Origin of the sequence: Flavobacterium limi, assembly GCF_010645075.1 — a bacterium.
GTDB lineage: Bacteria > Bacteroidota > Bacteroidia > Flavobacteriales > Flavobacteriaceae > Flavobacterium > Flavobacterium limi.
The window spans coordinates 230687-283424 of the sequence record NZ_JAADZV010000008.1 but is presented as its reverse complement, the minus strand read 5'-3'; the positions used below and the strand labels follow the sequence as shown (position 1 = coordinate 283424).

Genomic DNA, 52738 nt, shown 5'->3' with positions numbered 1-52738 from the left:
AGGTGGTCATTTTGAACTGGAATCAGGTGCTCACTTTAAAACGGAATGGGGTGATCAATATAACCGGAATTTGCAATATTATAGCACATTTTTACGAAAACCATACTACAGATTTATTTGACTAAAAATGCAAAATGATGAAGTTGGATATTGCAAACGATAAATATGAGCCTTCCACAAAGAGGCTTCGTCAAGCAATAATCCAGATAAAAATTATTTCCTAAAAATTCTAATAACTTTGCATTTATTTGAGAGCCGCAAGTCCTTCCTTCTCTTTTTTTGTTAAGCCATCTACCACCAAATTATAAGATTTCTTAACCAGTTCTTTGATCTTTGCATTAGGGACATCCTTATTAAAGTAGACACTTATCCAGTGCTTTTTATTCATATGGTAGCCTGGTGTAATACCGCTATATTTCTCCTGTAGCTCCAGCGAATCTTCGGGATCGCATTTAAGATCGCAGAAATCAAAGGTATCTACGTTAACGAAACCATACCATTTATCCATTACGGTAAATACCAATAGATTACTATCATATTCAGAAGTGGCCTTTTTGAAGGGGAGTTTTTCTTTTGCTCCTTTTAAAGAGAGGCAGTACTCCCTAAAACTTTCTATATTCATAATATTAGTTCTGGTGAAGTGAAATATAAAGTCAAGTTCAGGTCGCACATATTCTTTTTCAGCATTTCAAAATCACAAAGATGCATTGTAATTATATCATATGAAAAGTAGCTACCTATTTTAAAGAGATATAGCTTTTTTATTTGAAAGCTCTTTAGGTGTCTGGCCAAATTGCTTTTTGAAAGCATAAGAGAAATGTGATAGGTTTTCAAAACCTACTTCATAATATATATCAATAGGTTTTCTGTTTTTTTCAGTCAATTGAAATCGGGCTAACTCTAGACGTTTTTGGGTAATCCATTTTTGCGGTGTAGTACTGTATGCTTTCTTGAAATCTCTCTTAAAGGTGGTTAGGCTGCGCCCAGTCAGGTAACTAAATTTTTCCAGAGGCATGTTAAACATATAATTTTGCTCCATAAATTCCACAAGGTTGATTTTATGAGGCTCCGAAAAGTCAGATAAGATATTATCAATATCCTTGTTCAAGGAACGTAAAATGGTAATTGCTTCCTGAATTTTCAATTGGGAAAGTTCCGGTGGCAATTTGTAGTTTAGGTCGAAATATGGGAATATCGAAGCGAAAAAACTATCAAGCAAAGGATTTTGTGGTAATGGCATCACATGATCAGTTTTTGAAATCAAAGCGGTTTGCAGTTTCTTTTGTTCGTAAAAAACCCTCAAAACGTCCTGACTAAGTTTTACTATAATTGCCCGATAAGGCAAGCCATCTTTATCGGATTTAATCAATGTCGATAGCTGATTTCTGGGAAATAAAAGAGTGTCACCCAGTCCTAAAAGATATGTTTTATCTGACTGGATAACTTTTAACTCACCTGATAGCACACGAACAATACAATGTTCTTCTGCAATCATTTCTGTATTGCGATGAGTGGATCCGCTGCAGGTGAAAACAATCTCTGCGTAATTATTGGTTTGTCTTGTTGCCATGATGTAAAGTTAAAAAAGAAATAAGATTCAAATAGATGAATCTTATTTCTTTCTGCTATTAAAAATCAAATTTTACCTGAGTCAATTCTTCACTTATCGCCCAAAGTTTTTGTGCAGCTTCCTCTTTCAGGGCAAAGGGAGCAACACCTCCAAATCCGCCAGGGTTTCTATAGGCAGCAGCAATATTATTATAATTAGCTTCGTCGTACTGCGCTATCTCAACGTCTTCGAGGTAGACCCCTCCAATGTTTTCCAGTTGTGGACTTGTGGCAGCCCAGACTGTTGTGGCAGCTCCCTGTTCTTTGTTTTTTTGTATGTTTTTCATTGCTGCTTCAGCTTCAAGATTTGGAGTGCCATCAGCATGCAAAATGCCCAATGTAACAAAATCCTCAAACGCCAAATGCCTGCCAAGATTGGTTTCCAAAATCAAACCAGGATGAAGAACATACGCCCTTACACCAAATGGTTTTGCTTTTTTATCCAATTCTACCGTAAAAAGCACATTTGCAGTTTTAGACTGTCCATAAGCTTCAAATTTGTCGTACTCTCTTGCAGTATAGTTTACATCGTCAAAAAGAATCGGTGAATAATGGTGTGCTGACGAGGAAACTGTCACGACCCTTGCGACATTTGCTTTTTTCAACGCCTCCCAAAGTTTGGCTGTAAGGTGAAAATGTCCTAAATGATTTGTTGAAAATTGTCCCTCATAGCCACGTTCATCGCGCTGCAAAGGTGTCCACATTACCCCTGCATTGTTGATAAGGATATGAAGCGGCCTTCCAGACGCCAAAAAGTTCTCAGCAAACGTGTCAATTGACTTAGGATCTGTTAGATTTAATGTTGCTGTCTCTACATTTGTAATCCCTTGCAAATTTTGCTTAGCTTTTTCTGCATCCCTTGAAGGAACTATCACAGTAGCTCCCGCTGAAGTTAATGCTTTAGTGATTTCTAAACCAAGACCGCCGTCACCACCCGTTACGATTGCTGTTTTGCCCTTAAGGTCTATACCTTTGATAACATCTTTGGTTGTCGATTTTGCATTGAAGCCTGAACCTATTGGTTTTTGCAATGCTCCATTGTAATTACTTTGTTCCATATTTTATTAAAATTTTATTGAGACAAAGATAGAATGCGTTTTGTGAGTGGGTTTTGTTTTAAAGTCCGAATAACTTTGTTTAAAAGGCCTGCATTTTTACCGAATCTAAAGAAATTACATGTTTTCAATTTATGAATCTAGCCCCACATTTGGTAAAGCGATAATTATTGAATGCAGCTGCTGTATTGATTTATAATAATTTTTTTATGAAAAACTGAGCAGTTTTTTTTTTAGAGCTTCACTAGATTTTCCTTTCCAAATTCAACAAGTTTGTCAATAATTGGAATGGTTTTCAAGCCTAAGTCTGTTAATCTATATTCTACCCTGGGCGGAATTTCCGGATGGGCTTTCTTGCTTACCAATTTATTGGCAACAAGCATGTTTAGTTCCTGTATAAGCATCTTTTCGCTGATACTTGGAATGGCTCTTTTAAGTTCTCCATATCGCATCACATCATCGCCGATCTGAAAGATGATCATCATGGTCCATTTACCTGCCAAAAGGCTTAACGACGCTTTTACAGGGCATTTATCATCACAAGGCAAAATTTTTTTTTCGTTCTTTTCCATTGGTTTATAACAATTCTAACTTTTTAGTAAGTACCTGACTATCATGTAAGTACTTGTGCAAAAGTAAGCAATTGCAGACCTTTGTACAAGTTTTAAATCTAAATTAAAAAAAATGAAAAAAAATGTATTAAGGACGTTGTTCGCTTTTACTTCTATTTTATTATTAAGTAATAGCATAGTTGCCCAGGAACGCAGCATTACCCTTGCAAATGAAATGAAATGGATTCCTATGCTAAAGGAAATGGGAGATAAAGGTCCAGTGTTCTCAGTAGTATTCGGAAATCTGGCAGATATTGGAAAACCAATCTGTGTAATGGTAAAGATCCCGGCAGGCACTACTTCCCCATTGCACACGCACAGTTCAAGCTACTGGGCGGTAATGATTGAAGGAAATGAAAGTGCTTATGTTGGTGATGTAAAAAATGTAAAACCTATTCCTCCCGGATCTACATGGTTTGAACCAGGCAAAAATCCGCATTGCAATAAATGCTTTGAAGGTAAGGACTGTCTTTTCTTTGTGTACTATGACAAAGGAATGGATATGCAGTTATTGAAAGAAATCAAACATTAATAAACAATAGAAAAAAAATGAAAATTTTAGTATTCGGAGCTAGAGGCTCACAACAATTCAACGTAATTGAAATAGCGAAGAAAAAAGGTGCAGAAGTTGTTGCTGCAACAAGTTCAGAAAAAAGCTTTGACAAACTTAAAAATGCTGGAGCAGAACCGGTTATTGGAAACATGAGCGATGCTGCCAAAATGAATGAAATCACTAAAGGTATCGACGCTATTGCATTTATGATTCCAGTTTCTTTGCCAAATCCATTTGACGGACTTGACTATTCAAAGAATGTGATTGATGCTGCAAAGGCAAACGGTGTTAAGAAAATTGTTTGGAATACCAGCGGATGGGTTCCTGAACAGAAGATTGGTGTTCCTACTGATGATGTTAAATTAGATATCAAAGATTATCTGGTTAACAGCGGATTGGAATATGTAATTATTGAACCTACTATTTATATGGAAAATATGATGGGTGGTTTCTGCGCGCCATTTATTAAAAGTGAGAAAAAATTAGCTTACCCTACCCCTGAAGCAATGCCTATCGGATGGATTGCATCTAAAGATGTAAGTGCCTTTGTAGTTGAAGCCATTTACAATGCTGACCTAAAAGCGGATAATTTTCAGATAAGCGGTCTTGAGAATTTAAAAGGGAACGATCTCGCAGATAGATTCTCAAAAGGATTTGGCGACCACATTGTTTATTACGCGCAGCCTCCAAAAGAATTCAAAGATATTTTAGCGCCTTACGTAGGAGAAGCCGGAGCATCAGCTGTTGCCTCATACTATGAAAGCTTGAAAACAGCTACGGTATATCCTCCAAAATTTAACCCGGAAATGAATAAGGTGCTTGAAAAATTGCCTGTAAAGATGACTTCTCTTGAAGAATGGGCAAAAGATAACAAAGCATACTTTTCCAACTAAAAATTTATGTTTTTATGAAAGTAAATCAATATAGTACACTCCTTTTCAGCGTAAAATGGAGGGAGGTTGATCGCAGACAGGTGATGCATTAATAAATATACCTTACCTCATATTACAATATGTTTCTTTTTTTTCTTACTTTTACATTTCAAGCAAGTATCTTAATAACTCAAATATTTTTTACGTTTTGAGTTTTAGTGCAAAATCGTGGCACTCCAGTTTTTTAAAATTAAAAATGCAGGAAATATGCGGGTTTTCAGCCTCAGGTTCGAATCCTGCTCTCCCCACCAAAAGGGTAAAAGAAGCGAAAACGAAAGTTTTTCAATCTTTTCAAAAACCCTCAAAAAACGTGGTAAAGCCTGCAAATCGTAAGATTCGCAGGCTTTTTTGTTTTTCTGCACTTTTCATATTTTTTTAAAACTGCACAAAATTTCTATGGCAGAATCGTGGCAGTTTTGCTTTGGAGGTGATACCTTTTTTACCACAAAAAGCTAGGGAAGTTTTAATTTTTTTAGCACAATTGCTTGCAATGATTTTTTAAAAACTGAAAACTCAGCAAAATCAACCTCTGCTGAATTATATTTGATGAATGTAAACATTATTGAAAGAGCAAAATTAAATACCGCTTGTACATCATTAAAACAACAATACTTTAGTCTAATTGGATGTATTTCTATTTTTATTAAAAAACTCTGTCGGGCTGAACTCGAAGAGCTTACCAATATTTATATGCAAAGAGGATTAAACGAAGAACTCGCCCGTAAAACTGCAGAAGAGTTAACTGCTCACAACGCACTTGAAACACACGCAAGAGATGAGCTTGGCATTAATGAAATTAAACAGGCTAATCCTTTTATGGCTGCTTTCGCTTCAGCTATATCCTTTGTGATGGTTGGCTCCTGCCACTGGTGACACCAGTTTTTGCACCAGTACAAAAAATGGTTCTATATCAGTACTGCTTTTCAATACTTTTTTAGCATCCTCAGGAATACTGGCAGCTAAAGCAGGCGGATCGCATACTTTAAAAGCCATGCTGCATATCTGCCTTTGAGGTAACTGCTTCAGCACTTGTAGGGCATCTTTTTGGCGTTCAGAATGTTTAGCTTTTTATACAATCAAAATTTAATCAAATCTTAAGTCAGTCTAAAAACTAACAAAGCACACATTTCGTTAATTAGTATAACATAAAAACATATCATCAATATGAAACTAATTACAATGTTCCTTTTATTGGGTATTCTTCCCGGAAGTATAAAATGGGAAGCTGACTTTGATAGTGCAAAAAAGATTGCAAAGGAAAAAAACGAACTCATACTTCTTAATTTTTCAGGTTCAGACTGGTGCGGTCCGTGCATTGTGATGCACAGAGACTATTTTCAAAACTCATCATTTACCGAATTAGCAGACCAAAATTTAGTATTGGTAAATGCCGATTTTCCAAGAAAAAATAAAAACATCGGTACCTCTGAACAGGTGAAACGAAATGAAGCACTTGCTGAAATATACAATAAAGAAGGAAGTTTTCCTCTAACGCTTTTACTCGACTCAGAAGGAAAAGTACTCAAAACCTGGCATGGAAAGCCACAAGGAACTCCAGAACAGTGGACAGCTGAGATAAAAGTTTTATGTGATAAGCAAAAATAAGATGTCCGTCTATCAAAAATATTCCCAGTCCCTGAAGCTGATGGGAAATATGTTCACCATTACTGTTACAGCAGGTGATCAGGCTACTGCTGACGAACATATTAGCGTTGCAATTGAAGAGATTAAACGTGTTGAAAAACTCCTTACTACGTATAAAGATGACAGTCAGACCAATCAGATTAATACTGCTGCCGGTATTCATCCTGTAAAAGTTGATACCGAAGTTTATAATCTTATTGAAAGATCTGTTGGCATATCTCGTATTACACAGGGAGCTTTTGATATTTCATACGGAAGTATTGATAAAACACTTTGGAATTTTGATCGTTCAATGACCTCGCTTCCTGATAGCGAAACAGCTTTGAAAATGGTACATCTTATTGATTACAAAAATATAATTCTGGATAAAGAAAATACAAGTGTTTTTTTGAAAGAAAAAGGAATGCGTATTGGCTTTGGAGGAATCGGAAAAGGTTATGCAGCCGAAATGGCAAAACAAGTCCTGCTGAAACGCGATGTAAAGAGCGGAATCATTAATGCCAGCGGAGATTTATGCGCATGGGGATTACAGCCAGACGCCAGCAAATGGACTATTGGAGTGGCTGATCCTGATGCTCCAAATGCCGCTTTCTCTTATATGGAGATATCTAATAAAGCGGTAGCAACATCCGGAAATTATGAAAAATTTGTAACCATTAACGGCAAAAAATATTCGCATACCATCGATCCAAAAACAGGCCTTCCTATAACGGGAATAAAAAGCGTTACCATTATTGCATCAAATGCTGAATTTGCAGATGCAATGGCTACTCCAATAGCGGTTATGGGCATCAAGGCTGGTTTGTTTTTAATAGATCAGATTCCTGATTTGCATTGCATAATAATAGATGACAACAATAAAATTTACACTTCAAAAAACATTCGCCTAAAATGAAAAATCAAAAGCAACAAAATCTCGTACTCTTGTGCAGTATTGCTTTAGCAGGCATTCTCACATCATCCTGTACTTCTGTAAAAGAATATCAGAAAGGAAAAATCAACGATTCTGAAATGGTACTTGCAAACAGGAAAATTGAAAAAACAGAACTTAGTTTTCAATCCTACCGCGAGGGAGCTTCGGGAGCAAATGCAGGTAAAAGCGGCGGAGGCTGCGGCTGCAATTAATTTTTTTGATATCATAAACAGATGAAAAGAATATTCATAACAGGATTTGCTTTACTGGCCTTATTCCAATTAAAAGCGCAAAACATACCTTCTGATTCTACGGCTTACAAAAGCAAAAAATTAAAACTGGAAGAAGTCAATTTAGTATCGAGTTATTATAAACAAGATGGTAATAATTCAGCTGTCGGAGGAGGAATCGGATCACAGCATCTGACCGATATAGCGAATACTATTGATGTCAAACTGGTTAAATACGGTGAAACAGGAATCAAACATACCTTTGATATTGAAGCAGGCATTGACCACTACACATCAGCTTCTTCAGATATGATTGACCTAAGCGCTAATTCTTCAGCTTCTTCTTCGGATAACCGCTTCTATCCTTCTTTAAGCTATCTTAGGGAGAATGAAGAAAAAGGAAGAACTTTTGGAATAGGTGTTTCATCCTCTACTGAATTTGATTATCAGTCTTTTGGAGGAAATATCAGCTTTTCACAAAAAACAAAAAATAAGAATGGTGAGTTTACAGCTAAATTCCAAACGTTTATCGACCAGTTAAAACTTATTGAGCCTATTGAACTACGCACTTCTGGTGAAAGTTACGGAAGCGCAAACCGAAACACTTTTGCCGGAACACTAAGTTATTCTCAAATCATCAACCAAAGGCTTCAGATTATGCTGGTTGGGGACATTATCAGTCAGAACGGCTACTTAAGCCTTCCTTTTCACAGGGTTTATTTTGCTGACAATACCGTTCATCAGGAAAAAATGCCTGATACCAGACTTAAAATCCCTTTGGGAATAAGAGCCAGTTATTTTTTAGGCGATAATATTATCATAAGAACGTACTACAGGTATTATACTGACGACTGGAATTTAAAAGCCCATACGGCTGATCTTGAAATACCGGTAAAGCTGACCCAGGCATTCTCGCTAAGTCCTTTTTATCGATATTATACACAGAGTGCAGCAAAGTACTTCAAACCTTATGGAGCTCATACCGCTGCTGATGAATTTTACACCAGCAACTATGATCTGTCTAAGTTTGACAGCAGCTTTTTTGGAATGGGGATGAAATTGACTCCTCCTGATGGTATCTTTGGCCTAAAACACTGGAACACACTTGAAATTAGATACGGACATTACAACAGGTCCAACAATCTGACTTCTGATATCATCAGCCTGAATATTAAATATAAATAAAATTATAGCAAAAAGTTAAAAAAAACTAACGACTGACCTTCAGTTAATTTTTTTAATACTGAACTTACGGATATTCTAAAAAGGAATATCCGTTTTTTTTACAAACGCATAAATCCAAAAATAGAATTTGAAATTAGCCCTAATCTTAGGATAAACAATTGTAGTACTTTGATATAAGGTTTTATTTCTTTGCGGGATTGTTGAGCACATTTATAATGAAATCCACACCCATTCGGATTTACTAAATTTTATCGTTTCTGTATATCGCAAAAACCCTGAAAAAATGTGATAAAGCCTGCAAATCTTAAGATTCGCAGGCCTTTTTGTTTTACTGCACTTTTCAGATTTTATAAAACTGCACAAAAATTCTATGGAAGAATCGTTGCAGTTTTGCTTTTAATAAAAATCCAGAAAATATGCAAGTTTCAATACTTAGGTTCGAATCCTGTCAAGGTCTCTAAGTAAAATCCATCAAAATTTTGATAGTTTTTGTTGGTTGTAAAAGCATTAAAACTGCGTTTTTTTACATTTTGACATCATGAAGATATTAGTAATTCTTAATTCAATCTGCTATTATTACTTTTTGTATGTTTGCAAACTATAATTAAAGTTCGTTAAAACTGAAAAGTTAGCAGATTGAAATCAGATAAATGCCATCTAATACAAATGTCTTTTTAATTAACAGTAATAAGAAATATATTAGCTGTTACTAAAATTCTTATCAGAAACAATTTCAAAAATTAATTTTCTAAAGTTATTCTATATTATAATATGAGTAGATGCTGCATTGCAAAGTTGTGGTTTGCTTTCTTTTTTATACTTATCGGGAATTTCTATCCTGTAAATCCCCAAGCGGTTTCTAATGTAGATATAACTCAAAAAAAGCATTCTTTAATTTCACAAAAAATCAACAAGCTTCTTGATCATGGCGCCGAATTTTTATACAAACCAGAAAGTTTAAAAATAGATATGGATAGTGCACGAGCTAATTTTAATCGTGCTTTTGCATTAAGCAACAAAATCAAAGACCAGAACCTCCAAAACAAATGTCTTGTAAACTTTGCAGAGCTTTTGTTTGAAGAAAATAATTATCCAAAAGCAATTGAAAATTGCCAACACGTTATTGCCTATTATAAAAAAACAAGACAATACAAAAAAGAAGCCGATTTATGGAGCATGCTCGGTAAAAGGCTATTCTGGCGGCCGTCGCGCAATTTTAAAACCTTTGAAGAAGCTACAGTTTGTTTTGATAAAGCAGCCCTGCTTTACAAAAATCTAAACAAACTAGAGGATTTTGCTTACATTCTAAAATACAAAGCAGATGCGCATTTAAATCAGGGACGATTGGATTTGGCTGAAAAAGAACTGTTTGTGGTTTTGACAATCTATAAAAAAACAGGTTATAAAAAACTGCAATTTACTTACGATTTGTTGGCCGATGTATACAGACTTAAAGGCGATTTAGGAAAAAGTCTTTATTATTCTCTTGCCTGTATAAAATACATGGAAAAGACCAAGGATTTTGTCAATGCACCTGATTTTTACGAACAGCTGGCAATTGCTTATAAAGATCTGCACAAACATGATTTAAGCATTGAATTACTAAGAAAGGCAATTTCAATTTTAAAATCTAAAGAAGAATTAGATTATACCAATTTATATGCCTTTACTGACATATTAAGCAAAGAATTAATTGAGGTAAAAAAAACAAAAGAAGCTTTAAAGCAGGTACAAAATACTATAAAAGAATATCCTCCTCAAAAAAACACTGATAAAGCGATAATTTATGGTTCTCTGGCCTATTGTTACAACAAAAATAACAAGACTAAATTAGCCGAAGCTAAGTTTACAGAAACAATAAACTTATATGAAAAGAGCAACTCTCCTATGTATATCATTGATATATCTAAAGCTTATTTTGAATTTGGAAAATTCTACGAAGAACATAAAAACTATGATAAAGCTAAGTTTAATTTTCAAAAATCACTTAATTTTTCAGCTGGAATTGTAGAACTTTCTCAGGTCAAAGAGGCAAATCTGTATTTGTTTAAAATTGATTCCGCAAAAGGAAATTATATTACGGCAATAAAATATTTTCAGAAATACAAAGATTTGAATGATTCTATTTTCAATGAAAAAAAGAACAAACAGATCGAAGAACTTCAAATTTTGTATGGTCTCGAAAAGAAAGAAAAAGAGTTTTCCGCTTTAAAATTAAATATGAATGCCGAAAAAGAGAAAACGCTTAAAGCCCAAAACACCATAAAATTAGGAATTTGTATTATGGTGTTTCTTTTAGTCAGTATACTTTTGTTTTGGATCAGTTATCGTTCTAAGAAGAAAAACAATGAACTTTTGATTAGTCAGAAAAATGAAATCGATCAAAAAAATGAGACGCTTCAAAATCTGGTAAAAGAGAAAGAATCGCTGATGCAGGAGATTCATCATCGTGTTAAGAACAACCTGCAGATTGTAATGAGTCTTTTAAACTCTCAGTCTTCTACTCTAAAAAACAAAGAAGCTTTTGATGCCATTCAGAAAAGCCAGCACAGATTGTACGCCATTTCTCTTTTGCACAAAAAGCTATACCGAACAGATATTGTAAGGGAAATTGAAATGGAAAATTACATTAATGATCTGCTGCACAACTTCCGCGATACTTTTGATATGCAGCAGATTATTTTCGAAGCAGCTATTGATTCATTGTTTCTTGATGAAGCTCAGGCGGTTTCTGTTGGCCTGATTTTGAATGAAAGTATTACAAATGCCATAAAATACGGATTTCCGGAGAATCAAAAAGGAACTATTTCAATAAGTATGAAGTCTCTTGAAAACTTTAAAGTTCAACTTCAAATTAAAGATAACGGAATTGGTTTCCCTAAAGATTTTGATGTTTCTGAGACTTTAGGCATTAATTTAATCAGCGGTTTGGCACATCAGCTGGATGGCGAAGTTTCGTTTTTTAATGATAATGGCGCTGTGGTTGAAATTCAATTTATAAAAAATAATATATCACAAAAGTAAAAGCCGATTTTTAATATTACTCCCGCATTTTCTCTTTAGTTCATGAAGGACAGGAAGTAATTTTTCATTTAAAAAAAAAGTCTGATAAGGTTTAAAAAATCTTATCAGACTTTTTTTTGCGGCATATAAAGCGCTCTAAATTTCCTTAATTCTCATTACTGCATTAATAATTTTACGATATATCGTAACAAAAAAACACAGCCAAAATCTACAAAATCCTTATAAACAAAGATATCAATAGAAAGGCATGTTATTTGGCTATTATTGTGCGTCGTTCAAATAATTCAAATAAACAATCAAAATCATTGTATTGGACAAAAGCCTGGAAGATTAATCCAGATTAAGAACTAACAGCAAAAAAAGCCTTCTTAATCTAGATTAATCGACACTCTTTCTACTCCACAATAGATTTGCAGTATCAATAACACAAACCATACAATTATAACATATTAAAAATTTAAATCAATAATTAAAAACCATAGCAAAATGAGCACAATTACAGTAAAAGACGGAACACAGATTTACTACAAAGACTGGGGAACAGGACAACCAATCGTTTTCCACCACGGATGGCCATTATCTGGTGATGACTGGGATGCACAAATGATGTTTTTCCTAAAACAAGGTTTCAGAGTTATTGCTCACGATCGCCGTGGACACGGACGTTCCGGACAAAGTTCTGAAGGAAACAACATGGATACTTATGCAGCAGACGTAGCGGCTTTGACAGAAGCATTAGATTTAAAAGATGCAATTCACGTAGGACATTCAACCGGAGGCGGTGAAGTAATTCGTTACGCAGCAAAATACGGAAAGGGACGCATTGCAAAAGCGGTAATCATCAGCGCTGTAACACCTGTTATGATTCAAAAAGAATCAAATCCAGAAGGTGTGCCATTATCTGTTTTTGACGAAATCAGACAAGGGACAGCATCTAACAGAGCACAATATTTTTACGATTTCCCTATTCCTTTTTACGGATGGAACCGAGAAGGACAAACAGTTCAGGAAGGCATCAAACACAACTGGTGGCGTCAGGGAATGATGGGTTCTGTTTTGGCTCATCACGACGGAATTAAAGCTTTCTCTGAATCTGATTTTACAGATGATCTTAAAAGTTTAGAGATTCCGGTTTTAGTTTTGCATGGAGAAGATGATCAAATCGTTCCATATGCTCAGGCTCCAAGAGCTGCGGCACTTTTGAAAAATGGAAAATTAATCGCCTACCCAGGTTTTCCTCACGGTATGCCGACAACGGAGGCTGAAACTATCAATAAAGATATTTTAGCATTTATTAAAGCGTAATCTGACAGTCTTTAATCAACCAGACTGCCTGATAAAAATTCCTTTTTTACAGGCAGTTAAAAAAATCTTCTTATGAGTTTATTTCAACACCCCCCATTTGACACGGTTACAGAAGCGCTTCAATGGCTGAATCTTCAAGGTTTTACACAAAACTTTAATCTTGATGTAAACTGTATTCGTTACAATAATAATTCGCAGTCTATGTCTCCTGACGAATTTAAGATTGAATATATTTTTCGTTTTGAAGGTGATACAAATCCCGGTGACGAAGATATTGTCTACGGAATTATATCTGAAGTCTACAATATAAAAGGGGTTCTCACAAGCGCTTTCGGTATTTACGCCGATGCTGTTTCTGTAGAAATGATTAGAAAACTTTCTACGCATTAATGTGCAAATTGTGTTTATAAAAACAAAAAGAACTTTTTTTAATTCATAAACATTTTACCTCTAACATTTCACATAATAAACTAATTAATAATTTTTTAAAATAAATATCATGAAACCATCTGCAAACTTATTATCGCCAGATAATCACGCATTAGTATTAATTGACTTTGAAGGTCAAATGGCATTCGCTACAAGCAATATCTCATTAAGCGAATTGCGTACAAATGTTGCCATTATCGCTGGTGCATCCAAAATATTTAACGTAGCAACAGTAGTAACAACAGTTGCCGAAGAAAGTTTTTCGGGTCCTGTTTTTCCGGAAGTGGAAGAGTTTTATCCAATCGCAACTTCAGGATATATCGATCGTACGACAATGAATACCTGGGAAGACGAACATGCATACAAAGCGATTGTAGCTAAAAACAAGAAAAAAATAGTTCTTGCAGGATTATGGACAAGTGTCTGCATTGTTGGACCTGCATTATCAGCTCTTGAAGAAGGTTACGAAGTATATATCATTACTGATGCTTGTGGAGATGTAAGCAACGAAGCTCACGAACGTTCCGTACAAAGAATGATCCAGGCAGGTGCTCAGCCAATTACTTCTATTCAATATTTATTGGAACTTCAAAGAGATTGGGGACGTCAGGAAACCTATGTTCCGGTAACTGATTTAATGAAAAAATACGGTGGTTCTTACGGATTAGGAATTCACTATGCTCACAACATGTTGAAACACTAAATCAATTTCAAAGTTCAATGGCAATGACAATTTCAAAATTCAATAGTAATATCAAACTTGAAACTTGAAAATTGAAAATTCAAACTTGAAACCTGACACGAGGCTTTAGCCGAATTGGCGGAGCAAACAAAACAAACAAATCTCTTACGCTTCATTATTTTTGGAATCAACAAAATCCATATCAAACAACGTCAAATTACTTTTTCTTTTTCTCTTTTTGGGAAATATGGCATTGGCTCAAAATTTTAAGCTTTTGCGTTATGACGAAAATTACGAATCGCTGAAAGATTCTACAAGAAACTTTTATGAGACTTTAAAATTTGTCCCTTTACATCAAGAGAAAAAATTTTACCTGTCTTTTGGAGGCGAAGCGAGATATGAATATGTTGATTTCAATAATGAAGATTGGGGAAGATTAAATATTGGACATAACAATTTCCTTTTACAGCGTTACGATATTCATACCAACATTCATTTAGGAAAAAATTTTAGAATATTTGGGCAATTAAGAAGTGCATTGGAAGATGGCAGAGTAAATGGAGCAAGAGGAATAGACGAAGATCAATTAAACATTCAGAATCTGTTTGTAGATATCACTCTTTGGCAGCAGAAACATAAAAAACTGATTGTTCGCGCCGGAAGACAGGAACTCGATTACGGTTCAGGAAGATTGATTTCGGTTCGAGAAGGACCAAATGCAAGATTGTATTTTACAGGCGGAAAGATCATGTACTCCTCTACCCGATTCTCGATTGACGTTTTTGCCATGATGGCCGATACGATTTACACAGGTGTTTTTGATAACAAAATGTCAAAAAAACTGAATCTTTGGGGTGCTTATTCGAAAATAATTTTCTCAAAAGCAGGAAATCTGGACTTATATTACCTCGGAATCAAAAGAAATGAATCGCTTTTTGAACAAGGAATTGCTCCCGAAAAACGACATACCGTGGGTACAAGATTCTGGAAATACGGAGGCGGTTTTATTTATAATCTCGAAGCCGCTTATCAATTCGGAAGTTTTGGTTCTGGAAATATAAACGCCTGGACAGCATCGGCAGATTTGGGGTATTCTTTTGAAAACATCAAATTTAAACCGACCATAAACCTTCGAAACGATTATATCTCAGGAGATCAAAACAAAGACAATCAGAACCTACAGACATTTAATCCGCTGTATCCAAAAGGAGGTTATTTTGGCTTTAGCCCGCAAGTTGGGCCAGTGAACCTTATCGATATTCATCCGTATGCCACAATGGATTTATTTCCGGCGCTGAAGATGCAGGTCGATGTGGTTTTTAACTGGCGATTCTCAACACAAGACGGAGTTTACAGACCAACCGGAATGCTAAATCTTCAGGGAAGCACATCAGACGAACGCTATATCGGAACCGCTTATTTGGCCAATTTCACTTATAGCCTCAACAAATATATCTCGTTCGTAAGCGGGATTCAGTATTTTAAAACTGGGGCTTTTATAGATGATATCATTCCAAATTCTAAAGACGGTATTTTCTGGAATGCCCGACTCGGATTCAAATTTTAACAATACACTAAATTCTAATTATGAAAGCAGATTTAATTTTATTCAACGGAAAAATTCATAGTTTCAATCACGAAACGCCAAATGTAACCGCTGTAGCCATAAAAGACGGAAAATTTATTGCAGTTGGAAATGACAGCGAAATCATGAGTTTTGCATCAGAAGAAACGAAAATCATAGATCTTTTAAACCGAAGAGTTGTTCCGGGAATCAACGATTCGCATATTCACTTAATCCGTGGCGGATTGAATTATAATTTGGAATTGCGTTGGGATGGTGTTCCTTCGCTTGCTGATGCGCTTCGAATGCTGAAAGAACAAGTAGACCGCACTCCAAATCCGCAATGGGTTCGTGTCGTGGGCGGCTGGTCAGAGTTTCAGTTTGCCGAACGCAGAATGCCGACATTAGAAGAAATCAATGCAATTGCTCCGGAAACACCTGTTTTTATCCTGCATTTGTACGACAGAGCCATTATGAATAGAGCAGCTTTAAAAGCGGTTGGTTACAACAAAAATACGCCAGCTCCTCCGGGCGGTCATATCGAAAGAGACGCAAACGGAGAACCGACTGGATTAATTATCGCGACACCTAATGCCATGATTTTGTATTCGACTTTGGCAAAAGGTCCTACTCTTTCGTATGAACATCAAATCAATTCGACGCGTCATTTCATGAAAGAATTAAATCGTTTCGGAATCACAAGCGTGATCGATGCCGGCGGCGGTTTTCAGAATTTTCCGGACGATTATAAAGTGGTGAATGAATTGAACGAAAAGAATCAATTGACAGTAAGAATCGCTTATAATTTATTCACACAAAAACCAAAACACGAATTTGAAGATTTCTCTGATTGGATTGATACCGTAAAATTATATCAGGGAAACGATATGTACCGTCATAACGGTGCAGGTGAAATGCTGGTTTTCTCAGCTGCCGATTTTGAAGATTTTTTACAGCCAAGACCTGATTTACCAGAAAATATGGAAGCAGAACTGGAAAAAGTAGTTCGCCTTTTGGTAGAAAACCGCTGGCCGTTTAGACTTCATGCCACTTACAACGAAAGCATTACCAGATTTTTGAATGTCTTCGAAAAAATAAATCGTGACGTTCCGTTCAACGGATTACCTTGGATTTTTGACCACGCTGAAACTATTGACGAAAGAAATATCGAACGTGTAAAAGCGCTTGGTGGCGGAATCGCGGTACAAAGCAGAATGGCCTATCAAGGCGAATATTTTACCGATCGTTACGGAGCAAAAGCTGCCGAAAACACACCGCCAATCAAAAAAATGATTGAAATGGAAGTTCCTGTTGGAGCGGGTTCAGATGCTACACGCGTGAGCAGCTACAATCCGTGGGTTTCTATGTATTGGATGACAGTTGGAAAAACCGTTGGAGGTTTACAATTATACAATGAAACTAGATTGAACAGAAAAACTGCTTTAGAATTATACACAAGAGGAAGTGCCTGGTTTTCTCAGGAACAAACTAAAAAAGGCGATATTAAAACCGGAATGTTTGCCGATTTAGTGGTTTTAGATCGTGATTATTTCAGCATTGACGATGAAGACATCAAAAAAATCGAAGCCGATTTAACGATTGTTGACGGAAAAATTGTCTATGCAAATGGCGATTTCTCTTCATTCTCGCCACCACATATTCCGATTCTGCCCGATTGGTCGCCGACAAATATTTACAATGGATATCCGGCACGAAGCAGTTTTCAAAGTACAATTGAGAAAAATGCACATACTCATGCAAAACCAGGTTTAACATCACAAATACACAGTTGTAGTGGCAGCTGCGATGTGCACTTACACAATCATGACGCTGCAAGATTGAGCAACGTTCCTGTTAATAATTATAATGCATTTTGGGGCGCTTTAGGCTGTTCTTGTTTTGCTTTTTAAAAATAAACGTAATGATAGACCTTATAAGACAAATCCTGAACTCAGATCTAGGAAGTTCATTCAACAATGCTGCAATTCTGGTTTTTAGAATTCTATTGGCTGTCGAACTTTTCAGAGTACACGGAATGAAAAAATTCAGAGTCGAAAACGGACAAAAAGAACACGTTCCTAATCCGCTTCATCTGCCTGAAAAACTAAACGGATTAGTAGCAACTTTCTCAGATACTGTAGTTCCGTTTTTTATGATTCTCGGACTCGGAACACGCTTAGCCGTTTTGCCAACAATTGGCGTAACAGCTGTCGGTTATTTTGTGGTTCACCGAAAAGATTCACTAGAAGTGCGCGACGTTCCTTTTATGTACACTTTATCCTTATTACTAATTCTTGCTCTTGGAGCAGGAAAATATTCACTTGATTATTATTTACTAAACCTAATTTAAAATGAAAGCAAACATCGGAATTAAACAAGAAAACATTAACAAAGTAGTTGATGTATTAATTAAAGTTCTTGCAGATGAATTTGTATTGTACACCAAGACCAGAAGAGCGCACTGGAATATTGAAGGACCCGACTTTTACAATAAACATCTTTTCTTCGAAAAACAATATGAAGAACTAGACGAAATTATGGATACTGTTGCAGAAAGAGTAAGAGCTTTAGGCCATTATACGCCTGCAACTCTAAAAGATTTTTTAGAATTGACGCATCTTTCAGAAGAATTAAAAGAAAAAAATGATAGCAGTGGCTTTATCAAAGAATTACTTCTGGATCACGAAAGCATCATTATTTTCCTGCGTGAAAACATCAATAGTATTGCTAATGAACTACAAGATGCCGGAACCAGCGATTTTATAACAGGTCTTGTTGAAGATCACGAAAAAATGGCGTGGATGCTTCGTGCACACTTAAATTAATTCTATGGAAATTCAAAAAAACATTTGGTATGTAACCCTGCTGCTCACTATGATTGCAGGGTATTGTGATACCGTAACTTTTGTTGCCGCAGATTCGATATTTTCGGCGCACGTTACGGGCAACTTTATTGTCTTCGCTTATCAGATCATCAAAGGTTCCGATGTGCATGCGTGGATAAAATTATTGACTTTTCCAATCTTCATATTAGCCGTAATTGTGGGCGGAAGAATCGCTTTAAAAAGTGTAAACCGATATACTATTTTATTTTGGGAAGGCGTAATATTAGTTTTATCAGGAATCGCTTCTTACGTGTTTGGTTACTTAGAAAATTTTTCAGAATGGACGATGTACGCTGTAGCTATGTCAACTGTATTTGCGATGGGACTTCAGAATGCTTTCGGAAAATTGTTTGCTAAAGAAACTCATGGGCCAACAACTATGATGACCGGAAATGTAACACAGGCATCATTAGATTTAGGCAATTTAATTAAAAACGGGACAAATGATGCCGATTCGTTTTTAAGTTTTAAGAAACAGATGGTTACTATTTTCGGTTTTTTAATTGGATGTTTTCTTGGTGCCGTTGCCGGAAAATTCTTTGGCTTAGGAACTTTAATTTTACCCGGAGCAGCCATGATAATTTGTTACTGGTATCATAGAAACAGCTAAACTTTAAACACATGAATTTGCAGATTTATGATAATTTATTATCTCTAAAAATGAATAATACATCCTTCTTTTCTGTCAAAAAAAATGTGTCTGCTTTAGGCAGTATTTTGATGTTTTTAATAGCAAATCTTGAAGTAATTTCCCAAACAAAACAAAATTTCATTTTATCAAAAACAGATAAAAATCTTTTTTTGTTCTTCGCACACGACAAACTTCAAAAAATTCAAACCCGCAATGACGTTGTCAATCTGTATGTTTTTATAGTAAGTTTGGTTGTTTTAGTACTTTTTATGATATTATTTTACAATTGTTTTAGATTAAAAAAGATAATTAAGGAACAACTGGAAATAAAAAATCAGGAAATCACTAAGCAAAACGAACTTACTAAAAAAATGTTTCTCGAGAAAGAATGGCTTTTAAAAGAAATTCATCATCGGGTAAAGAATAACCTGCAAATTGTCATTAGTTTACTAAATACGCAATCGGCTTATCTTGATAATGAAGATGCCTTGATCGCAATACAGAACAGTAAACACAGAATGCAGGTAATGTCTATCATTCATCAAAAATTATATCAATCAGACAATCTGGCCAATATAGACATGGATTGGTATATTTTTGAATTGATAAATTATATCAAAGACTGTTTTGATATCGATGACCGGATCAATTTTATTTTAGACATAGAAAAAGTATATCTTGATGTTTCGCAAGCTGTTCCGTTGGGATTAATAATTAATGAAGCCATAAATAATTCCATAAAGTATGCATTCCCTTTTGAAAGTAAAGGCACTATACATTTGCTGCTCAAAAATACCGAAGAAGATAATTACAAACTGATTATAGCAGACAACGGTGTTGGTATTACCGAAAATTTTGATGGTCTTGAAAGAAATTCACTAGGGATGAATTTAATAATAGGGTTGAGCAACCAAATTGACGGAACTTTAGCTATCATAAATGATGACGGATTGCAAATCAAACTTACCTTTACTAAAAATACAGAATTTGAAGAACCGTCTGATAATTCTGAAATTGTCTAAATTTACAGAATGAAGGAGAAAATTCTAATTGTTGAAGATGAATTTATAGTAGCAAACGATTTAAAAATCATGCTGCTGAAAGCTGGTTATCAGATAACGGCGATTGTTTCTTCTGTGATTCAGGCACGTAAATCCATCGAAGAAAAAAGACCTGACTGGGTTTTACTGGATATTATGCTAAAAGGTGATTTAACTGGGATTGATCTGGCGTGGGAGCTGCGCGAGATGCAATTGCCGTTTCTGTATATTTCTGCCAATACCAATCAGTCAACCTTAGAAGCAGTGAAGGCAACAAATCCGTATGGTTTTATGGTAAAACCTTTTAGAGAACGTGATCTTATTGTAATGCTGGATATTGCAAAATACCGATTTAATCAGGAAAAAGGAACGCTGTCAGACATTCATACCAAAGAAAAAGCACAGGAAATTAACGGAATTATTGGAAACAGCCAATTACTGCAGGAAGCAATCGAGAAAATAAACATTGTAGCGCCGGCGCAAACTTCTGTCTTAATTCTTGGCGAAAGTGGTACGGGAAAAGAAAAAGTCGCGCATGCTATACATGATCTTTCTGCTCATAAATCAAGTTCAATTGTGGTTGTAAATTGTGCTGCGTTGCCACATTCACTAATAGAATCAGAACTTTTTGGACATGAAAAAGGTGCTTTTACAGGTGCAAATTCATTACGAATCGGGAAGTTTGAGCAGGCACATAACGGAACTATTTTTCTGGATGAAATTGGTGAACTTCCACTCGACTCTCAGGTAAAGTTATTGCGCGTTTTACAGGAAAAAGAAATTCAGCGTTTAGGCGGAAATTCAACGATAAAAATTAATGTTCGCATTGTGGCCGCAACCAACAGATCGTTGGAAAAAGAAGTGGCAGAAGGACGTTTCAGACTTGATTTATATTATCGATTAAATGTTTTTCCGATTCAGCTTCCAGCTTTAAAAGAACGCAAAGAAGATATCGAGGCTTTGGCCCATTATTTCTTAAAAAAATATGCCGCCAGTTCCAGAAAGAATGTTTCAGGTATAAGTCCTTCAGCTTTAGAACAATTAATGGATTATGATTGGCCTGGAAATGTCCGCGAACTCGAACATTTGATAGAAAGAAATATCCTGCTTTCAAAAACAAATGAAATAGAAAAATTTGATTTACCGCAATCTGTTTACAGTCCGGTACAAGAAAGTTCGGGTAAAATAAAAACTATGGAAGAAATGGAAAAAGAACATATTTTGACCGCACTGCAAAATTGCAGTGGTAAAGTTTCTGGCCCAGGTGGTGCAGCAGAACTTTTGCAAATGTCCGCACAAACTTTGTATTCAAAAATCAAAAAATTAGGGATAAAACAGGGATATAATTAATCTACATTAAGTGTACTTAACTCTAAGCTTCACGAACTTTGTAATTATAAAACCAACACATAAAAACAAAAAAATTGCGGACTTTGCATAAATCTTTGCGCTCTTTGCGGTTAAAAATCAAAAAATTATGGAAACAATTAAACTAGAATTGGACGAAAAGAAACACGGCAATTTCAATCTGTACGCTGATGGAAAAAAACAAGGCGAAATGACCGTAAGCCTAAAAGACGATTTATTAACCGTTTACCACACAGGAGTTGAACCGGAAGCCGAAGGAAAAGGATACGCCAAGAAACTTCTTGAAGAAATGGTTTCCTATGCACACAAACATAAAATGATGGTTAAAGCCCTTTGCCCGTACGTACACGCACAGTTCACGAGACATCCCGATGAATATCAGGATATTTGGAAAAAATAATTTAAAACATAAGCTATGAATTTTGATACAATTACAGCTGGCGTGCCTTTAAATGAGGCAAAAAAAGCCTTAATTATGCTTCATGGACGCGGAGCAACACCACATGATATTTTATCGATAGCAAAACACCTTGATGTTAAAAAATTTGCTTTGGTAGCACCGCAGGCAGAAAACAGAACCTGGTATCCATATTCGTTTTTAGTTCCTATTAAAGAAAACGAGCCTTCTTTTTCAAATTCGCTTCACGAACTTTCGCAAGTTTTAATTGCAGTACAGCAAAACGGAATAGAAAAAGAAAATATTTATTTCCTGGGATTTTCGCAGGGCGCTTGTCTAGCCTTAGAATTTACAGCGAGAAACGCGGCAAAATATGGCGGTGTTGTGGCTTTTACTGGCGGACTTATCGGCGATAAAGTGTATGAACAACATTATCACGGAAACTTTGAAAATACACCAATTTTCATCGGAACAAGTGATCCTGATTTTCATGTTCCTGTAGAAAGAGTAAATGAATCTGAAGAACTTTTAAAAAAAATGGGGGCGAATGTGACCAAAAAAATCTATAATAATATGGGACACACTATCAGTCAGGACGAAATTGATTTAGTAAATCAGCTTATTTTTTCTAAGAAATAATGATTCAGATTACGAGAGTTTACAGCGACGAAAATGGCGAAAGTCATTTTGAAGATTTTGAAGTTCCGTTGAAAAATAACGGCGATATCGGCTTTTTGTCTGAAGATGAACCTGTAAATCGATCGTTTTTAGAGAAGTAAAACGCTCTTATGATTATGATTTCCATAATGCACCAGACCGTCAATATATTGTTTTATTAGACGGAGGCGTAGAAATCGAAACTTCACTGGGAGAAAAAAGAACTTTTGAAACGGGTTCTATATTATTAGTTGAAGACACAACCGGCAAAGGACACAAAACAAAAAATATAGAACCGAAGCTTCGAAAATCAATATTTGTAAAACTAGAAAATGGATAAAATATTTTTATTAATTCAGCTTAAAAAATGTTCTTTTTTAATGCCTAATTTCTTCATTTTAGAAATTAGTGTTGTGCCTGGCAGATTTAGCAAAACGGCGGCGCCCCGAGGTCCGGAGATTCTGCCGTCACATTTTTTTAAGGTTTTCAAAATATGCTCCTTCTCTACTTCCTGTAAGGTTTTAGTATAAAAATCATTTTCGACGGCATGAGTTTCTGCAGCAAAAACTTTCGGAAAATCCATTTCTTTAATGCTGTCGTCTTTGGCAAACAAAACACTGCGTTCGACTATATTTTCCAGTTCACGGACATTTCCGGGCCAGACATTTGCCATCATGCCTTTGACTACTTTTTTAGAAAAACCTTTAATTTTTTTCCCAATTTTCTGCGAATGCTTTTCTAAAAAGAAGTTTCCGAGTAATTCGATATCTTCTTTACGTTCCCGTAAAGCAGGCAATTGAATCGGATATACATTTAAACGATAAAATAAATCATTTCTAAAACGGCCTTCTGCCACTTCTTTTTCAAGTGATTTGTTGGTTGCGGCAATTACTCTGGTGTTTAATTTGATGTTTTTATTCCCACCTACCCTTTCTATTTCTTTTTCCTGTAAAACCCGAAGTAGTTTTCCCTGAAGCTCTAAAGGCATCTCTCCTATTTCATCCAGGAAAATGGTGCTGTTTTCGGCTTGTTCAAATTTTCCAATTTTCAAATCGGTTGCTCCTGTGAATGCACCTTTTTCATGTCCGAATAATTCACTTTCGATTAAGTTTTCCGGGATTGAAGCGCAATTCACTTTGACCATATTTTTATTAGAAACCAAAGACAATTGATGTATGGCACATGCAATTAGTTCTTTACCTGTTCCCGTTTCGCCAGAAATCAAAACCGTAGAATCGGATCCTGCTACCCGGCTGATTAATTCATAGACGTTTTGCATGACATCACTCCTGCCAACAATTCCGTAAAAATGATCTGTTTCTGTATGGATTGCTGCTGCTTTTCTTTCACCAAAATTATTTTTTAAAAGCTTTAATTCGGCCAGATTATTTTCGTATTCTGATGCCAGTCTAATATTGTTAACCGTAATTGAAAGCTGTGTTGCAATACCACGAAGAATTCGATTGGATTCTCTGTCGAAAACAGCTGGATTTTTGTAGAAAAGAAAAAGAACGCTCCGGTTTCCTTTTAAAGACGGAAACCCAATTCCGATTCCGTTTTTGATGTTTTTATTATTTAATGAATGAAGATAATCCGGAAGTTTACTTTCTGTGAATGTTTTTAAGTCGAAAATCACCGCTTCGGCAGAATCTGTAGCAGTTTCAAAAAAACCATCACTTGTTAAATAGCTTTTACTTACTAACCTTTTTTGATCTGAAAATTGATAGAAAATGGTATAAGTGCTCTGATTCTCTTCCGCGAAAGCGAAAATAAAATCATCAAACAAAAAATGTTCTTTCAATACACTACTTACTATTTGATGAAATGATTCTTTGTTCAAAACTTCAGAAAGTGATTTACAAATCGATAAAACGAGCAATTGTTCTCTTTCTCTTTCCTGCAATCTGTTGAGCATAATTTCGGTTTGATTTGTCGGCTTATTCATAACTGGTAACTGTGTAGTCTTTTTGTGCTTAAACCGTAAATTTAAGAAATAGCCTTTGTTAAAATACTGCTGATTCTCTAAATAAAAACATTTTACGCACATAAATTTACGATATATCGAAGAATTAAAAATAAACTAACAACGTAAAACCTTTGTTTTACAAGGCATTAATTAAAAAGGAATAGAATTTGGCAATAAGCAGACAGCAAAAAAAGAGTGGCTTTTATTTCTTAATCTAGGTTAATCGATCAACAGCCATAACGGATGTAAATTTGTAATAGAAAAATCAACAACAATTTAATACACAAATATCATGGAAAATAAAATTTTAGGTTTACACCATATTACTGCTATTGCAGGTGATGCCAAACGTAACTTTAACTTTTACTCTAATATATTAGGATTAAGATTTATCAAAAAAACAGTAAATTTTGATGATCCCGGAACGTACCATTTTTACTTTGGTGACGAAGTGGGAAGCGCTGGAACAATTTTGACTTTTTTCCCATGGGGAGAAGGTATCCAGCAAGGAAAAAAAGGTTCCGGAATGGCAACAGAAATTGGGTATTCTGTTCCAAAAGGCAGTTTAGATTTCTGGCAGAAACGTTTTGAGCAATACAATGTGATTTACAACAAACCGGCAGAAAAATTTGGAGAAAAATACTTGACTTTCTTAGATCCGGACGGTTTAAAATTAGAGTTAATCGAATCTAAAACACACGATAACAGAAAGCCCTGGGAAACTGAAGAAGTAAAAGCAGATGTGGCTACTAGAGGTTTTCATAACATTACTTTGACTTTAAATAATATCAAACCAACTGCAGCTATTTTAACTGAAATATTTGGTTATAAATTAATCGATCAGGATGTTAACCGTTATCGCTACGCAACTGATACAGTAGATAATGCAGCAATTGTAGACTTGGTTGAATTGGCTGATGAAAAACGTGGTCTTAATGCAAACGGAACTGTCCATCACGTTGCTTTTAGAGTAAAAAATGATGAAGTTTTAATGCACTTCCGTGAAAAAATCGAAGCTCACGGATTGTCTATTACGCCGCAAATTGACAGAAATTATTTCCACTCTCTGTATTTCAGGGAACCAGGCGGCGTTTTATTTGAAATCGCTACCGACAATCCTGGATTTACAGTAGATGAGAGCTTAGAAGAATTAGGTAAAAACTTAAAACTTCCTTCTCAATATGAATCTGACAGAGCTGCGATTGAAGCCCATTTGGTTAAGATAAATTAATTCTAATATTTTTTCAATCCAACGATTGTATAATGTGAAAAACAAATAATTTTATTGAAATAATTAATCTTGTTGACATGGATTGCAATATCTTATCAGACAGTTTAAATGCGGAAATGATTAAAGAACAGCAAAAAACCGGTGAATAAGGATAGTTAAAAGATTTTTTTTTAACATTCAAAAAAAAAGCTTGTTGTAATTTTTGAGCAGGCATTCTAACTGTTTCTTTATGAGACAGAAGGTAATGTCAGATAGTCATCGGTCGTAATGCTGTAAATCCTGACAGTTATTTTGTAATGTAAGTGTGAGCTTATTTTCTAATTTGAGGCAAAATTAAAAATTTACTATCATGGACGATAAAATCAACACAGGAAAACTTTTTCATCAGGCAGATGGCAAGATATTGAATTCAGACAGAAAGGGCACAGACCTGAACAGCAATCCTTATGATTCTGAAAATCTCGACAATGAGTCAGACAGCGACTCAAAAGACATAACCGAACAAGACATTGAAAAGGATCTTTTAAATAATGATCCATCAGAAGGATTTGAAACAGAAGTTAACAGTTCGGTGAGCAGTGAATTTGAAACCATTGAACTGGATCAGGATAACCCGGTGAACAAAGAGTTTGAGATTGGCGAGCTCAGCAATGAAGAGATTAAAAACGATGAACTTAACGATGACCACAAAAATAATGACCGGTCCGGCAGCAAAAAATTTTAATGTATAGAGATTTTGACTCAAACAAAAAGAACTGCTGTCATCAGCAGTTCTTTCAATAATACAGCAACATGTTTTACAATCTCATATTATGTACAAGACTGTTGCTGTTTTGACTGAATGCAAACTCCACCAAAACCAAACAGTGCTTTACCGCAAAAATCAAGCATAAGGCAAAACTTAAATCTAAACCATCTTCTTTTTCTTTTCTAAATATTTAGCATATCAGAATAATCTATGCAAAGTGCTGTTATGTGTTTTTGTGGCCAAAGCTAAAAAAACAACAATGCTGCCACCAAGTAAATGAGGAAGGAACACCTTTCCTGCAAAACCGAATATCCATGGCGAAAGCGCAAAAAATATACCGGACAGAATCTCAATAAAAATATGAGCCTCCATCGGAAGGAGCTTATATATTCCGGCTTCGTAATCTGTCTGCAGACTTAAAAAGATTGTGAAAATACCAAATATATAAAAAATAAGACTTTGTACTGAATGCGCTTCTAAGCCAAATAACGATGGGACAAAAAGCAGCAACAGGCCTATTAAGTAGTCTATATAACCGTGGAATTTTGTTTCTAAAAATTTCATAACTATTAATTTATGATGCAAAATTACACTGTAAGCCTTATGGGAAATTTATATTTTAAAATAATTCCATTATATAATTAAAGGAAAAATAAAAAACTAACTGGAGGCAAGCAAAGCTGTTTTTAAGGCTTCAAACGCATCTTCAATTGTAATTGTCAATGTATGATTCTTATTCTCTATTTTACGAATCATATCCGAAAGAATAAGCTGTACACAGTTACCATAAACTTCTCCTTTTGTTTGCTGTATTTCAAATGTTCCGGAAAGCATCTGGTCAGTTTCGTAGTGTATGCCGCCTGCAAAGATTCCTTGTTTTTTTTCTTCTCCATCTGTAACAGAACCCCAGCCCTCGGGTCTGGACTCATCGCTCATTTCTCCAAATTTTTCAAAATGAGTTTCAGCCCAGCCGGGAATATTTTTAAGAAGCATTCTTGTATCTGCATTGCCCAGAATTTTGATCTTGCCTTTCATCGGCATCCAGCCTTCAATTTCAATACGAGCGAGATCATAAGCCAATTGAATGGTAGTCTGTTCGAAAAATCCAGGACCTGAGAAGGCATGATAATAAGAGGCTGTCAATCCTTCATCATACTGAACTAATGCCGAAACACGGTCGCGTTGCTGCTCATTGCGATCGTGCCAAACACCGCATACTTTTTTACGCTTTTGTCCTCCCAATGCATTTATGATATCAAAAAAATGCACGCCGTGTTCTACCATAATACCTCCGGAAACTTCCTTGTTCCAAAACCAGTGTTCTGGAGGTAATGCTTCATCCTGTGCATAATTGTTAACAACAGCATGACGGATTTTACCAAAAACTCCTTTGTTTGATAATTCTTTAATAGCCTGTATGATAGGATTGTAACGAATCATATGATCAACCGTAATCACTCTGCCTGTCTCTTTTTGAACCTCAAGAATCTGTCTGGCTTGCTCTTCTGTTATGGCTATAGGTTTTTCGAGCAGTACATGTTTTCCCGCTTTCATGGCTGCACAAGCCATTTCGGCATGAAGACCTGGCGGTGTAACAATACTCACAATATCGATTTCAGAGTCTTCTATAAGATCTTCCCAGTTTGAGTATCGTTCTAGTTTTTTCGCATCCTGAATATGCGTTCCGTGATCTGCCACAGCTGTAACCTCCACATTATCAATTTTAGACCACCAGTGGTGCAAAAATTTACCAAATCCGCCATATCCTATTATTCCAACTTTATATTTTTTCATAAATACTATTTTTATATCTGTAAAATTATCTGCTATTTAATCCGGTAGTTCTTCTATAGTTTTGGGTTCAATTAACGGCTGCACATTCATATGATGTCTGTAAAGGCTTGAGGTTTCATACGCCAGCTTTCGGACACGCATTATATTTCCTAATGGCCGGTGCTCGGGCAGGCAATGAAACGGATTAAAACTCAAAACATCATCTGCATAAACACGACGTTCAGGACTATAAGACAGCTGCGGTCTAAAAATTAGTTTTGCAACAGGCTGATAAGGACTTTCATCTTCTGGCCATTGTACAGATCCGTCTTCAACCGGCATGGTTTCAAGATTGGTACAAAGCTGTACGCCCATCTCATACTCAGCCGTTCCCTTCTCGAAGAAATCAGAAATAATTTTGGTTAAAAACGCATTTTCATCTGCATCAATAATTTTCTCATCTATTTTTTTTCCTGATAATTCTTTAATATTTTCCGAAAGTGGCTTTACATTAATTTTCGCTACGTAATTTCCGTAACGAAGAGCCGCCATGCTGAAATAGGTATCTCCCAAAATATGCGGACCCGGTGCGCTCAATTGATTGGTATCATCAGCCAATCCAACAGCGGCCAGAACATTTTGTACGCCAACAGCCGCTTTCTGTGCTATTTTCTGGACAAACTCTCCGTTTTGCGCCTGGCTTTCGAGTCCTTCCTGCATTTTTAAATATTCTTTTATAGTTCCTGTTGGAATAATCGGATAGTTAACTAACAAAAAGTCCTGAGTCATTGCATCTGCTAATTCCGGGAGCAGCTTTTGACCTTCAACACCAATTATTTTGATGGCCATTCCTCTAAATGCTGACATTTTATCGGGTACAATTGCTGACTGTGCTGTTGAGAAACGCACAATAACCGGATAAGTTTTTGGATTTCTAAATATTCCCTGCGAAAGATGTTCAGGCAGTTTATCATATATTTGAAGTTCTCCTTTTAAAATTCCGTGGCTTTTAGCATGTGCATCACGAATGGCATGACGGTATTTTTCATACATGAGTTTGTTCACCCTAGCCATAGAATCTACAATTTTCTGAGTGATTTCTTGCTCGTATGGCTGCTGCACTTCGACATTTTCATTAAAAGGAACATAATTGCGGATAGATGTCATAAGTGAAATTTTATTCCCTCTAAAATAATATTTGCGTTGAAAAACTCTTTATATAGTTTTTCCGTATTGTTACATAATCACGCGGCAATACATCAAAAACAAAATAGCCATTAAAGATGAGGTTTTGAATATTCACGGCCTTTCAGGTTTGACTATGGAGAAATGTGCAGAATAAATTTTAGACTAGATTTACTTAATTCTACAAGCAACTACTGGGAAGAGAAATGTACTTCGCAGATATATTGTTCTCTTTTACCTGGATATTTGTAGCTAAAGTAATCGGCATACATAATCTCTATTCAACTATTACTTTTGAACTTTTTTGTGGTACACTAGTCGTGTCGGTGTTTGTTCCTGTAGAGTCAAGACTTTTTCCGTCACTGCCAACTCCTGCACTTATATTGTTTTTACATGACAATAGTAATAGAGTAATCAACAGGATTACGATCAAGTTTAAATTTAAATACTTTTTCATAATAATTATTTATTGCAGTATAATTACACTTTACAGCTTTATGGTTCTTTAAATTTGATGAAATAGAATTTGGAACTATTGTATTACTAATAGCAGAGGTTATATGGCATCATCTCTTTTAATCTTGCTAAAGCCTGTTATTTACACTTAGTTTTTCGGACCTATTTCTTGGTTCGTTTTCCTAAATTCAAGCTCAGAAAAATCAGATACGAAATCAGCAATAATCTGGTTGCCCGAAAATGCATTATTTATATTGTGAAACTTATTTACTTTACGTACTATAAAGAATAGTTTTTTAGTAAACTTTTAATGGTTTGTGTCTTTCTTTTCCTGTTCTTTATAATATTCCTGCAAAATATAAAATGCTTTCTTTTTATTGCCATACTCATCAATAAGTCCTTTTCGGTTAAACCCGTTTTGATATTCCGGATTATTTCTTTTTGGAGATTTAAAATCAAATAGTATCCATGGGCTGACACCCACATAGTTTTTCGGAAATTTATTTTTAAACATATCTATTTGCTCCTTATAAAACCATTCCTGATATTCCTCGCTGAAACGGCTTTCCTTTTCGTCATTAAAACCAAATTTTGCTTCTGCTCCGGTTTCACTAATAAAGAAAGGCTTTTTATACTTACTGCCCCACTCTGCCGTTCTACAGCCATCCGGGGTTGAACCGTACCAGCCCAGATATTCATTTAACGAAACAATATCAGTAAACTCTCCCAATGGATCATCGACATAATTTACGCCTGAATTATATCTAACCTCCAGTGCCGCAGAAACCAGCCTGGTAGGATCTAATGACTTTGCATTTTTAACAAGAGTACTCATAAAAAGGTTTCTGTTTTCACTTACAGGTGTTTCATTTCCAACGGACCAAATAAATACTGATGCCCTGTTTCGATCACGTGCAATCATTTCTTTCAATTGCTGCTGTGCTTTTTTCAGCACTTCGGGATTTCCAAAATCAATTGTCCAATATACAGGAATCTCATCCCAGATCAGAATTCCGAGGGAATCAGCTGCGCGAACCATATTTTCATTATGTGGATAGTGTGACAAACGCACCATATTGCTATGCAGTTCTTTTACATAACTTAACATTTTTGAAGCATCTTTCATACTGTGCGCGCGGCGTACTTCCGGAATTACTTCTTCATGAAGGCAAATACCCCGTAAAAAAAGATCTTTACCATTCAGTAATAATTTTTCTCCTTCTACTTGTATGGTTCGGAAACCAATTTTATCTGTTAAATCTACTCCTTTATATCTTAGATTTATAGGATATAGCTTTGGATTTTTCGGTGACCATAAATTCAGATTTTTGGCGTTAAAAGCGACTGACACCGAATCGCCGTTGACTTTAAACTCTTTATTTACTTTTAATTCGGGAATTTCAACAAGGATTTTTCCATCAGTAACAGCTTCATTAAGTTTAATCCATCCCTTAACCTGCCAATTATTGCTTTTTTTAGCTGAAAGGGCATCAGTCTTCTCATCCAGCTGGATATGATACTGCTGAATAAACTGTTTAGGTAACAAAAGCAGTTTAACATCTCTCGTAATGCCACCGTAGTTCCACCAATCGGTATTTGTGGTTGGGATTTCATCAATAAAGCGTTTATTGTTGATCATGACCACAAGCTGGTTGTTGGTGTTTTTTAATAATTCGGCCGGTATCTTAAAATTAAAAGGAGTAAATCCGCCTTTGTGACTGCCAAGTTTCTTTCCATTAAGATAAATAGACGATTTATAATTTACAGCTCCAAAATAAAGATACACATCTTCATTTTCATTTATACTGGGCTTATCAAAAGATTTATGGTACCATACAGTTCCTTCATAAAACTTTAATGCTTCTACTTGTGAGTTCCAGTCACCCGGTACCTGCATGCTGTACAATCCGCTGTAACCGTGCTCAGTCCAGTCACTTTTCTTTTCGAGTACGGGTACATTCCAATATGCGCCAGGATCATTTTCTTTTCTTTCTTTTAAACGATAATCATAAGCTCCTGTTTCATAGGGATCAACAATATAATTCCAGGCTCCATTTAAAGAAACCGATTTTCTGCTTTCACTATTGACTATTAAATTCCCCTGAGCTTTTATATAATTAATTGTAAATAAACAAAGTAATATTGAAAGTTTAATTCTCATCGTCTAAAGATTTGGTGATTCATATTTCGTCGGATGCAACTCATTAACCTATTCTTTATAAAAGGTTACCGGCTTAATTTTTATAAATCTAATAAAAAAACACTTATGATTGCCAAATCTTCCTGATTTACAGTATAAATTGTTAAACAAAAAAATATACAACAAATCCCATACAGAACGGTTTTAGTTTTAAAAAATACTGAATTACGATTGATCATAATTTTAACAAAACTTAATGAATGCAAATAACACTGTTTCAGGATACAACATGATAGTTTTCTCCATTGAGAAGTATATATTTGATTAACTAACCTGAACCAATACAATAACCAAATCAATGAAAAAATATATAATTGTTGCAATAAGCATTATATTTTCTTCCACAGCGCAGTCTCAGAAAGTATACGAACTGGACACCAATGTTCCTGAAGTTGAAATACATCAAAAACTGAAACTTGGAGGTATAAATCCCAAAGAGCAAAAAATAAGTGTGAACAATTATTATATGTCCGTTGACAATAAACCGGTAATTCCGGTTGTAGCTGAGTTTCATTTTTCACGTTATCCAAAAAAGTACTGGGACGAAAGTATCCGTAAAATTAAAGCCGGAGGCGTCAATGTAATTGCAACTTATGTTTTCTGGAATCTCCATGAAGAAAAAGAAAATATATTTGACTGGAAAGGTGATAAAGATTTACGTTATTTCCTTGCATTATGCCGAAAGAATGATATTGAAGCAATAGTGCGTATCGGACCATTCTGTCATGGCGAAATACGAAATGGCGGCCTACCCGACTGGCTTTTGGGCAGGCCTTTAAACATACGCTCTAATGATCCTGTTTATTTAAAATATGTAGAAAGACTTTACAATGAGATTGGAAAACAACTCAAAGGTTTATATTACAAAGATGGAGGACCAGTTATTGGAATACAAATTGAGAACGAATACCAGCATTCGGCAGCTCCCTGGGGACTTACCTATCCGGGACAGCCTCTTGAGATGACAGCTTCAGAAAGAGATATGAATGTTACTCAGGAAGGAGTGGGAATTGCCAACACTGTTAATCCCTATTCCCAATTAGGAAACGATCACATGAAAATACTCAAATCATTATCACAGGCCGCAGGCATGGATGTACCGCTATATACAGCTACCGGCTGGGGAAATGCTGCTATTGTTCCAGACGAGAGCATCCCTGTGACAGCTGCCTACGCTTATCCTTTCTGGACACCCAAAAGAGACTACTCACCGTTTTTTCTGTACAAGGATATGCACCGTTTTCCGGATTATAGTCCCGTACGTTATATCCCAACCGATTATCCGGCATTTTCAGCAGAATTAGGTTCAGGAATTATGAGTGTTTATACGCGTCGTCCGATAGCGGTGCATAAAAGTTTTGATGCGCTGATTAACCGTTGCCTTGGAAGCGGAGCGAACGGAATAGGTTACTATATGTATCATGGAGGATCAACTCCAAAAGGAAAATCTTCTTACATGAGTGATGAAGCCTACGGACTTCCTAAAATTTCTTATGACTTTCAGGCTCCTATTGGTGAATACGGACAAATAAGAGAGGGGTTTCATCGCTTAAAACTTCTGCATTTTTTCGTGCAGGATTATGGGGAACTGCTCGCCCCGATGACAACGGTTCTACCGCAGGACGCTGCAAATCTTAAACCAGAGAACATATCTTCCCTGAGATATGCTGTGCGTAAAAAAGGCAATTCAGGATTTGTTTTTCTAAATAATTTTCAGGATGACACCACCATGGTTGCGCAGAAAAATATACGCTTAAAAATAAAAACCGGGCAAAATACTATTATGATCCCCGAAACGCGTTCGTTTGATCTTGACAGTGGTGAAAACGTTATTTTTCCTTACAACCTTGATCTTAATGGTTTTCAGCTGAATTATGCAACAGCGCAACTTCTGGCAAAAGATGACGAACTAACTGAGCCTTACTATATTTTCTTTAGCCCATCAGGTATCAAAAGCGAGTTTTCATTCCCTTCCAATACCACAATCGAAAATCTTCAGGGAATCACGACTGATAAAAATTCGAAAAGCACTATCGTTTCCTGTAATGAGGCTGTAAATGAATTCAAAGTAAAGGCTGCAGGAAAAGTGATACGTATACTTGTTATAAGCAAAGAAATGGCGTTAAAAATATACAGGATAAAAATTAACGGAAAAAGACATTTTATTTTTTCTGATGCTGTGGTCTTAGAAAACGACAAAAACATTCAGTTACTTAGTGACAGAAATCATAATTTTGATATACAAATCTATCCTAAAACTGCAATAATTCCCAAAACAGCTTTTGGAAGTTTAAAAAAACTGGATCATGCAGAAACTTTTTCTTCTTATAAAATTTCGCTTCCTCAAACTATGCTAAGCGTTGAAAGTAAGCAGATAAGTGAGAGAAAATGGGCTTTGAATCTCCCTAATTCTTTGCCAAAATATGTAAATGATGCCTACCTCACAGTAAAATATACAGGCGACACAGCAATGGGGTTTATGGATGGAGAACTTGTTACTGATGAATTTTACAAAGGCATTCCATGGCAGATTGGCCTGCGGAAATTCGTTACAGGCAAACCAAAGGAAATGGTGTTTTATTTCCGTCCGATGCAAAAAAATGCATCTTATCTTATCGATCTGCAGCCTTATCCTGAAAGTATTCCTGATTTTGAAAACAAAAAAGAATTTCTGAGCGTAAATGGTTTTACTATAAACGCTCAATACACTACAGATCTTTCATTTTAATCCATAATAATAAAACCCTATCAGAAATTTGAAATTCCTGGTAGGGTTTAACATTAAAAAGTACTTAGTCTATATAACTTATTCTTTGACAATGGTTTTATTTACAACACCATTATCAGTCATTATTTTAACTGCATATGTACCTGCAGGTGCATTGATATTCACTTTTACAATTGGGTCAGTGATTTCGTTTATTGTATAGATTTGCTGTCCAAGCATATTGAATATTAAAATCTGTTTCGCCTTTCCAATAGTACCAAGATGGATATAAAATTCATTTTTGAAGGGTACAGGATATATTTTTACTTCAGTCTTCACTTCATCAGCATCGATTGTTTCAATAGAAGCTTTTTTCGATGTACTACTGCAACTAACTGCCACAGGATTAATTCCTTCCACCTCTATTTTATCAATATTAGCCAAACCTGATGATGTAGTTGCTTCTAACCTGATAATGTGATTACCTGCAGAAAGTGCTACTGTAACTAAAGAGCTTGAATTTTCTGCCCAGGTAGTCCAATTAGTTGTGGTATTAAAAGCCGCGGTAGTCATATTAACACCATCCACAATTATCTTAGCTCCTCTTGGAGTAGTACCACCATTAGAATATCTCCATCGAAGTATATAATTTCCAGAGGAAGTATTCACAGACCACTCAATTCCTGCACCAACAGCATTATTTGCATTGGCAAAACCAGCTCCCTGAAATCCGGCGTTATTGCTGTCTATTGTGCCTTCTACAAAACAGAAACCCGTTTCATTTTCATTAATAGAAATTTCTGTAGTAGTTGTACCAGGATTAGGATCTGTATAGTTAGCAGTTCCATTTTGATTTTGATTTGTAGTAATAGCTGCTACTAATCCATTAATATAAACTTCTAAATTAGTATATACAGTGCTCAGTGTGTAAGCGGTTCCGTCTGAAATATTATTACTATTCAAACCATTGGCAGTTTCCCAGTTATCCGGCATTCCATCCTTATCTGTATCTGTAGGTGCTGTTGCTGAATTGTAAGCTGGCCATCCGCCAACATCAGATTGCGTATCTATCAAACCCTTAGTACTTCCATTTGATCCGTTATAAGTAAAAGTTCCATTAGTAGCTTCTGATACTATTCTGCTGTCCACAATATCCCTTTTAAGACTTGCCCCTACGTATGCTAATACCCTGTTGTAGGCATTTGCTGCAGAATGCGTAGTCATTTCACCAAAATTATATTCCGTATTTACACGCAGCTCAGCTTTGTTTTTTGAGGACGGATTAGGATCCACCCCATTCCAGTTATTACCAGAAGTTGTTGAATTTGCAGTTGTATAATTTCCATTTACATAAAAGCTTCCCCAGACACCTGCGGGTTGTGAGTTCGTTCCATTATCCGGACTTGGAGAAATAATTCTGTCGTTTACGCCTGAGCCTGTTGCCGGACCTGCTTTGTAATAATTATTGGTAAGATTGTATGATCCTCCTTCGGCAGCATAAGCACTGTTGCCTCCCCAGTTATAAAGAACATTATTTCTAAAATCAACCATTTCAAGATTAGGGAGTGCTGAATATCTGCTTCCACAAAAACGGGCATTTCGACTATCATGATGTGCCAGCATATTATGATGAAATGAGGCTTTTTTTCCTCCCCAGATTCCCCCATAACCGTGAGTTCCCTTATCGTGGACTGAAACACGTAAACTTTCAGACATCATGCACCACTGCATAGTAAAGTTCTCATTATCATAAAATGAAGCACATTCGTCAGTACTCCAGCTCATAGAGCAGTGATCAATGATAATATTCTTATGGTTCCGTCCGCCTATAGCGTCACCTTCATGTTGTGCCTGATCCCCCATTCGAAAACGAATATATCGGATGATTACGTTATCTGCATCAATATTTACCGAATAATTTTTCAGACAGATTCCATCCCCCGGTGCTGTCTGACCTGCAATGGTAATATCTCCATTATTAATTCTTAAATCTGAATTAAGGGCAATTATTCCCGATACTTTGAACATTACTGTCCTGGCTCCTGTTGCTGCAACTGCTTCCCTTAAACTTCCGGCACCTGAATCATTCAGGTTGGTAACGTAGATTACTCTTCCACCGCGACCACCACTGGTGTAACGTCCAAAACCCTCAGCACCCGGAAATGCCGGCGAAGTAACCGCCTGAGCAGCAGCAATCTTTTGAGTCGATGCAGTTACTGTAAAAGTTGCTGATTTTGTTGCATTTGGATTGCCACCTACTGTATTAATTGTATAATTAAAAGTACCACTGACAGTTGGGCTACCGCTAAAAGTTATGCTTTTAGCGGAATTATTGATCGTTGCTGTGATTCCGGATGGCAATCCTGACACAGTTACTGTGGCAGCATTTTCCCAATTATAATAAAATCCTGTAATAGCAGTATTTATTGCTACGGTTTGACTGGATCCTCCTGCTCCATGTTTTATTAATACAGCTGCTGCCTGAGGAGCAGAAAAGCTTATATAATTAAGATTATACAGATACCCGCTTCCGCCTTCAAAAACAAGATATACATCATGTATTCCAGAAATCTGGCTTACAGGGCATGTAAAGTTTGAATAGGCCTGCCATCCGCCAGTTGGTGTTACAGTACACGTTCCAATTACTGTACCTGACGTCCCTCCTAATCTTATAGAAATGGTGCCTCCTGTTCCTGCTGTTGAAGCTCTTGCCAGAAAACTGCCTGCACCTGAACCAAAATCTATATTTTCAAACTTAATCCAGTCACCACTATTTATATACCCAACATTATCAGTTCCTTCAGAACTTGTTTCTGTCTGAGTGCCCGATTGGCTGGTATAATTTTCGGCCTGAATAGTTTGGAAAGCAGTTCCTCCAGTTGTAACAGAGTTAATAATAGTATCCGGATTCCAGTTGTCAGTAACCTGAGGATTGGCACTATTTGCTTTTAAAACATTTAATTTTGTATAAGATGTGGCCTGAGCAGCGGTTAATTTTTTTGACCAGGAAACTCTGGATGCAGGAACATTTCCGGCTCCGGAATTATTGTATTCCGCAAAACGTGCGGTGGCCTGATTGGCAGCGTTACCCCAGTCATTCCAGCCAGCTGCCTTAATTGCATTAGTCATACTTGTATTCATAAAAGTAACAGATGCATATCCACCCCATGGGCGGCCAAGATCAGTAATATTGCTTCCTGAACCTGTAATCTGGCAGTTATTGAATACAAAACCGTAAGCCAGATGCGATGCTGTATTAGCTGCAGTTATAGAACTCCCTCCTTTTGTGTAAAGCTGGCAGTTTTGAAAATAAGCAATAGCTCCTCCAAAAATAAAGTCTGTAGTCCCTTCAAAATAACAGTTTTCGTGATAGGATCTACCACTGTGAGGATAATAAGTATCCTGATTTCCTAAAAAACGGCAGTTCTTGAAAACAGCTTTATCCGCAGTAGAGCGAACTGCAACAGCTTGTCCGACAGGGCCTGAAGAATTGGCAAAGGTAAGATTCAAGGCATAAAAGCCTGCTCCATTGATGAAAGTACTGGCTGAATTTGAAGTTCCGTAAGCAGTGCCAGTAGCCGGATTAATTTTGGATGCATAATTATTGTAGGTCAAAATAGTTCCTGTTGAACTTTGCCCTATTAATGTCAGATTGGTTTTATTTGAAGGAACGGTAATTACTTCATAATAAGTGCCATTTTTAATATAAATTTTAGTTCTGGCTGAACTATTAGAAGGAGCTGCGTTCACTGCAGCCTGCACACTGGAATAATTTCCAGATCCATCTTTGGCTACTACAATATCGTAGCTTTGTGCTTTCAGCTGAATCGTTAAGAAAGCTAAAAAAATTACTAGTAAAATGTTTTTTTTCATACTTTTTGGTTTGGTTAAGATTAGTTAAAAAGTTACCGCATTCTCATACTTGAGAATACCACAAGTATTTTTCTTGTTAAACCAAAGCTAAAAAAACAAATTTCAAATAAAGTAGACATATTGCTATTAAACAGGGGTCTAAAAGCAATATCTATAATTAATTATAAATCAATGTATTATATATAAACAGAAAAAAACAATAGAAGATCGATTAAGCGGGAGTAAATTAAACCTTCACAACCATTTCAATTTACTAAGTAAATTATCGACAAACTGTCTTGTGTATGAAATTATTTGTTCTTGCATTTTCTTAAAATGAAGAGATTAATAATTTAAGAGTTTTAAATATTGTGTTTGGTGTTTTTACAGACTGATCCTCTTGTGTTTCAGAAATTGAAACTGAGAATCTTTTCAGTTAAATGTTACTACAGATTTAACCTCAATGTCCCTTAAGCCTAAAGACGGCAAAAAAAAACATATATTAAAAATAGTTTCTATTTTGATGGATTTTCTTTGAACCAATCAACGATAGAGGGCATGTCTCTTTCGAATCCGCCAGGAATAAAAAAGTTTAAAACTCCCGATTTATGATCAGTTCTGTTTTCAAAATCATGAATGGTTTTTGAAGGGATCCTCAAAAAAGTACCTTTCTCAATATCAATCCATTTTTCACCAACCAATATCGAAGTTTTTCCTTCAATGCCATAAAATACTTCGTCATTGTCTTCGTGCTGATGTGCACCAGGACCTTTTGAGTTTGGTTCAAGCCACCATTCAGAAATACTGTATTTATTTCCAGTTTCATTTTCATCAGCTTTAAATATAGCCGTCATGGTTCCACAACTATAAGTTCTTCCCTCGCCTGATTTAAGAAATAAAACATCTTTTTGGTCTTTATTATGCTCCATTTACTCTGAGATTTTAATTCTACAATTCTGCTAACTACATATCATCACTACAAACCTTCGCAAACCACCTAAATATTGACACATGAGATGATCATTTCACTTTATACTTATATCAAAAATAACTAAAAAAAGATTGTAAATTATTAAGTTTCATATTTAATATTTATTCTTAAAAAATTTTAAATCTTTCCATTTTAAAAAATAGCAATACTTTGTTTTATTTTCTTTTACTTTCTTTTGTTTTTCTTTTACTTTGTTTTATATTTGTTATTGAATAATTTATATTTATTTGTTTTTGTTTATATTTGTTTTTCACCTACAAATAAAATATTAAATGTTACCAAATCAAAGAAGAGAAAAAATATTAGACCTTTTAAAAGAGGATGGTTTTGCAAAAGTTAACGATTTAGCCCGTTTATTTAAAGTTACCGAGGTAACTATACGCCAAGACCTTGAAAAGCTGGAAGGGGAAGGTCTTATACTCAAGGAACACGGGGGCGCAAGCATAAAAAACGTAGAAGATCAGGTACGAAGCTTCTCCTTACAACGCCAGGAAAATTTAGAGCAAAAATCGGCTATTGCCCAGAAATGCTTAGAATTTATAGAAAATGGAGATACAATTATCCTTGATTCAGGTTCAACAACAACTGAAATTGCTAAAAAACTAAAAGGCCATAAACAATTAACAGTGATTACCAATGCATTAAATATCGCATTATTATTAGGAACCGATCCGGATATTGAAGTGATAATGACAGGCGGTGAATTTAAACCTCCTACATTATCATTAACAGGGCAGAAAGCAGCTGACTTTTTCAAAGGCCTGAACGTTCAAAAATTATTTTTAGCTACAGCCGGAATCTCTTTAAAGTCAGGACTCACCTATCCCAGCATTAGTGATCTGGTAGTCAAAAAAGCTATGATTGAAGCTGCAGAAGTCACTTATCTGGTAGCAGACAGTACAAAAATTGGAAAAAGCGCTTTGGCCAGTTTAGGGGCCTTATCCTTAATTGATTATATTATTACAGATAACGGGATCGAAGAAAAACATAAAGAAGTTTTCAGGGAAAATGAAATTGAAGTAATAGTAGCTTAAAAGGAAGAAAAAAAACAAAAAAAAGAAATAAAAAACAAAAAGAAACAGAATGACAACATCAACATTAGGAGTAATAATTGGAAACAGAGATTTTTTTCCAGATAGTTTAGTCGAAAAAGCCAGATTTGAAATTATCGAAGTTTTTGCCCAATTAAATATAAAGCCTATTTTATTAGACAGTACTGATACCAAACTTGGCGGAGTAGAAACCTATAAAGAAGCACAAAAATGTGCCGACTTATTCAAAAAACATCAGGACGAAATTATGGGAGTACTTGTTTTGCTCCCTAATTTCGGGGATGAAAAAGGAGTGGCTGATACCTTAAAACTGGCTAATTTAAATGTCCCTGTTTTGATACAGGCCTATCCTGATGAATTAACCAAAATGAATGTAGTCAACAGACGTGATTCCTGGTGTGGAAAAATTTCTGTCTGTAATAATTTATACCAGTACGGTATAAAATACACACTTACAAGTCAGCACGTCATGAGTCCGTCTGATCCTGTTTTTCATAAAGACCTATTAGATTTCACAGCCGTTTGCCGGGTTGTAAAAGGAATGCGCAACGTTCGTATCGGTGCCATTGGAGCAAGACCGGGAGCATTTAATACGGTTCGTTACTCCGAGAAGATATTACAAAGACATGGTATTACCGTAACGACAGCTGATTTATCTGAAATCTTAGGAAAAGCAAATAAATTAACTGCTGATGACGACTCGGTTAAAAAACATCTGGAATCTATAAATGCTTACGTTCCTAACAGCAAAGCGCCTAATGAAGCCATGATTCAAATCGCAAAATTAGATGTGGTTTTGAAAGATTTCATGGAAGAACATGCCTTAGATGCTACTGCTATTCAATGCTGGACTTCACTACAGCAAAATTATGGCTGTAATGTATGTACAAGCATGAGTATCATGAGCGAAAATATGCTTCCGAGTGCCTGTGAGGTCGATGTAACCGGAACATTGAGTATGTATGCCATGCAATTGGCTTCAGGCTCTCCAAGTGCATTGGTAGACTGGAATAACAACTATGCCGATGATCCTGAAAAATGTGTTTTATTCCACTGTGGCAACTGGGCTAAATCATTTTTACCAGACATTCAGTTAAGCAATGCTCCTATCTTAGGAACTACCGTGGGAGTTGAAAACACATATGGTGCCTTAGACGGAAGAACACCGGCAATGCCGCTTACTTACGGAAGAATCAGCACTGATGACCCAAAAGGAATCATTAAAGTATATATTGGTGAAGGTGAACTTACGGATGATGCCCTAAATACTTTCGGAAACAGAGCTGTAGCACAAATACCTGACCTGCAAGGACTAATGCAATACATCTGTAAAAACGGATTTGAGCACCACGTAGTTATGAATGCCTCAAAAACAGCCGCAATCTTAGAAGAAGCTTTAGGTAATTATATGGGTTGGGAAGTTTACAGACACTAATCTGAAGTAATCACACTAGGTTGCAAAGTTTACAAACACTAAATGAATTAAGATGCACATTGCAGAATTAAAACGAAAATCAATAGAGAGTAGAAAAAAAATACTCAAATACATCTACAACGCAAAGGCTGGTCATACAGGAGGAAGTCTCTCAATTGTAGATATCCTGAATGTATTATACAATAATGTTATGAACGTTTCTCCGGAGAATTTCAGTTCTAAAACCAGAGATATGTTTATTCAGAGCAAAGGCCACTCTGTTGAAGCTTTGTATGTAGTTTTAGCTGACAAAGGTTTTTTTCCTGAAGAAGATTTATTATCACTTTGCAAGTACAATTCCCCTTACATAGGACATCCAACTAAATCTATTCCCGGAATTGAACAAAATACCGGCGGATTAGGACACGGTCTCCCGATTTGCGCAGGAGCGGCTTTGGCAGCAAAAAGAGATAATTCATCGGTAAAAGTGTTTACTATTTTAGGTGACGGTGAAATGGCTGAAGGCTCAAACTGGGAAGCCATGATGTTTGCCTCTCATTACAAATTAGACAACCTCTGTGCTATTTTAGATTATAATAAACTTCAAATTACAGCTCCAAATGCTGACGTTATGGGCTTAGAGCCGATTGACAAAAAACTGGAAGCTTTTGGCTGGGCAGTAGCTCATGTTGATGGTCATAATTTAGAAGAACTTTCGCAAACGCTTAACAGCTTACCACTAGAAAGCGGAAAACCTACTTTTATCATCGCACATACGACTAAAGGAAAAGGAGTCAGCTATATGGAAAACGTATTAAAATGGCATCATGGCGTTCCTTCAAAAGAACAATACGATCTGGCTATTGCAGAGTTAGACAAAGAATTACAAGAACTCGAAACTGTTTTAAAATAATGGAAGAAATAAAAACAACTGACGCCGCTAATCTCGAAGTCTTTTCTGAAGTTCTTCAGTCATTAGCAGCAACAGACAGAGATATTACGGTTGTCACAAGTGATTCTCGTGGCTCAGGAAAGCTAGTGCCGTTTGGACAAAAATATCCTGAACAAATTGTTGAAGTGGGTATTGCCGAACAAAATCTGGTAGGTGTTGCCACAGGATTAGCGAGCATGGGTAAAAAAGCATTTGCCGTCTCCCCTGCCTGTTTTCTTACGGCACGGGCTTTGGAACAAATTAAGAATGATGTCGCTTATTCTGATAATGCGGTAAAATTAATTGGGATCAGTGCCGGAGTTAGTTACGGGGCTTTAGGAACCACGCACCATAGCTTACATGATTATGCAGTGTTGAGAGCCATTAATAACATTACCATTGTAGCACCTGCTGACAATTATGAAACTGCGGAAGCCATCAAACAAGCAGCTGAAATGCAAAGCCCAATATATTTGCGTTTTGGCAAAAAAGCTATGCCTGCGAACCTAAATTCAAATGCTGCAGATTTTAAAATTGGAAAAGGACGTATTATTCAGGAAGGAAGCGATTTAACGTTTATTGCCACTGGTGAAGCAGTACTTCCTTGTGTTGAAGCGGCTCAACTTCTGAAAAAAGAATATAATATTAGCTGTAAAATAATCAGTCTTCATACTATTAAACCTTTGGATACCGAATTATTATTGGCTGCAGCCGAAAATAAAAAACCAATAATTACAGTTGAAGAGCATTCCATCAATGGCGGATTAGGCGAAGCCGTAGCTTCATTATTATTCCAAAACGGATGCTCCAACAAATTCAAAATTATAGGATTGCCGGATGATCATACTGTATCAGGCTCGCAAACCGAAATTTTCAATCATTACGGCATATCTGCTGAAGGACTAAGAAATACTGCTATAAACCTGTTAAACTTATGAAGATAAAACACCTTTCCTTAGTGCTGATTATACTGGTTTTGGTTTTAGGCTGCTCTTCAAAAGAAAAGGCCGACAAACCTAAAATTGCAGTTGTGGTTTCCACATTAAATAACCCGTGGTTCGTGATGCTGGCGGAATCAGCGGCTGAAAATGCACGAAAATTGGGTTACGAAGCCAAAATATTTGATTCGCAGAACAATCCTGCTATCGAATCGGATAATTTTGAAAACCTTATTTCTTCGGGTTATGATGCCATTCTTTTAAACCCTACAGATTCTGACGGTTCCATTTCGAGTATCCTAAAAGCTAAAACGGCTGGAATTCCTGTTTTTTGCATGGACAGAGAAGTAAATGCGGATGACGCAGCTACAAGTCAGATTCTTTCTGATAACTACTCAGGTTGTGTTGCTATCGGAATCGAATTTGTAAAAGAATTAAAAGAAAAAGGAAAGTATGTAGAAATCTTAGGACTTGTAGGCGACAATAACACCTGGGCAAGATCAGGAGGATTCCACTCTGTTGTAGATAACTTTCCTAATCTGAAAATGGTGGCACAGCAAAGCGGCAATTTTGACAGAACTAAGGCTATGGAAGTTTTAGAAACAATTATGCAGGCAAACCCTGATATTGATGCCGTATTTTGTGGGAACGATGCTATGGCAATGGGCGCTTTTCAGGCCCTGCAAGCAGCTGGTAAAGAATATAAAGTCAAAATTTTTGGGTTTGATGGTGCCGGTGATGTAGTAGAAAAAATCAGAGAAAAGAAAATTGTGGCTACAGGAATGCAGTTTCCTAAAGTAATGGCTCAGACAGCAGCCCAATATGCAGATGAGTATTTTAAAGGAAGAAAGACATTCCCTCAAAGGGTTCCGGTAGAAGTTGAACTGATCAATGCAGCAAACATAAAAGACTATTAAAGATGAAAAAAAAGTATATTTATATTTTAGCCTTCCTTATAATAGCCATTTTAGGGTACAATTCGGTGTATTTTAAAAAACTGAGTGATATAAAAAAAACACAAAAGGAATCTTTTGACTTTAAAGCTTTCGCCGATTCGATTTATTACAAAGGAATTTTAAAAAGTAAAAAAACAATTGCCTTAACTGACCTGATTACTTCCATAAAAACAAATCAGGAAGCTGCCTTTACAAAACATGGAAACAGATTAGGTATCGGAAATTCAGCTTATTTTATGATCAAAAGCACCGGAAAAATCATCGACATCAAAGATGGCATTTACACCATTGCTGACGAAAAGAATGGTGTTGTTTTCATTGACACCAAATATATTTTTGGAAATGATCTGAGAGACGCTTCCGGTTTAGTTAAACTAACCGATTTTAAAACCAATGCCCAATTTAACAAAGTATCTGAGAGCTTAAATGAGATCGTTCGAAATGAAATCCCAAAACAAACCAAAAATGTAAAAATTGGTGACAGCATTTCATTTTCAGGTGCGATCAAATTAAACAAAAAACAGACTTTGTTTACTGACCTTTTAATTATTCCGTCACAAATTAAACTTCAGTAAATTGTTACAAGCAATAAACATATCAAAAGAATTCCCGGGGGTAAAAGCACTTAATCAGGTAAATTTTAAATTTTATCCTGGAAAAGTCAACGCCATATTGGGAGAAAACGGAGCGGGAAAATCTACCCTGCTAAAAATCCTGACAGGCGTTTATACCCAATACGATGGTGAAATTCAGTTAAACGGAGAAACAGTTTCTTTTTCGAATATAAAAGAGGCACAAAATGCCGGGATTGCCATTATCCATCAGGAATTGAACCTGATTCCGGAACTTAGTGTCACCGAAAATTTATTTCTGGGAAGAGAACTAAAAACTTCACTGGGACTGTTGGATGCTGCAAAAATGGAAACGGAAGCAAAACGTCTTTTTGAAAAAATCCAATTGAACGTTTCGACAAAAACCCTGGTACAGCATCTAAAAGTTGGTGAACAGCAATTGATCGAAATTGCAAAAGCATTGTTATGTAATGCCGATGTTATTTTAATGGACGAACCTACTTCTGCCCTAAGCGACAAAGAAATAGACAACCTGCACCGTATTATTTATGAGCTTAAAAAAGAAGGCAAAACCATTGTTTACATTTCTCATAAAATGGATGAATTATTCAAAATTGCCGAAAACTATACTGTATTAAGAGACGGAAACAGCATAGATGAGGGAGAAATGAAAAACACTACGGAGCAGGAATTAATTCGAAAAATGGTAGGACGTGATGTTTTGATTGAGAAAAAAAACACCAATACTGAATTTCAAAATACCATTTTAAAGGTAGATAACCTTCACCTTGTTAATCCAAACGACAAAAAAAGAAAACTCCTTCATAACATTTCTTTCGAATTGAAAAAAGGAGAAATTCTGGGCATATTTGGTTTGATGGGGGCCGGCAGAACTGAACTTTTGGAAACCTTATTCGGTATGCATCCATCGAATAGCGTTTATAATTTAGAAATTGATCAAAAAAACACCTTTCATAAAAAACCAAAAGATGCTATTGAAAACGGATTGGCTTTTGTAACCGAAGACCGCAAAACAGAAGGACTGGTTTTAGGAATGGATATTTCATCCAATATCAGTTTGACAAACCTGCCCACTTTTGGGCTTTTGAAACCATCGAAAGACAAAACTGCTTCAAAAGATTATATTGAAAAGTTGCGCATCAAAACACCATCTGAAATGCAGTTGTGCCAAAATTTAAGTGGTGGAAATCAACAAAAAGTAGTTCTGGCAAAATGGCTCGCGACCAATCCGCAAATCTTAATGATGGATGAGCCTACACGCGGAATTGACATCAATGCTAAAAATGAAATTTACAACCTGATAAAAGAACTCGCTGCTAACCACATGAGTATCATATTAGTTTCTTCTGAAATCCCCGAAATACTAGCCCTTTCGGATCGGATTTTAGTAATGGCTGAAGGAAAAATTAAAGCTTCCTATTTAGCCTCTGAAGCGAATGAAGATAAATTATTAAAATCGGCTTTACCGGAATAATCCTCACTATAACTATGACTATCTCCTTAAACCACCCTCTTATTAAAAAATCGCAATCTTTAATTGCACTCTTTCTTTTATGTCTATTTATCAGCTTGTTGTCTGACAAATTCATGACCAGTGCCAATCTCTGGAATGTATTAAGACAAATCTCTGTTAACGTTTGTATTTCTGTCGGAATGACCTTAGTTGTTCTCATGGCTGGAATTGATCTTTCGGTAGGTTCTGTATTAGGTTTCACCGCAGCCGTCTGTGCCGGATTATTAAAAAACGGGCTTGCATTTGAGTCAATGGATTTATTTGTTGGCTTTACCGTTTTAGGCGCCATTTTAGTATCTGTACTGATTGGCCTAGTCTTAGGGCTCTTCAACGGCTGGGTAATTACGAAATTCTCCATCCCTCCTTTTGTAGCGACGCTGGCGATGTTAACCATTGCCCGTGGATTAACAATGCTTTATACAGAAGGAATTCCTATTTCTAATCTGGGGACCGCATTCGAATTTATCGGTTCAGGATGGATGTTAGGAATTCCGGTACCGGTATGGATTTCCATATTCATGGTACTGATTGTGGTTTTCTTAACTAAAAAGACAACTTTCGGAAGATATATTTATGCTATCGGGGGAAATGAAAAGGCAGCATTTTTATCAGGAATCAATATCAATAAAATTAAACTGGCAGTTTATGGAATTGCCGGAATGATGGCTGCCGTAGGTGGTGTTTTAGTAACTTCAAGGCTAAACTCAGCACAGCCAAATGCCGGTACAAGTTACGAATTGGACTCAATCGCAGCAGTAGTTATTGGCGGAACTTCACTCTCCGGCGGTATTGGTACAGTAACCGGAACTGTAATCGGAGCCGTAATTATCGGGGTACTGAATAACGGATTGGTTTTACTGGATGTCTCGCCTTTTTGGCAGCAGGTCGTAAAAGGATTCGTTATTTTATTAGCAGTAATTATTGATAAGATGAATCAAAAAAACAAATAATTCCTGTCTATACTTAATTTACTAAAAAACTTTTTTTACTGTAAAAAATAAATGAAAAAATATATTCTTGCTATTGACCAGGGTACCAGCAGTACTAAAACTATCCTTTTTGACGAATCAGGACTTGCTGTTGCCAAAGGCAGTGTAGATCTCAAAACGAATTATTTTGACAATGGTTTTGTAGAACAAAATCCGGAAGATATTTATCAAAATGTGCTGGATTCTGTTCGTCTTTGCCTGAATAATTTTATCAATCTGGGATTGCAGCTCGCCGATATTGTTTCATGCGGAATCAGTAACCAAAGAGAAACATTTGTACTTTGGGACAAAGACGGAAAAGCATTGGCCCCTGCAGTAGTCTGGGCTTGCAAACGTTCGATTAATATCTGTTCCGATTTAATTAAAAAAGGGCAAAATGATTTTATCAAACAAAAAACCGGTTTACTTCTAGACCCTTATTTTTCGGGAACTAAATTACTTTGGCTGGTACAAAATGATGTCGAATTAAAAAAGAAAGTCGAAAATGGAGAAGTGTATTTTGGTACCGTAGATTGCTGGCTTTTATACAAGCTTACTAATGGAACTCATTTCAAAACCGATTATACAAACGCTTCCAGAACCTTGCTTTTCAATATTCATACCCTAAAATGGGATACAGAAATTCTTGAAAAATGGGGATTGAGCAAATTAAACCTGCCTCACGCCTGCCCTTCTTCACATGATTTTGGAAAGTTTGATCTAAAACAGATTCTGAACGATACTACGACCATTACAATTCCGATCACAGCTTTGATTGGTGACTCCCATGCAGCTACTTTTGGAGAAGGCTGTTTTGAAAAAGGCACTGCCAAAGTCACACTGGGAACTGGAAGTTCGATTATGATGAATATTGGAAATGAAGCTGTTTTATCCAATTCCGGGATGCTGACAACCATTTGCTGGAGTACGAAAGACCGGGTAGATTATGCTCTTGAAGGGGCTATCGTTTCCTGTGGTTCTACTATAGAATGGCTGAAAAACGAATTACAATTATTCTCCAATGTGGCAGAAACAGCCACTATGGCAACAGCTATTGCTGACAATGCAGGCGTTTATCTGATTCCGGCTTTTAGCGGATTAGGCGCGCCACACTGGCAAATGAGCCGAAAAGCATCCATTGAAGGAATGACTTTCGGAACCACTAAGAATCATATTGTCAGAGCGGCTTTGGAAAGTATTCCCTACCAGATAAAAGATGTGGTTGAGGCTATGGCAAAAGATATGAAAGCGCCATTAAAATCTATTTCGGTAAACGGAGGTTTGACTCAAAACCAATTTGTCATTCATTATTTAGCTGATTTATTGGGAATTCCGCTGAACAAGCAGCGAAATCCGGATGTTTCTGCTTTAGGTGCCGCTTATTTATCGGGGCTAAAAAGTAATATTTACAGCAGTATCGAGCAACTTTCGAATCTTGTTAAAAACCAAACTGAACAGGTTTTAGCCGACCTTAATAATGACTTGCCGGCGAATGGATACCTGGGCTGGAAAGAAAAAATAAAAACAGTTAAACTGAATTAAAAATTTGCCCCCAAACTAAAAAAGACATGGCATAAGCCAATTGCTCAATTCGGTGTAGTATCTTACAGGAGAAGCAATTTAGTTCTTTTTTTATCTTTAATTAAATTGTATTTTTATCTTTGTAGAATTGTAATAAGACCTGTAATGAAAAAGATCGTAATAAATAAAGAAGCTGTGATTTCTTCAGTAACCAAAATGGTTGCCGATAAGTCTGCTGTTCGTTCCTTTTTGAAAGGCAAAACTTCTATTGAAACTTTGACTCAAAAAGGGATTAAGTTTGCCAAACCCATATAATTATCAATTTGACGAAATAACGCAATCTTATGTTTTTACCACAGATAACGGTATAGAATATAAGATTGCTTTTATTTTAAATTATACATTCTCTGCAGTTTCTAATATTGAAATTGATAATATTTATCAAGTAATTATCGAAAAAACTACAGAGATTAAAGAACCTCTCGATCGTAATGTATCAGCTACAATTTGTGAGATTTTATCAATTTTCTTTGAGAACGCCAGAAATACAATTCTTTATATTTGTCACGATGATGATGAGAGAGCTGAAGTAAGATTTAGAAAATTTAATATATGGTACACTGAGAGTAAATTAACAGATACTGTAACCAAAATTGATAATATAATTGTTAGTGAAAATGTTGCAGGTTCTGCAAAAATATATTCTTCCTTATTATATCACAATGAAAATACTAATAGAGAAACTATACTCGATATTTATCATTCGATCGAACAAATTTTGAGCGAGAAGCCCTAATTTATGCCGGATTCCTAGGCCTCTTCGTTTAGTGTTCCTACTATTTCAGTTGCTGTTAGTTATAGTTTTTCATTACCTAAATATTACCTTATGTATTTTTAAATCAATTTTCGTTCCGCCAATTCCTGTTATTTCCATAAAATATGTACCCATTGGTTTTCCAATTTCAATTTTTTCAATTCTCGATAAATAATATTCTGCATCTCTTTCCGAAAATTTTGATAAAGACTCTAGTTTAAAATCTCGAATTTTTTTCGCAAATTCTTTTCCGTTAGTAGGTATTATCTCTTTTACAATTCCAATTTCAGATGGCAACTCAGATTCAGTTCCGTTAAAAAAATGTACACTTTTCCGAACCCTCTTTTTGGGTTTAAATCCGAAAGGTGCCGGAATTAATAATTCTCCATTTTTAGTATAGCTATTATTATTATTGTACTCCGAACTGGAAAATAATGCTTTCGTATAAACTTTATGTTCTGTTTGTTGAAAATTCAGAGGTGTTTTGAACGGATTTTTGTAGTCTGGTTCATTATTTCCTGATTCTATTTCTAAACTACAATTTTCTGGTAAATTCATTATTACTTCACAATCACAAAATCCACCATTACATTCTAAAACATCGATTAAGTCAGCCTTATTAATTTCATTTCTTTCAGCCCATTCAAAAGTATTTTTCAACGAATGGTCACATCCATTCTTTTCAATTTGATTTTCTATAAAAATACAAAGTTCAGTTACTTGATTTTCTGTTAATACAGTCATTTTCTTTAATTGTGGCAACGTTCGGCTTATTTTTTTTAACTCGATAATTAATGTCTTTATTTTATTCTTAATTATATAGCTATTAATATTGGCTCCTGCTCCTAACAGATATAAATCGTCACTAATATTTGTGAGTTTTTTCATGGCTGAATTTTTGTCCGGAGACCAAATCTTACCTGTATTTGATTTACCATCCTTAGAAAATATCTCAAAATAAAATGTTTCGCCGTCAGTTCCAAAGACTTGTTTTTCAGGTGGTCGGATTTGACTGGAAACTATATTAAAAAGAGATTTTATAAGCTCAAACAATTCGTCATCAATGATTTTAGAATTACTTATTAATTGAACATTCTTTTTATCATCAGTATACCAAAAACTGTTTGTAAGTGTATTTGCGATAATAATTTTTTGGTTATTTACGGCCTGGCACGAAAAAGCCGTTTCAGTCGAAAAGGAAGGAATTTTTGTATACTGAACAATTGAATTTTTAAAACCAGTGTGTATAAGCGGTAAAAGGTTTTTATAATACTCATTCAAAATTTTACTCCCTCTTTGAAAATCGGCAGGATTGAGATGATTTTGTGAAAAACACAATGAGCTGGTAAAAAGTAAGAAAAATAATAGATTTTTCATTAGCGTTATGTTCTTTCTCAAAAATAATCAAAAAAGATTGCAATCATCAAAAAAATATCTGATTACTTCTAATGAATAAAAATTTTGCATCTTAAAAAATTGATTATTATTTAACTACAATACATATAAATTTGAACAATCTTCATTTAACAAATCAACAACAACCGATATTCACCTTCATTTTCTATAGGTGCTCTGTGAATACAAGGCTGCACTTGTTGTTTTGGATGATCTACAGCCAGACGCCAAAGATGCATTAGCCCTAAATTAACAGGTTCTGCATCTTCATTTACCTGATAATGCAAATCAAAGTAATTTTCCGTTAAAAAGTTTTCGAACTCTTCCTCTGGTCCATTGTGCAGGTTTTTTAGTTTTGTCCGGATTTCCGGAATTAAAATTTTCTGCACTGCTTCGGAATTAGAAATAATATCACTTGCTACTCCATGATAAGTACATAAAAAAGTATCAGTTGCAACAGGTGAACGATCAACATGAAACGAATACACATCAGTAGATATGAAATCAAATTCATCGTCACGCTCATAACACTTCAGTAAATTAAGTGAGGGCGAAGCGCCAAAATCTGTTAACAACTGTAAATCTTTTAAGATTGTTTCCCGAGCAATATTACCTTTTTCTGAGAGTTGGAGTGCTATTAAATCTTCAGGATAAACTTCTGTTATATCTTCTTTTAGACAGAGCTGAGTTACAATCTCATTAAAATCCCCATCTAAATTTCTGTACCAGCACAGCGCATTTATTTCTCCGGTTAAATTGGTATTCACAAGTTCGGAGAAAGTGGATACTGTGGCAATTTGGCTGCAGCCAGAAAATGTATT

The 52738-nt window shown here is 35.8% G+C and carries 49 protein-coding genes (1 of these 49 only partly in view); 35 read left to right on the top strand and 14 right to left on the bottom strand.

Annotation, left to right across the window (positions count from 1 at the left end):
• Nucleotides 1-244: 244 nt before the first annotated feature.
• The 4 genes from GXM16_RS17195 to GXM16_RS17180 all read right to left on the bottom strand — a co-directional run bounded on the left by GXM16_RS17195 (nt 245) and on the right by GXM16_RS17180 (nt 3235).
• The gene (locus GXM16_RS17195) at nt 245-622 is read right to left on the bottom strand and encodes an MmcQ/YjbR family DNA-binding protein (protein WP_163395726.1); all 378 of its coding nucleotides are present in this window, start codon (nt 620-622) and stop codon (nt 245-247) included.
• Nucleotides 623-742: 120 nt separating this feature from the next.
• A complete protein-coding gene (locus GXM16_RS17190; RefSeq protein ID WP_163395725.1) occupies nt 743-1570 on the bottom strand; it encodes a helix-turn-helix domain-containing protein in 828 nt (275 codons plus the stop codon).
• Nucleotides 1571-1628: 58 nt separating this feature from the next.
• Nucleotides 1629-2666, bottom strand: a complete 1038-nt coding sequence (locus GXM16_RS17185) for an SDR family NAD(P)-dependent oxidoreductase (protein WP_163395724.1) — start codon at nt 2664-2666, stop codon at nt 1629-1631.
• A 230-nt stretch (nt 2667-2896) separates the two neighbouring features.
• Entirely contained in the window at nt 2897-3235 is a 339-nt protein-coding gene (locus tag GXM16_RS17180; protein WP_163395723.1) for a winged helix-turn-helix transcriptional regulator, read from the bottom strand.
• Nucleotides 3236-3347: 112 nt separating this feature from the next.
• Between GXM16_RS17180 and GXM16_RS17175 the strand changes: the two genes are divergently transcribed.
• On the top strand, nt 3348-3806 hold the full coding sequence (locus GXM16_RS17175; RefSeq protein WP_163395722.1) for a cupin domain-containing protein: 459 nt from the start codon (nt 3348-3350) through the stop codon (nt 3804-3806).
• 17 nt (nt 3807-3823) lie between these two features.
• A complete protein-coding gene (locus tag GXM16_RS17170) occupies nt 3824-4720 on the top strand; it encodes an SDR family oxidoreductase (protein WP_163395721.1) in 897 nt (298 codons plus the stop codon).
• 194 nt (nt 4721-4914) lie between these two features.
• On the opposite strand, the gene GXM16_RS17165 is transcribed toward GXM16_RS17170, so the two are convergent.
• Nucleotides 4915-5121, bottom strand: coding sequence for a hypothetical protein (locus GXM16_RS17165; RefSeq protein ID WP_163395720.1), 207 nt, complete (start codon nt 5119-5121; stop codon nt 4915-4917).
• 184 nt (nt 5122-5305) lie between these two features.
• On the opposite strand from GXM16_RS17165, the gene GXM16_RS17160 reads away from it, so the two are divergent.
• The 19 genes from GXM16_RS17160 to GXM16_RS22880 all read left to right on the top strand — a co-directional run bounded on the left by GXM16_RS17160 (nt 5306) and on the right by GXM16_RS22880 (nt 22835).
• Nucleotides 5306-5632 (top strand): VIT1/CCC1 transporter family protein, encoded by a 327-nt coding sequence (locus tag GXM16_RS17160; RefSeq protein WP_163395719.1) that lies wholly within the window; start codon nt 5306-5308, stop codon nt 5630-5632.
• Nucleotides 5633-5923: 291 nt separating this feature from the next.
• Nucleotides 5924-6364 (top strand): thioredoxin family protein, encoded by a 441-nt coding sequence (locus GXM16_RS17155; RefSeq protein ID WP_163395718.1) that lies wholly within the window; start codon nt 5924-5926, stop codon nt 6362-6364.
• A 1-nt stretch (nt 6365) separates the two neighbouring features.
• Complete coding sequence (locus GXM16_RS17150) at nt 6366-7298, top strand: FAD:protein FMN transferase (protein WP_163395717.1); 933 nt, start codon at nt 6366-6368, stop codon at nt 7296-7298.
• Nucleotides 7295-7528 (top strand): DUF4266 domain-containing protein, encoded by a 234-nt coding sequence (locus GXM16_RS17145; RefSeq protein ID WP_031453335.1) that lies wholly within the window; start codon nt 7295-7297, stop codon nt 7526-7528. Before GXM16_RS17150 ends, GXM16_RS17145 begins: the two co-directional genes overlap by 4 nt.
• Nucleotides 7529-7549: 21 nt before the next feature.
• Nucleotides 7550-8731, top strand: a complete 1182-nt coding sequence (locus tag GXM16_RS17140; RefSeq protein WP_163395716.1) for a DUF3570 domain-containing protein — start codon at nt 7550-7552, stop codon at nt 8729-8731.
• A 771-nt stretch (nt 8732-9502) separates the two neighbouring features.
• On the top strand, nt 9503-11755 hold the full coding sequence (locus GXM16_RS17135) for a tetratricopeptide repeat-containing sensor histidine kinase (RefSeq protein ID WP_163395715.1): 2253 nt from the start codon (nt 9503-9505) through the stop codon (nt 11753-11755).
• A 486-nt stretch (nt 11756-12241) separates the two neighbouring features.
• Nucleotides 12242-13060, top strand: coding sequence for an alpha/beta fold hydrolase (locus GXM16_RS17130; RefSeq protein ID WP_163395714.1), 819 nt, complete (start codon nt 12242-12244; stop codon nt 13058-13060).
• Between the two features lie 72 nt (nt 13061-13132).
• Entirely contained in the window at nt 13133-13450 is a 318-nt protein-coding gene (locus tag GXM16_RS17125; protein WP_163395713.1) for a phosphoribosylpyrophosphate synthetase, read from the top strand.
• Between the two features lie 109 nt (nt 13451-13559).
• On the top strand, nt 13560-14192 hold the full coding sequence (locus GXM16_RS17120) for a hydrolase (RefSeq protein ID WP_163395712.1): 633 nt from the start codon (nt 13560-13562) through the stop codon (nt 14190-14192).
• A 253-nt stretch (nt 14193-14445) separates the two neighbouring features.
• Nucleotides 14446-15738, top strand: a complete 1293-nt coding sequence (locus GXM16_RS17115) for an alginate export family protein (protein WP_229684373.1) — start codon at nt 14446-14448, stop codon at nt 15736-15738.
• Nucleotides 15739-15758: 20 nt separating this feature from the next.
• Complete coding sequence (locus GXM16_RS17110) at nt 15759-17645, top strand: amidohydrolase (RefSeq protein ID WP_163395710.1); 1887 nt, start codon at nt 15759-15761, stop codon at nt 17643-17645.
• Nucleotides 17646-17656: 11 nt separating this feature from the next.
• Nucleotides 17657-18085, top strand: a complete 429-nt coding sequence (locus GXM16_RS17105; RefSeq protein WP_163395709.1) for a DoxX family protein — start codon at nt 17657-17659, stop codon at nt 18083-18085.
• A gap of 1 nt (nt 18086) precedes the next feature.
• Nucleotides 18087-18560, top strand: coding sequence for a Dps family protein (locus GXM16_RS17100; protein WP_163395708.1), 474 nt, complete (start codon nt 18087-18089; stop codon nt 18558-18560).
• A gap of 4 nt (nt 18561-18564) precedes the next feature.
• Entirely contained in the window at nt 18565-19230 is a 666-nt protein-coding gene (locus tag GXM16_RS17095) for a YoaK family protein (RefSeq protein ID WP_163395707.1), read from the top strand.
• Between the two features lie 50 nt (nt 19231-19280).
• Entirely contained in the window at nt 19281-20273 is a 993-nt protein-coding gene (locus GXM16_RS17090) for a sensor histidine kinase (protein WP_163395706.1), read from the top strand.
• 9 nt (nt 20274-20282) lie between these two features.
• Nucleotides 20283-21641 carry a sigma-54-dependent transcriptional regulator gene (locus GXM16_RS17085; RefSeq protein WP_163395705.1) on the top strand — a complete coding sequence of 453 codons (1359 nt, stop codon included), beginning with the start codon at nt 20283-20285 and terminating at the stop codon, nt 21639-21641.
• A 127-nt stretch (nt 21642-21768) separates the two neighbouring features.
• Nucleotides 21769-22059: a GNAT family N-acetyltransferase gene (locus tag GXM16_RS17080; protein ID WP_163395704.1), complete on the top strand. Its 291-nt coding sequence runs from the start codon at nt 21769-21771 to the stop codon at nt 22057-22059.
• Nucleotides 22060-22074: 15 nt separating this feature from the next.
• Complete coding sequence (locus GXM16_RS17075; protein ID WP_163395703.1) at nt 22075-22695, top strand: alpha/beta hydrolase; 621 nt, start codon at nt 22075-22077, stop codon at nt 22693-22695.
• Nucleotides 22695-22835, top strand: coding sequence for a hypothetical protein (locus tag GXM16_RS22880; RefSeq protein ID WP_229684372.1), 141 nt, complete (start codon nt 22695-22697; stop codon nt 22833-22835). The genes GXM16_RS17075 and GXM16_RS22880 overlap by 1 nt, the downstream gene beginning before the upstream one ends.
• Before the next feature lie 233 nt (nt 22836-23068).
• Here GXM16_RS22880 and GXM16_RS17065 read toward each other — a convergent pair whose 3' ends face one another.
• On the bottom strand, nt 23069-24658 hold the full coding sequence (locus GXM16_RS17065) for a sigma-54-dependent transcriptional regulator (protein ID WP_208797393.1): 1590 nt from the start codon (nt 24656-24658) through the stop codon (nt 23069-23071).
• Nucleotides 24659-24971: 313 nt separating this feature from the next.
• Here GXM16_RS17065 and GXM16_RS17060 point away from each other — a divergent pair, with 313 nt between their 5' ends.
• Both GXM16_RS17060 and GXM16_RS17055 read left to right on the top strand, forming a co-directional pair.
• A complete protein-coding gene (locus tag GXM16_RS17060) occupies nt 24972-25910 on the top strand; it encodes a ring-cleaving dioxygenase (RefSeq protein WP_163395701.1) in 939 nt (312 codons plus the stop codon).
• Nucleotides 25911-26259: 349 nt separating this feature from the next.
• Complete coding sequence (locus GXM16_RS17055) at nt 26260-26634, top strand: hypothetical protein (RefSeq protein ID WP_163395700.1); 375 nt, start codon at nt 26260-26262, stop codon at nt 26632-26634.
• Nucleotides 26635-26856: 222 nt separating this feature from the next.
• On the opposite strand, the gene GXM16_RS17050 is transcribed toward GXM16_RS17055, so the two are convergent.
• From GXM16_RS17050 to GXM16_RS17035, 4 genes are all read right to left on the bottom strand, one after another.
• Nucleotides 26857-27222, bottom strand: a complete 366-nt coding sequence (locus GXM16_RS17050; RefSeq protein ID WP_163395699.1) for an SPW repeat protein — start codon at nt 27220-27222, stop codon at nt 26857-26859.
• A 96-nt stretch (nt 27223-27318) separates the two neighbouring features.
• Nucleotides 27319-28452, bottom strand: a complete 1134-nt coding sequence (locus GXM16_RS17045) for a Gfo/Idh/MocA family protein (protein WP_163395698.1) — start codon at nt 28450-28452, stop codon at nt 27319-27321.
• A gap of 36 nt (nt 28453-28488) precedes the next feature.
• Nucleotides 28489-29598 (bottom strand): catalase family protein, encoded by a 1110-nt coding sequence (locus GXM16_RS17040; RefSeq protein ID WP_163395697.1) that lies wholly within the window; start codon nt 29596-29598, stop codon nt 28489-28491.
• 781 nt (nt 29599-30379) lie between these two features.
• Entirely contained in the window at nt 30380-32233 is a 1854-nt protein-coding gene (locus GXM16_RS17035) for a glycoside hydrolase family 2 protein (RefSeq protein WP_163395696.1), read from the bottom strand.
• Nucleotides 32234-32570: 337 nt separating this feature from the next.
• Between GXM16_RS17035 and GXM16_RS17030 the strand changes: the two genes are divergently transcribed.
• Nucleotides 32571-35000 carry a beta-galactosidase gene (locus tag GXM16_RS17030; RefSeq protein ID WP_163395695.1) on the top strand — a complete coding sequence of 810 codons (2430 nt, stop codon included), beginning with the start codon at nt 32571-32573 and terminating at the stop codon, nt 34998-35000.
• Nucleotides 35001-35078: 78 nt separating this feature from the next.
• Here GXM16_RS17030 and GXM16_RS17025 read toward each other — a convergent pair whose 3' ends face one another.
• Both GXM16_RS17025 and GXM16_RS17020 read right to left on the bottom strand, forming a co-directional pair.
• The gene (locus tag GXM16_RS17025; protein ID WP_163395694.1) at nt 35079-38852 is read right to left on the bottom strand and encodes a pectinesterase family protein; all 3774 of its coding nucleotides are present in this window, start codon (nt 38850-38852) and stop codon (nt 35079-35081) included.
• Between the two features lie 494 nt (nt 38853-39346).
• Complete coding sequence (locus tag GXM16_RS17020; RefSeq protein ID WP_163395693.1) at nt 39347-39760, bottom strand: cupin domain-containing protein; 414 nt, start codon at nt 39758-39760, stop codon at nt 39347-39349.
• Between the two features lie 334 nt (nt 39761-40094).
• Here GXM16_RS17020 and GXM16_RS17015 point away from each other — a divergent pair, with 334 nt between their 5' ends.
• The 11 genes from GXM16_RS17015 to GXM16_RS16965 all read left to right on the top strand — a co-directional run bounded on the left by GXM16_RS17015 (nt 40095) and on the right by GXM16_RS16965 (nt 50504).
• A complete protein-coding gene (locus GXM16_RS17015) occupies nt 40095-40856 on the top strand; it encodes a DeoR/GlpR family DNA-binding transcription regulator (RefSeq protein WP_163395692.1) in 762 nt (253 codons plus the stop codon).
• Nucleotides 40857-40905: 49 nt separating this feature from the next.
• Nucleotides 40906-42309, top strand: a complete 1404-nt coding sequence (locus tag GXM16_RS17010) for an L-fucose/L-arabinose isomerase family protein (RefSeq protein WP_163395691.1) — start codon at nt 40906-40908, stop codon at nt 42307-42309.
• A 52-nt stretch (nt 42310-42361) separates the two neighbouring features.
• On the top strand, nt 42362-43201 hold the full coding sequence (locus tag GXM16_RS17005) for a transketolase (protein WP_163395690.1): 840 nt from the start codon (nt 42362-42364) through the stop codon (nt 43199-43201).
• Nucleotides 43201-44157, top strand: a complete 957-nt coding sequence (locus GXM16_RS17000; protein WP_163395689.1) for a transketolase family protein — start codon at nt 43201-43203, stop codon at nt 44155-44157. Before GXM16_RS17005 ends, GXM16_RS17000 begins: the two co-directional genes overlap by 1 nt.
• Nucleotides 44154-45074 carry a D-ribose ABC transporter substrate-binding protein gene (locus GXM16_RS16995; RefSeq protein WP_163395688.1) on the top strand — a complete coding sequence of 307 codons (921 nt, stop codon included), beginning with the start codon at nt 44154-44156 and terminating at the stop codon, nt 45072-45074. The genes GXM16_RS17000 and GXM16_RS16995 overlap by 4 nt, the downstream gene beginning before the upstream one ends.
• A 2-nt stretch (nt 45075-45076) precedes the next feature.
• The gene (locus GXM16_RS16990) at nt 45077-45688 is read left to right on the top strand and encodes a DUF2291 domain-containing protein (protein WP_163395687.1); all 612 of its coding nucleotides are present in this window, start codon (nt 45077-45079) and stop codon (nt 45686-45688) included.
• 1 nt (nt 45689) lies between these two features.
• A complete protein-coding gene (locus tag GXM16_RS16985) occupies nt 45690-47180 on the top strand; it encodes a sugar ABC transporter ATP-binding protein (protein ID WP_163395686.1) in 1491 nt (496 codons plus the stop codon).
• Between the two features lie 113 nt (nt 47181-47293).
• Nucleotides 47294-48169: an ABC transporter permease gene (locus GXM16_RS16980; RefSeq protein ID WP_229684371.1), complete on the top strand. Its 876-nt coding sequence runs from the start codon at nt 47294-47296 to the stop codon at nt 48167-48169.
• Between the two features lie 51 nt (nt 48170-48220).
• Nucleotides 48221-49729 (top strand): FGGY family carbohydrate kinase, encoded by a 1509-nt coding sequence (locus GXM16_RS16975; protein ID WP_163395684.1) that lies wholly within the window; start codon nt 48221-48223, stop codon nt 49727-49729.
• 144 nt (nt 49730-49873) lie between these two features.
• On the top strand, nt 49874-50023 hold the full coding sequence (locus GXM16_RS16970; protein WP_163395683.1) for a hypothetical protein: 150 nt from the start codon (nt 49874-49876) through the stop codon (nt 50021-50023).
• Nucleotides 50007-50504 carry a DUF6169 family protein gene (locus tag GXM16_RS16965; RefSeq protein ID WP_163395682.1) on the top strand — a complete coding sequence of 166 codons (498 nt, stop codon included), beginning with the start codon at nt 50007-50009 and terminating at the stop codon, nt 50502-50504. Before GXM16_RS16970 ends, GXM16_RS16965 begins: the two co-directional genes overlap by 17 nt.
• Nucleotides 50505-50576: 72 nt before the next feature.
• Here GXM16_RS16965 and GXM16_RS16960 read toward each other — a convergent pair whose 3' ends face one another.
• Nucleotides 50577-51575 (bottom strand): DUF2695 domain-containing protein, encoded by a 999-nt coding sequence (locus GXM16_RS16960; protein ID WP_163395681.1) that lies wholly within the window; start codon nt 51573-51575, stop codon nt 50577-50579.
• A gap of 470 nt (nt 51576-52045) precedes the next feature.
• Nucleotides 52046-52738 carry the 3' portion of a DUF1826 domain-containing protein gene (locus tag GXM16_RS16955; RefSeq protein ID WP_163395733.1) on the bottom strand. Its footprint extends 6 nt past the window's final position, so 693 of the gene's 699 nt are visible here — the last part of the coding sequence; its start codon lies off the right edge, out of view; it ends in the stop codon at nt 52046-52048.

What these genes read in the sequence shown, in the direction of transcription:
- GXM16_RS17195 (WP_163395726.1), bottom strand. Translation starts at nt 622, where the DNA reads ATGAATATAGAAAGTTTTAGGGAGTACTGCCTCTCTTTAAAAGGAGCA.
- GXM16_RS17190 (WP_163395725.1), bottom strand. Translation starts at nt 1,570, where the DNA reads ATGGCAACAAGACAAACCAATAATTACGCAGAGATTGTTTTCACCTGC.
- GXM16_RS17185 (WP_163395724.1), bottom strand. Translation starts at nt 2,666, where the DNA reads ATGGAACAAAGTAATTACAATGGAGCATTGCAAAAACCAATAGGTTCA.
- GXM16_RS17180 (WP_163395723.1), bottom strand. Translation starts at nt 3,235, where the DNA reads ATGGAAAAGAACGAAAAAAAAATTTTGCCTTGTGATGATAAATGCCCT.
- GXM16_RS17175 (WP_163395722.1), top strand. Translation starts at nt 3,348, where the DNA reads ATGAAAAAAAATGTATTAAGGACGTTGTTCGCTTTTACTTCTATTTTA.
- GXM16_RS17170 (WP_163395721.1), top strand. Translation starts at nt 3,824, where the DNA reads ATGAAAATTTTAGTATTCGGAGCTAGAGGCTCACAACAATTCAACGTA.
- GXM16_RS17160 (WP_163395719.1), top strand. Translation starts at nt 5,306, where the DNA reads ATGAATGTAAACATTATTGAAAGAGCAAAATTAAATACCGCTTGTACA.
- GXM16_RS17155 (WP_163395718.1), top strand. Translation starts at nt 5,924, where the DNA reads ATGAAACTAATTACAATGTTCCTTTTATTGGGTATTCTTCCCGGAAGT.
- GXM16_RS17150 (WP_163395717.1), top strand. Translation starts at nt 6,366, where the DNA reads ATGTCCGTCTATCAAAAATATTCCCAGTCCCTGAAGCTGATGGGAAAT.
- GXM16_RS17145 (WP_031453335.1), top strand. Translation starts at nt 7,295, where the DNA reads ATGAAAAATCAAAAGCAACAAAATCTCGTACTCTTGTGCAGTATTGCT.
- GXM16_RS17140 (WP_163395716.1), top strand. Translation starts at nt 7,550, where the DNA reads ATGAAAAGAATATTCATAACAGGATTTGCTTTACTGGCCTTATTCCAA.
- GXM16_RS17135 (WP_163395715.1), top strand. Translation starts at nt 9,503, where the DNA reads ATGAGTAGATGCTGCATTGCAAAGTTGTGGTTTGCTTTCTTTTTTATA.
- GXM16_RS17130 (WP_163395714.1), top strand. Translation starts at nt 12,242, where the DNA reads ATGAGCACAATTACAGTAAAAGACGGAACACAGATTTACTACAAAGAC.
- GXM16_RS17125 (WP_163395713.1), top strand. Translation starts at nt 13,133, where the DNA reads ATGAGTTTATTTCAACACCCCCCATTTGACACGGTTACAGAAGCGCTT.
- GXM16_RS17120 (WP_163395712.1), top strand. Translation starts at nt 13,560, where the DNA reads ATGAAACCATCTGCAAACTTATTATCGCCAGATAATCACGCATTAGTA.
- GXM16_RS17110 (WP_163395710.1), top strand. Translation starts at nt 15,759, where the DNA reads ATGAAAGCAGATTTAATTTTATTCAACGGAAAAATTCATAGTTTCAAT.
- GXM16_RS17105 (WP_163395709.1), top strand. Translation starts at nt 17,657, where the DNA reads ATGATAGACCTTATAAGACAAATCCTGAACTCAGATCTAGGAAGTTCA.
- GXM16_RS17100 (WP_163395708.1), top strand. Translation starts at nt 18,087, where the DNA reads ATGAAAGCAAACATCGGAATTAAACAAGAAAACATTAACAAAGTAGTT.
- GXM16_RS17095 (WP_163395707.1), top strand. Translation starts at nt 18,565, where the DNA reads ATGGAAATTCAAAAAAACATTTGGTATGTAACCCTGCTGCTCACTATG.
- GXM16_RS17090 (WP_163395706.1), top strand. Translation starts at nt 19,281, where the DNA reads ATGAATAATACATCCTTCTTTTCTGTCAAAAAAAATGTGTCTGCTTTA.
- GXM16_RS17085 (WP_163395705.1), top strand. Translation starts at nt 20,283, where the DNA reads ATGAAGGAGAAAATTCTAATTGTTGAAGATGAATTTATAGTAGCAAAC.
- GXM16_RS17080 (WP_163395704.1), top strand. Translation starts at nt 21,769, where the DNA reads ATGGAAACAATTAAACTAGAATTGGACGAAAAGAAACACGGCAATTTC.
- GXM16_RS17075 (WP_163395703.1), top strand. Translation starts at nt 22,075, where the DNA reads ATGAATTTTGATACAATTACAGCTGGCGTGCCTTTAAATGAGGCAAAA.
- GXM16_RS22880 (WP_229684372.1), top strand. Translation starts at nt 22,695, where the DNA reads ATGATTCAGATTACGAGAGTTTACAGCGACGAAAATGGCGAAAGTCAT.
- GXM16_RS17065 (WP_208797393.1), bottom strand. Translation starts at nt 24,658, where the DNA reads ATGAATAAGCCGACAAATCAAACCGAAATTATGCTCAACAGATTGCAG.
- GXM16_RS17060 (WP_163395701.1), top strand. Translation starts at nt 24,972, where the DNA reads ATGGAAAATAAAATTTTAGGTTTACACCATATTACTGCTATTGCAGGT.
- GXM16_RS17055 (WP_163395700.1), top strand. Translation starts at nt 26,260, where the DNA reads ATGGACGATAAAATCAACACAGGAAAACTTTTTCATCAGGCAGATGGC.
- GXM16_RS17050 (WP_163395699.1), bottom strand. Translation starts at nt 27,222, where the DNA reads ATGAAATTTTTAGAAACAAAATTCCACGGTTATATAGACTACTTAATA.
- GXM16_RS17045 (WP_163395698.1), bottom strand. Translation starts at nt 28,452, where the DNA reads ATGAAAAAATATAAAGTTGGAATAATAGGATATGGCGGATTTGGTAAA.
- GXM16_RS17040 (WP_163395697.1), bottom strand. Translation starts at nt 29,598, where the DNA reads ATGACATCTATCCGCAATTATGTTCCTTTTAATGAAAATGTCGAAGTG.
- GXM16_RS17035 (WP_163395696.1), bottom strand. Translation starts at nt 32,233, where the DNA reads ATGAGAATTAAACTTTCAATATTACTTTGTTTATTTACAATTAATTAT.
- GXM16_RS17030 (WP_163395695.1), top strand. Translation starts at nt 32,571, where the DNA reads ATGAAAAAATATATAATTGTTGCAATAAGCATTATATTTTCTTCCACA.
- GXM16_RS17025 (WP_163395694.1), bottom strand. Translation starts at nt 38,852, where the DNA reads ATGAAAAAAAACATTTTACTAGTAATTTTTTTAGCTTTCTTAACGATT.
- GXM16_RS17020 (WP_163395693.1), bottom strand. Translation starts at nt 39,760, where the DNA reads ATGGAGCATAATAAAGACCAAAAAGATGTTTTATTTCTTAAATCAGGC.
- GXM16_RS17015 (WP_163395692.1), top strand. Translation starts at nt 40,095, where the DNA reads ATGTTACCAAATCAAAGAAGAGAAAAAATATTAGACCTTTTAAAAGAG.
- GXM16_RS17010 (WP_163395691.1), top strand. Translation starts at nt 40,906, where the DNA reads ATGACAACATCAACATTAGGAGTAATAATTGGAAACAGAGATTTTTTT.
- GXM16_RS17005 (WP_163395690.1), top strand. Translation starts at nt 42,362, where the DNA reads ATGCACATTGCAGAATTAAAACGAAAATCAATAGAGAGTAGAAAAAAA.
- GXM16_RS17000 (WP_163395689.1), top strand. Translation starts at nt 43,201, where the DNA reads ATGGAAGAAATAAAAACAACTGACGCCGCTAATCTCGAAGTCTTTTCT.
- GXM16_RS16995 (WP_163395688.1), top strand. Translation starts at nt 44,154, where the DNA reads ATGAAGATAAAACACCTTTCCTTAGTGCTGATTATACTGGTTTTGGTT.
- GXM16_RS16990 (WP_163395687.1), top strand. Translation starts at nt 45,077, where the DNA reads ATGAAAAAAAAGTATATTTATATTTTAGCCTTCCTTATAATAGCCATT.
- GXM16_RS16980 (WP_229684371.1), top strand. Translation starts at nt 47,294, where the DNA reads ATGACCAGTGCCAATCTCTGGAATGTATTAAGACAAATCTCTGTTAAC.
- GXM16_RS16975 (WP_163395684.1), top strand. Translation starts at nt 48,221, where the DNA reads ATGAAAAAATATATTCTTGCTATTGACCAGGGTACCAGCAGTACTAAA.
- GXM16_RS16970 (WP_163395683.1), top strand. Translation starts at nt 49,874, where the DNA reads ATGAAAAAGATCGTAATAAATAAAGAAGCTGTGATTTCTTCAGTAACC.